Genomic DNA, 57350 nt, shown 5'->3' on the forward strand with positions numbered 1-57350 from the left:
AGCGAAGAAATGCGGCGCGGGCAGCATCGAGTGTGATGTCCTGCCCAAAGTGGCACGACGAGCCGCGGCGCCAGCCCACGGGCCGGGACTGCATCTCGCCCCAAGAAGAGCAGAGCGAGTGTTCAGCGACCATCCTTCTCCGGCGACCACCCTTGTTCGATTCGTTCGATGAGCAAAGTGTCGTTCCATATCGATTTAATCGGTAGCTTTCGTTGCTCTTGACTAATCGAACCAACCATTCGGGTGTTTTCCCCGTCCCACAGCCACCAGTTTTCAATCCAGCCAGTTTGAGGATCAATGACCCCCGATCGAAAAAGCGGTAGTTGCCTTGCGTGCGGCGGGATATCGAACAGCCCGACTTTTCGTACAATTTTGCTCTTCAAGGCTGCTGCAAGCGGAAAGAATACGCACCTATCTGCCAAACAAAGGTGATCAATGAAAAGAAAGGCGGCTTGAATCGGCCGCCTTGTGTGAAATTATGGACGGAACGGACGAACGCTGGATGAAAACGGCAGCTTCGGCCCCAGGTCAGGCGACGCTGGACATCATCGCCTTCCATCCCGGCGGTGAGCGGTTCTGCATCAAGACCACCCCGATCCGGGAGATCCGGGATGGGCAGCGGAAACGCCGCTGCGCCGCAACGCCTCGTCCCCGTCTTTCGTCAATGCCGCCCGTAGAAAGATGCACGCAAGAGCAGCACGTATAGGTCGTTCGTCAAAACAAGTGGGCCGGAATATGTGACGACGTTCCGGCTTTATTTCTTCTGTGGCTTGTTCCGATAAGGCAGCAAGACAACCTGATAAGCAACGATGCGCTGCTTTGCTGGGCCATGACGCGCCGGCTGGATCGCAGATCGCTAATGGCGCCCGGTCCGGCGGTGGGTTCTCTGGGTTCTATCGTTGCGCTTGTGGCGTCAGGTGGCGAGTGGATTGAGCTGCTGCTCGATCTCCCGCACCTCCCTGGTCAACAGTGCGACGAGTTCTGGCCTTCTCTCGGCCGTTAACCTGGGGCTCGTGAGATTGATGGCAATCGAAGCGATTGCATCGCGGCCCGGCGGCAAGATCGGCACTGCGATGGAGGCAATCCCTGCGACAAGTTCTCCATCGTCGATCGCATATCCCTGCTCGCGGATCTTCTCAAGCGCGTCCTTGATCTTACGTGACGTGAAGGTGCCAAATTTCTTGTAGAGCATTGCGTTCGTGTTGAGAATGACGTCGGCTTCCGCCGGCGGAAGAAAGGCAAGAATGGCCTGGCTTGCCGGCCCTATACCCATCGGGATCTGCCCGCCGATATGGCCGGTCAGGCTGTCGATCACATAGGTGCCCTGCTGGCGGTCAACACAAACAGTGTTGAAGCCGGCACGCGCCATCAGGTACACCGAGTCGCTTGTCGCAGCCGCAAGCCGCAACAGCGCTGGGCGGGCGAGCTGACGAAGTCCTGTGCCATCGGCTGCCGACACCCCCATTGCAAAGAGCGCAAGGCCCAGCCGGTAGCGCTTTGTTTCCCGCTCGCGATCGACCAGGCCATGGCGCTCGAGGGCGCTAACAATACGATGAACCGTCGGCTGCTTCAGGCCCATGGCCTCGCCGATTGTCGCCATCGACGCACCGCGCTGGCCGACATCACCGAGATACTTCAGGATCGCGACCGCCCTGTCCAGCAGCTGAGTTCCTGTTGCCGCGATCTCGTCCTTCGCCATGCGTTGCCCCCAAACTCAAAGTTCGAGGAATTCCTTATACATCCGGGCGACATTGTAAACGTCTAGCTGGCGCTGCTTAATGTCTCAATCAGCGCAGCCGGATTATGATGGATGCCAAGCCCGTGGACCGCCGTCACAATACCTGCCGTCTGCTCCTGGCTCAGAGCCGACGAGAGCTTCATGAACTTTTCCTGCAGTTCGCGCGCAGTCAGCGGATTTTGCGGTTCGCCCCTTGGATGCAGCACTTCGATCGTTTCGCGTTTTCCCTTCGCCGTCATCGTCACACGTGCCGGCGTGGCGGCAGGAAAAGAATCGAAATAGTCATTTGCGCTCGACAAGCCGATGCGTCGGGCAAGCCCGGTCACGCGCTTGTCGAAAAGGTGCGCATCGTCCATCGGCAGCAACGCCTTTTCGCCGTGTACCAGTGCCAAGGCGACACAGAAGGGAATGCTATACTGTGCGGCCTCGGCCGATTGGGGCTCACTTTGGTTCGGCAGCGTCAGCGCACGCTCGAAGGTTTCAATCATCAAGCCCTCGATATCGTCGGGACCCGCCTGCAGTCGCTGAGCGAGAACCAATGCTCCATCAATTGCGGCATGTCCCCATCGGCAACAACTGTAGAGCTTGAAGTATGCCTCATCGATCGCCCAGGTCTTTGAATAGCCGTCCAGCAGACGTTGCCGGTCGTAGAGCGCGGGATCGTCCAGTATATCGAGGGGGCCACGATGGCCCGCAGCTGCAAGCGCCAGCGCCTGAAGCCCGTTCGCCGTAGCCCAAGGTATGCCTTCCTTGACGGTGTGGCCGAGCCTGGTCCAACCGGTCGCCGCCTGAGATGTCGCGGTCTGTCCCGCGATCGCGATGGCGTTGGCAATCACCGATGTCGACAGCCCTTTCAGCCATCCGCAGGCAGCCGCAACACCCGCTCCACACCACAGCCCTGTGTCCGTTGTGCGGATCGTCCTGATATCGCGCGCAGCCGAAATGCGCACGGCAATCTCGTAGCCAAGGACGATCGCGCAAAGCAACCGGTCGGCGCTGCAGTCGGCTGACCCGGCAATGGCAAGTACGGCGGGCACGATCGCGGCGGCGGGATGACCGGATGCCTTACGGTGCCCATCATCGAGATCAAGGGCGGCCGCGTAGGTGGCATTGACGAAGGCCGCTCCAACAGGCGGTAGACGCCGTTTTGTAAACCAGACGGCCGCTGCGCCGTCTCCCCATATCTCGGCTGCCGCCTTGAGCGAGGCTCGGCCCGCATCCGTCGTCGATCCTGCCGCCGCAACGCCGAGCGTATCCAAGAGTGTGCGACGCGCGGAACTGTGCACGCCTGACGGAACGCGGTCGATCCCGTTGCAACGGGCGGCCAGAACCGAAGCGCCGCATTCGCTGTGGCGGGTCATCGAGATACTCCCTGTGGTAGTATTCAAGTTTCGAGCATCCTTCTGTTGAACTTGCATCTGTGGATTTCTATCAGCATTGACATCCATAATATGGACGCCTAGCCTGTCAACATCAAATCCGGGAGGAAGGATACGAAGATGGTGGATCAGGCCCATTCCGGCCCGAAGAGACTTGCCGCTGCTGGCGCCAAGGCGATCCGGATCATGGTCGATGGTCGACCCTATACTGCCCGGCAAGGCGAGACCGTGCTGACGGCCATCAGGATGGATATCGGTCACGCTCGCAACTTTGAGTTTCTTCCTGAGAGGCGTGCGGGCTTCTGCCTGATGGGCACCTGCCAGGATTGCTGGCTGTGGCGCAAAGATGGGCGCCGCCTGCGGACCTGCACGAGCCGTGTGGAAGCCGACATGGAACTCTTGACGACTGCGCCGGAGGCGATCTGATGGACACGACCCCAGTCATTATCGGTGCAGGACCAGCAGGCATTGCGGCCGCAGCCGCCCTTGCGCAGTGCGGATTGCGGCCGGTTGTCATCGATGAGGCGGCTCAGCCGGGCGGACAGATCTTCCGCCATCCACGGGCCGAGCTCAAAAGAACCGACGACGAACTCTACGGCTTCGACGCAAGAAGGGCGGTCGAATTTCGGGATGGTTTCGCTGCGCTCGCACCGAAGATCGACTATCGACCCGAGACCCATATCTGGAGCGCATGCGAAGGAAAGCTGCATGTCGTCAGTAGAAGCGGGCCCTCCGTCCAGAACTGGTCCCATCTGATCATCGCGACGGGTGCGATGGACAGGATCGTGCCGGTGAAAGGGTGGACGGCCCCGGGCGTCTATAGCCTCGGGGGCGCACAGATTGCGCTCAAGGCGGAAGCATCCTTGATCGGCCAGCGCGTCGTCTTTGCCGGTACCGGCCCTCTCCTCTACCTCGTCGCCTACCAGTATGCCAAGGCGGGCGCGACCGTTGTCGCGGTTCTCGAAGTCGGCAATCCCTTCGGCCATATGGCGCTGCTGCCTGCGCTCGCTTCGGGCCGAACCGCCTTCACAAAAGGGCTGTTCTACATGGCCACGCTTCGCAGGCGCGGCGTTCCGCTATTGACTGGCGTCCGGTTGATCGAGGTCCTGCGCGGCGCCGATGATCATGTGACGGGCATTGCCTATCATTGGCGTGGCCGCGACAAGGTTGCGACCTGCGATGGCCTGGCAATCGGTCATGGCCTGAAGGCGGAAACCCAGATCGCTGATCTGCTGGGGCTCGAATTCTCCTTTGACCCTGTTCAGAGACAATGGTTGCCCCACGCCGATCGCGACGGCCGCTCGTCAATGGCGAACGTCTATCTTGCCGGTGACGGGTTTTCGATCCGCGGCAGCGAGACTGCCCAGGCCAGTGGACGGCTGGCGGCAGCAGCGCTGCTGCGTGACAGCGGTCACATTGAGCCGATCGAGATTGGACGTGACCGGCGCACGGTCGCAAAGACCGCGCGTTTTCGAAAAGCGATGGATCAGATCTTCGCGTTCCCGCATCGGGTCGCTGCCGCGCTTTCGGACGACGTCCTCGTCTGTCGCTGTGAAGGCCTGACCGCGGGGACAGTCCGTCAGGCGGTGGCGGCCTCAGGCGAGGCCGAGATCAATCGGATAAAGGCCTTTTGCCGCGTCGGAATGGGGCGCTGCCAGGGACGACTTTGTGGCGCTTCCGCTGCCGAACTCATCGCTTCGGCGGCTGGCGTTGGCATCGAGACCGTTGGTCGCTTGCGCGCACAGGCGCCCATCAAGCCAGTCACGCTTGCCGATCTTACCGGAGGCGAGCCGTGACCGGGGTCTTCGACATTGCGATCATCGGCGGTGGGCTTGCTGGCTGCTCAACGGCTCTCCATGCCCGCCTCAAGGGCGCCTCCGTGGTACTCGTGGAGCGCGGCCGCTGCGGCGCCCAGGCAAGCGGCGTCAATTATGGAGGTGTCCGTCAGCAGGGGCGTCATCCAGCCGAGCTTGCCCTTGCGCGCAGGAGCCGGGCAATCTGGGGCAGCCTGAAAAGTTTGATCGGCACGGACTGCGAGTTTACGGCCACCGGCCACTTGAAACTTGCCCGCAACGATGACGACATGGCCGAGCTGATTGCGCATCATTTGCTCCTTGGCGCGCACGGCATCCATACGACTGTTCTCGACGCAGACGATCTCAGGGGCAGGTTCCCATATCTTTCGAGCCGTTATGCGGGCGGCTCTTTGTGCGCCGAGGACGGTCAAGCCAATCCGCGGCTCGTCGCGCCTGCCTTTGCGCGCGCTGCCCGCGCACTGGGAGCCGACATTCGCGAGGGTTGCCCGGTGATCAGCGCCGAGCGTTCCAACAGCGGATTTTCCATCCGCCTCGACAATGATCCGATCGTGCTCACAGCGCGCCGTCTGGTCAACACTGCCGGTGCCTGGGGTGCGGCGATCGCCGCGCAATTCGGCGACCACGTTGATGAGACGGTGATGGCGCCGAACATGTGCGTGACCGAGCCGATCGCCCCGTTGATTGGTCCAAATCTCGGCATCTGTGGCGGCGGCATCTATATCCGCCAAACCGCCCATGGAAGCGTCATCTTCGGTGCCGGCCTCGGTACTGCCGATCGAGAGCGCCTGCGCGCCAGGCCGCTCGCCGAAATCACCATGGAGGCGGCCGCAGCAGCCGTCGCCATGGTGCCTGAGCTAAAGAACGTCCTGCTCTTGCGAAGCTGGACGGGCATTGAGGGACGGTTGCCCGACGGACTGCCGGTCGTCGGGCCAAGCCCAACCGTCGAAGGACTCTTTCACGCCTTCGGCTTTTCCGGCCACGGCTTCCAACTCGGGCCGGCCGTCGGTGCGGTGCTCGCCGAGCTCTGCCTCGAAGGTCATTCACCGACATCCATATCCGGCCTCGCCATGACCCGGTTCAACCAGCCTCCGGCGACGGCCGTTCAATCCTGAAATTCACAAGGGAAACGAAAGGGAACAGACATGCGACATCCACTTCATCAATTTCTCGGCGGCGCTGTGGCGCTCACAATCGGACTCGCATCGGGTCCGGCCGCGGCCATCGATCCGTCCTACCATCTGAGCGAAGAAAACGTGCTCTCCGTCGCCATCACCGGCGACATGCCGGGACTGGTCGCCCGCGATGGAAAGCTTGCCGGTTATGACGGTGACATCCTTCAGATCGTGGCCGACAAACTCGGCCTGACGATCAAGCCGGTGCCAATGGAGTGGTCGGGAGCGATCGCTGCCGTGCAGACCGGCCGCGTCGACATTATCGGCGGCAACGTTGCCTGGACAAAGCAGCGCGCCGATACGCTCTCGATGACGGATCCGACAGGCTACTTTCAAAACGGCATCACCTCGAAGAAGGCCTCTGGATGGCACACACTCAAGGACCTCGAGAACCGCAAGGTCGGCTCAATGACAGGCTTCTCGTTCCTGCCGGAGCTTCGACGGGTACCTGGACTGGAACTCTCCCTTTATGACAGCACCGACGCGGCACTTCGCGATCTGCTGGCCGGGCGTATCGAGGCGCTGGTCGGCGACCCGCCGGTCATCGACTATGCCCTGTTGAAGAATCCTGACTGGGGTCTCGTCAATCTCGCCTTTACCGACAATAACCCCGACTTTCCGCTGCTGACGGGTCTCGGCCGCCAGTATGTTTTTGGCCTGTCCAAGGAGAATGCCGCTCTTGCCGCTGATCTCAGCGCCGAGATTCGCGCGCTCTGGAGCTCATGTGACGTGAAGGCGATCGGCAGACGCTACGGCAATATCAGCGAGGCCAACTTTACGCCGTCGGCCGCAAACTTTCGGGTCGGCGCCGATCGCGCCGCCGGCTGGACGCCGCCAGCCTGCGGAAAATAGCAAGAGTGGCGGCCGGGCGACCGGCCGCATCCACCGTTCGAACAAGGAGGTCACCATGGCCGCCGACACTCTACTGGAGGTCGCCAATCTCGGCAAAACCTTCGGTCATCTGACAGTCCTCAAGAATGTCTCATTCAAGCTTGACCGGGGCGAGCGTGTCGCTCTGATCGGTCCGAGCGGCTCCGGCAAATCGACTTGTCTGAGAGCCATCAACTATCTCGAGCCACCGACAGAGGGCGAGATAAGCCTCGAAGGGCAGTTGATCGGACGCAGGCGGAATGGGCAGCCAATGACGGATCGGGAGATGGCGCCGCAGCGGGCGGAAATCGGGATGGTGTTCCAGCATTTCCACCTCTGGCCGCATCTTTCCGTTCGCGCCAATGTCGCGCTGCAGCCACGCAAGGTCAGGGGGATGAGCCGCGGTGATGCCGAGATGCTTGCAGGCGATCTGCTCGGCAAGGTCCATCTGGCGCACAAGGCCGAGGAGATGCCGCAGCGGCTCTCTGGTGGCCAGCAGCAGCGTGTGGCGATCGCCCGCGCGCTGGCGCAGCAGCCGAAGCTCCTGCTCTTCGACGAACCGACATCGGCGCTCGATCCAGAGCTCGTCGGTGAAGTGCTGACCGTGATCAAGGAGCTGGCAGCCGAAGGGCGGGCCATGGTTCTCGTCACGCACGAGATCGCCTTTGCGCGCGAGGTCGCCGATCGCATCATTTTCATGGATGGCGGGCAGATCATCGAAGAGGGATCCGCAAAGGCGGTGCTTGATCAGCCGAAGTCACCTCGCCTGAAGCAATTTCTCGCAAGCCTCAAGCTTGGGGGGGCCGATGAGTGATGCACTTCCAGGCTTGATCGCTGAGGCGTTGTTGACCGGAGCGCTGGTTACCGTCAAGGTCACCGCAGGCGCGCTTGCCGTTGCGCTCGCCATTGGCATGGCGCTTGCCGCAGCCGCCGTTTTGACGAACAACCGCATGCTCCAGACGACCATCCGCGTCTATGTCGAAGCGCTGCGCAACGTGCCGAGCCTGACATTTCTGTTCCTGCTCTATTTCGGCCTTGCATCGCTTGGAATCAGGATGCCGTCGATGCTGGCGGCCATCGTCGGGCTGGGCCTGATTGGCGGCGCAATTACCGTCGACATATTTCGCTCGGGGTTTCTATCCGTTCCCGCCGGCCAGAGTGAGGCTGCGGCATCGATCGGCCTGGCGCCCTTCGTCGCCTTTCGACTGATCGTGTTTCCGCAAGGATTGAGACTGGCGCTGCCCTCGCTCGGCAACTACGCGGTTGCGCTTGTCAAGGATACGTCCCTTGTCGCCGCGATCGCTGCACCCGAGATCATGTTCAACGCTCGCCAGCTCGTCAACGAGACCTTCGAAACAACCCTGATTTATGGAAGTGCCGCACTCGTCTACCTGGTTCTGACTGGCGCCGTTGCGCAGTTCACGTCCCTGGTTGAGCGCCGGCTGGAGACGCGATGATGTTCGTCGAAACCATTGCAGACAATGTTACCGACTGGGTGCCGCGGCTGCTCGTTGGCCTGCGATCGACGTTTGCGCTGACGGTGGGCGGATTTTGCCTCGCCTTCGTACTGGCGCTGCTCATCGAATATCTGCGCAGTCGCCGCAATCCCGCGCTCAGGCTCATTGCACGCCTTTATATCGCATGTGCGCGCGGCGTGCCGGTTCTGGTGATCCTTTATCTTCTCTATTTCGCGTTGCCGGTCGCAGGAATCACCCTGTCGGCCTTGTCTGCCGGAACGATCGGCCTTGCAGCGGTCTATGGCGCCTATCTCGCCGAAGTGTTCCGCGCTGGCCTTAGCGCCATTCCGACGGGCCAGCGCGAGGCGGCACTGGCAAGCGGCATGACACCATTCCAGACGTTCCGGCTTGTTCTTTTGCCGCAGGCGGTCCGGCATACGATTGCCCCGCTGTTGATCAATCTGGTCTCGCTGCTGAAGGACAGTTCCATCTGCGCCCTCATCGCGGTTCCGGAACTGACGCTGGTCTCGCGCGAGATCATGTCTGAGAGTTTCATGCCGCTCTCCGTCTTCGCGCTGACTGCGCTGCTTTATTTTGCGCTCGCCTGGCCGGCCTCGCTCGTTGCCCGCGCCCTCGAGCAGCGCCCTCATCGCCCGGCGGCGCAGCGTGACCGCGGCCGCAGCAAGCGTCCCGCCGTCGAAGTCACGGCCGTGGGGTGACCGCAAGGGTGTTGCCGCAGACCCATGGGGTCCAATAATCTTTACATTGCTATGGGAGTGAAGATGAAAAAACTGATCAACCGGCCGGAAGATGTCGTCCGGGAAATGCTGGAAGGCGTTGTTGCCCTGTCGCCGGCAACCGCACTCCTGGGAGACGAAAACATCGTCGTTCAGGCGCGACTGCCGGAAGATTGCGCCCGTAAGGTCGCGCTGATCTCCGGCGGCGGCAGCGGCCATGAGCCGGCCCATGCCGGCTATGTTGGGCCCGGCATGCTGACGGCGGCGGTGGCAGGCGACGTCTTCACCTCGCCAAGTGCCGATGCCGTCCTTACCGCGATCCGGGCGGTTGGCGGGCCTGCCGGCGTTCTTCTCATTGTCAAGAACTACACGGGCGACAGGTTAAACTTTGGGCTCGCCGCCGAGATGGCACGTGCTGAAGGGATACCGGTCGAGATTGTCGTCGTTGCAGACGATACAGCACTTCGTGACACGGTTCCTGCCGAGCGCCGCCGTGGCATCGCCGGCACCGTCCTGGTTCACAAGCTCGCCGGCGCGGCGGCCGCTGAGGGCCTGCCACTTGGCAGTGTCGCAGCGATCGCCAAGGCCGCGGCAGAGCGGATCTCCTCCATGGGTGTTTCGCTTGGATCCTGTACGCTTCCTTCCGTCGGCAAGCCCGGCTTTACACTTGGGGAGAATGAAATCGAGATCGGGCTCGGCATTCATGGTGAACCGGGTGTCAAGAGGATGGCCAATGCTTCGGCGGACGCATTGGTGGATCTCGTTATCGACACGATGATTGCCGACGGAAAAATCAAGCGTGGAGACGATGTCGCGCTCCTCATGAATGGCCTTGGATCGACGCCGCCCCTGGAGCTCGCCATCCTGGCACGCGCCGGGCTGGTGCGGCTTGAGCGAGAAGGCATGACGGTCGTTCGCAGTTGGGCCGGAACGTTCCTCTCCGCTCTCGACATGCCTGGGTTTTCGCTGTCGATTTTGCCGGTAACGGCAGACGACCTAGTGCGTCTTGATCATCCGGTCGAAACGCTCGCCTGGCCAGGCGGAGGCAAAGTCAATAAACCTGGAGCGACGATCAGCATCCCCTCCCATTCCGTACCCGCCGATGACAGTCGGCGCGCCGTTGTTACTCAATCGGGCCAGCGGTTGCGTCAACTGTTCGCCAGCATCGCCAGCGCGCTTGTCAATGCAGAAGACGAGTTGGCGCGACTGGATAGCATCTCTGGCGACGGCGACCTTGGGGCAAGCATGCGGCGCGGCGCGGACGCTTTGCTGTCCCTGCCTGACGCTGCATTCTCAAGCGTTGCTCAAGCCTTGTCGCAAGCTGGCGAGCGGGTCAGGAAAGCGATCGCGGGAAGTTCGGGGCCGTTCTATGCCACGGCACTCATGCGTGCGGCACGTCGTTTGTCTGCAATTGACGAGCCGACCGCCGCCGACATAGCAGGCGCATTTTTGGACGCGGTTCAGGCGATCATGGATCTTGGTGGGGCCCGTCCCGGCGACCGGACCATGGTTGACGCATTGGAACCCGCTGCCCGGACGCTCAGCGATCAACTCGGTTCGAACGTGGCGTTCAAGACCGCTTGGCGCACGGCCGTGGAGGCAGCCGAGGACGGAATGAAGCGGACGAGTGACATGCATCCGAAGCTTGGACGCGCGAGTTATCTCGGAAAGCGCGCAATCGGTCATCCGGACGCAGGCGCTGTCGCCGCCGTCATATGGCTAAGAGCCACGATCCAATAGCTCGCGGTGCAGCCGGCCGACGTTTTTGCTGTGAGGCGGAAGGGTTTCCAGGTCGATGTTGACGATCCGCTGCAAATGACATCAGCCAGATATTTTCTCTTGGTGGCCCCGACGGCGTCGGCGAGAATGGGATAGCTTTCGGTAGGCAACGAGGCTACGTGATGAACTGAAGGTGTGTGAGAGTGCTGCCGAGGAAAAGCTGAAATCAGCCAAGCCATTCCTCAAAACTGAGTGAACGCAGGCTATTCAGATTCTTGTGTAGAACGTCCTTCATTGGAGATTCTTAGAGAACGATTGCTCGGGTTTGGAGGCTGTATGTTGAGGCGATTTGCCTAAATGGCTTCGATCTTGGTTGCTGCGACCCGTCACCGTAAGGGACGGGAATCGTTCCTTGTTTCGGGCAGGCCTATGTATTTTATAGACAGTGAGAACCTCGCGGTGAAAACGATGTCTAGCGTTGCGGCAAAAGTTTTTGTCCACGGGAAACGCCCTTACGAGACGAATCTTTCGGCTGAGCAATTGGCATTGAAGATTTCCGACCCCGCAAGTGTCGAACACTTTGACGCGTCGGCATTCGGTTTCTATTCGGAAGTCGATGAAGGTCTCCAGCATGCGTTTCTGTATGAAATGCACATCGACCATAGGCCGCATCCGCGATCGCACGGAAATTTTCTGCCTAGGCAGGCTATTCGATGGCGTTAGCTGCTTAGTGCCATCTGTCCTGTGCAGGACGGAACGTGGACGCGGCGGGCGCGTCATACCCTTTGATCGCGTGATCACCCAGCGTCAGATTGACGATTATTCCTCAGATGATTCATGCAGGTCGCCGCCATTGCCGAAGGACACCATTGAAGCGTTCTCACCTACTCTTGACGCAACATAGCTTGGAGGCTATATGATCTGGGAGGTTAAGCTGCATGACGCCTTCGAGGCAGAGTTTGCCGCTCTTGAGCGCGGCGTCCAAACCGAACTTCTGGCTGTCGCCACGCTGCTTGGCGAATATGGCCCACAGCTTGGGCGGCCTTATGTGGACACGCTCAACGGCTCCAAACACGCCAACATGAAGGAAATGCGCTTTTCTGCCGCTGATGGCGAGTGGCGTGTCGCCTTCGCTTTTGATTCCGAGCGTAACGCGATCGTACTGGTGGCGGGTGACAAATCAGGTGGCAGTCAGAAGCGTTTCTACAAGCAGCTCATTGCAAAGGCGGATAGCCGGCTTTTCGAACATCTGGAAAGCCTAAAAACCGCAACGAAGGGATGAACGATATGGGCCGGAGCCTGACCGAAGTGATAGCCTCGCTGCCCCAGGATCAGCAGGCAGAGATCGAGACCCGCTATCAGGAGATGCGAAGGGAGGTCGAAGGGCTGCGAGAGCTCCGCAAGATTGCCGGTAAGGCTCAAGAGGAAATAGCGGCCGCGCTGAACATCAAGCAGCCGTCCGTTTCAAAGATCGAGAAGCAGGCTGACATGTACTTGTCGACCTTGCGTAGCTATGTGGAGGCCGTGGGCGGCAAACTTGAGTTGATCGTCAAGCTTCCCGGCACACCGACGCTTCACCTCGATCACCTTGGAGACATCGTCGAAAATCACCGACCAGCCCGCCGGCGCGCAGCGGCGCATTCATAGGCGAAGACGATCGTTTCCATGTCCGGGAGATCGATTGTTTTGCAACGAGCCGAGAGGCGCCCAGTTTGCGCACCCGGGCAGCGTCAGTTCTCCCGAATTCAAAAGGTACTACTACCGCAAGCCCCGGCCCGTCTTCCGCGCCTTTCCTCGAAGTTGGCGCGGTATGAAGACCGCACCTGCGTAACGATCGGAAATCGTCTCAGGTCCAAGCGAGCCTGTGTAGCAGGAAGTCAGGCACAGCTTTATGCCGCTCATAGGCAGCCATCTGCACTTCATGATCAGGCACGGCGTGTGGACATGCTTCGCCATGGTGAACTCCGGTCATCACGAGCGCCGAGCGGATACATACCGGCCTGATTGGCGCGCCGGATCGGTCATCCGGACGCGGGCGCTGCCGCCACCGTCATATGGCTAAGAGCCACAATCCAATAGCTCGCCGCGATGAAGGATGAGGGAGGTCACAAGCTCTCTTGGGATCCCCTCGGTGTCCCCTTGCGCCATCGTTTCAGAGGTGGACGAATGCTTCGCCCACGAGCACCTGCAAATGCGATCTGGCCGAGGCATACCGTCAGTGAACAACGGCGATGACGGGAATTCCGGCTTCCTCTGCAGCGCGAATAAGTGCGGCCCGTGCCGCCATCGCGGGGGTATGGCCGTGAATGGCATCCAGGCATGTTTTTACGGCCGCCATGTATTCCTCGCCATCGTCTGAGGGCCAGGCGACGATAAGGGCCTCGGCGACTTCCCGTAGTGATGTGACCAGCCTGTGCTTTTCTCGACCGCTCATTACAAGCAACAGAGGAGCGAAATCTTCGCTTCTGTGCCAATCCATTACACCTGCCCTTTGCATGGCTAATAATCCTTTAACCCTGCAAGAAGCGTTCCACATCCGCTGTGAAACTCACATGCCCACCCTGGATCGGCCACTTGGTGCTTGCTCGGGGAGCCCTGGCGGCAATTGCGCAACAACGACCAAGAGCTCTCTGATGTCCTCTCAACAAGGATAGGGGAGCATTTAAGTCAGATAACGCGGCGGAAAAGTCGGACCTAAGTCTGACTGGCGAGCCTAAGTCGCACCCATCATATTAGCATCATGTGAAATGCATGAAGTTCCGTGGAGGGGCGGAACAGGAGGATAGTATGAAGTTCGGCCCTGACAGCTACAGCCATGACGAGTGCTGTTCACAAGGCCATAGTTCGGCGTCGACCATCGCGACAATCGAAGCAGCGCTATCGGCTGATCCAGATATCGACAGCAGTGCCATTATGATCAGGATGCTCGGACCAATTGTTTTGCTTGAAGGTTTCATAACAAACACCGCAGACCGCGACAAAGCCATCTCGCTTGCCGCGATGATCGTAGGCCCGCAGAACGTGCAGGATCGGATGCTCAGCCGCTTCCCCCAGCAGGACTGAACGGTTTCGCGGAGCTTCGGACCAAGGTCCGACAAAGCGACGGACTGAAGCCCCACGTCTGGAACACTTCCTCCATTTAACGGTTTGACCCCAAGCGGAAACAAACCGCGTCAAAGGAGGAAACCGCCCACCAGATGAATTGAATCCGTCCAGCGGCTTGGCGGTCCGACGTCGACCTTAGGGCTTTTTCGAAATCAGGTAGCGAATGCCGCAACAGCGCCATTCAGCGGCCGGCCGACACGACTGAGCTTCGCCATCTAAATTTGTTCCGCTCCAAAACCGGGATACACGAAAGCACCTTCGATAGTCTTGCAATCGATTTCGGTCACGCCCGCTGAGCGCGCAACATGATACCAGGCGTCTCGAACTGTATTTGTCATGCTTTTCATGATCACGATGGCCTCTTCCCGGCTTAACAGGAAGCGATGGCACTGAGACAGTAAGTTGCTCGCACGAGCTATCCGACCCTGATCTCCGCAAGTAAGCGCCAAATCCCTTTGTCCGAGACTGATCGGCGTAGATGGGGTTAAATCATAAGCCGGTGACAACTTCCAATCCTTGTTCTTGGCGATTGCGGCATGGTTCCGCGGATGATCGTCGGTGTTGGAAATCAGCGCGTTGAAAGACATCCGTTTGAATAGTTCGTGTGCTTGCCGTTGGGGTGCCTCGCACACACGACGAAGTTCTTCGGCAAGCAGGATGTAGGACCAAAGATCACGTGAACGGTGACTGTCATCCGCCCGGAGGAGGGTCAACCCGCTCACCATCCTCGCCCGGTGATAGCCGCCCTGCACTTTTTCACGATCAAACCGCTTGACCAGAAGAACGTCGCGGTCGGCGACCGTAGTGATGCGACTATCCGCTGTCAGAAGGCCGCATTCTCGGCCGCGTTGGAGCATCGCATGTTCTACGCGAGCGTTATTCCATCGATCGTCGTTGCGATTGAATTTGGCAAGCCATAGGCCGTTGGCATCTTCCACGACGGCCTTTGGCCGCGCGCCGCCCATCGATGTCCCGAGCCGTAGAATTTCTTCGATTTGTTCTCTTTCTGCACTCGTCTCGACATCTTCGTCCCTCACCACCGCGTCTGCGATTTCCTGCAATCGTGCGAGATCAAACGTCTTGTTGAAGTCACGGCTGGGGGCTGGAGGTTTGACGTTTAGTCCGAAGCCCAAAGCTCCGGCCCGATCATCAGGGGAATTGAGCAAGTAATCCAATTCGTTAAGAGGCGCTTTGCCAACATGCCTTTCGATCAGTCTCCGGCCCCAATGGTCTGGTCCAGCATCTCGTAGAGAGCCGAATATGCCACCCATTGCCGCAGTTTCATAATTTCGAGGGGCAATCTGCAGGTCGACAGGGTCGATCTCGACTGCGTCGGGATTGTCTCGGTAGCTGCGACCATAGACAAACTGGCCCACGTTCGTGCCCTGCCTATCCCTGGTTAACGAGAAGCGCCCGGCCGTCACCGCCTTGATCTGCCCTGGGAGCGTTATGTAGACGAAACACTCCGACGGACCGCCTTTAGAAATCGTCATTCGATGTCCTTTGTCGTCTAGCCCGTGTTGGTGATCGAGCACTCTCAAGGGCTTTCCCTTCATCATCTGCGTCGGGGTCGGCCATTTGTGCAAGCTGATCCGCCATCCCGAATACCCAAAGCATGGCGGCGTAGACGGCAATGCTTGTGGACGCCTTCCCCTTCTCGGCATCCGAGACCACGTGTCTGCCAACGCCGATTTTTTCAGCCACGTCCTGTACTTTCAAATTCCGTCGAAGGCGCGCCGTCCTGAGATGCGCGCCGAGAGTTATTAGGGAACGCTCCACCATGTACGGGGGCGCCAAACTCAAGGCATTTCTTTTCGACATGGCGGTTAAATCCTCCACAAACTGATTTAATGGTCGTTTTAACAACCATATAAACCGCGTATAACATGTCGGATTGTGGTTGATAAAAACTACAGGCTCTGTAGACGATGCTCGTGACCCGTTGAACGATCAGCGCACCGACGCTGCATTCCTGGATGTTATTCTTGGCAACGAACGATGACCCCAGTTGCGTTGTTGAAGCGCTGGGGTGTCGTTCATTCTCGCCACAGCGTGCGATACAGCAAAGCTTGCGGGCACTGAGACAATTCCATGAGGCCGCCCTTGGAGGGGCAATCCAGCCTCTCCATCTCACCTCAAGTGGGATTCAGCTCAGGTCCAAGAGAACCTGTGATGCCGTAAACCTTCGCAAAAACGTGGATGCGCTAGCCTCCAAGTGGAAACGCAAAGCACGCAAGAAAGCCTGAACCTGCGGTCCTCGGCGAATGCTTACCTGTCTTCACGGACTTGGGATTACTCGTGATCTTGTCCTGGATTCGATACTGGAGGTGCATAGTCGCAGTCTCTCAGTCACGTATCCGACGGAATCCAGGCCTCACCGCTCCTTCATCGCCCCGGAGGCGATCTCAGCCAGCGGCGAAAACAGGTATTCGAGGATGCGGCGCTTGCCGGTCTTGATCTCGACGGTGACGGACATGCCCGATGACAGCGGTTGCCTGAGGCCCTCGATCTCGATGTCGTGAACGTCCAGCCTGACGGTTACCGGGAACACGAGGTTCTGGACACGCTGGGCATTGGCGATCGGCACCGCACTCTGCAACGCCTTGGCGGGATCGCCTTCGAGTTGACCCGCATCCGGCTCGGGGATGGCGTCGCGAGCCACACCGGTTACCCGTCCGGTGATGATGCCGTAGCGGGTGAAGGGGAAAGCCTCGACCTTGACGACGACAGGCTGACCGACGGCAACAAAGCCGATGTCACGGTTCGGCAGATAGGCCTCGACCTCCAGGGTGCCGTCTCCAGGAACAATCCGCATGAGTTCGGCGCCGGCTGAGACCACCTGGCCAACAGTGGTGATGGCGGACGCCTGGACGGTGCCATCAATCGGGCTCGCGATGGTCATGGACTGACGCCGCTTGCGCGCCTTGATCAATTGCTGTTCCAGGGTGTCGGCGCGTCTGGCTGCCTCGCCCTCTCGGCTGACGTTGTCGGCGATGAAGGTGGCCAGTGTCTTGTCGCCGTCGCTTGAGGCGACGCTGAGCGAGGCTTTGGCCTCGGTCAGTTGCCCGCTCTCCTCGGTCAGGACCGCCAGTTCCTTCTGCTGCGTCTCCATTGCATCGATAAGGGAGGCCCGCGTACCTACCGATTGGTCGATCAGCGCATTGTGGATCTTGACCCGTTCTGTGAGCGTGTCGACCAAGGTGGTCTGCGCCCTGACGGTCTGCTCCAGGCGGGCAACCGTCGCCTCGCTCTGGGTTCTTTGGGCGGCGATGTTGGCAAGTGCGGTATCGAGCTGCGAGAGATCGGCGCGGTAGATCGCCTGTTCGCGATCGCGAACGTCGGGAGCGACCGTGCCGGGAAAGACGAGTTCCCGCTGGATGCCCGGCCGTTCCGTCAACCAGATCCCATCGCCCTGCCAGCGCTGGGCGGTGTCCACAACAGATTTGCGGCGGGTGACCTCCGCCTGCAGCGCCTCCAACTCGGTGAGGATCCCGTCCTCGTCGGACTTCAGCTCGGTTTCGTCGAGCTGCACCAAGAGATCGCCGGCCTTGACCCGCGCTCCGTTGGTGACCGGAACCGAGATCGTCTTACCCGTCTCGATCGATTGGATCACCTTCACCCGCCCAGTCGGCTGGATCTTGCCCTGAGCGGTCGCGACGATGTCGAAGGTGCCGAGATAGCTCCAGACGAGAGCGCTGATCACCACGGTCGCAATGAACCACATGAACGCGGTGCGGATCGGCGATGCCGGGGTCTCGAGGATCTCGAGGGCGGCCGGCAGGAAGGCGTTGTCGGCGCGCGGCCGCTTCGGCGGACGACCTTTCCGCTTGTTGGGGCGCACGAGCACGTTCATGCCTGGTTGAACCCCGTCTGCAATGCCCAGAGATGCGCATAGAGACCGTTGGGACGGGCAAGCAGGCTCTCGTGGTTACCCTCCTCGACGATGCGGCCGTCCTTCATGCCGATGATGCGATCGCAGTGGCGCACCGTCGCCAGCCGGTGGGCGATGATGATCACGGTACGGCCTTTGACGATCTCCCTCATATTGCCGAGGATGATCCGCTCGCTCTCGTAGTCGAGGGCGGAGGTCGCCTCATCAAGGATCAGGATCGGCGGGTTGGTCGCCAGGGCTCGGGCAATCGCCAGGCGCTGGCGCTGTCCGCCCGAGAGATTGGCGCCGCGCTCCTCGATCAGCGTGTCGTAGCCGCGCGGCAGCTTGGCGATGAACTCGTCGGCACCCGAGAGCCGTGCCATCCGCATGGCCGCTGCGCGCGACATCGACGGGTTCACCAGGCAGATGTTGTCGTGGATCGTCCGGTTGAACAGCATGTTTTCCTGCAGCACGACCCCGATATTGGCCCGCAACCAGGCCGGATCGACCTGGGCGATGTCCTGCCCGTCGACGAAGACCTGCCCGCTGCTTGGTACGTAGAAGCGCTGCACGAGCTTGGTGAGCGTCGACTTGCCGGAGCCGGACGGTCCGACAATGCCGATGACCTCGCCCGGCCGGATGCCGAAGCTGATGTCCTTCAGCACCTCAGGACCGTCATGCGAATAGCGGAAGTTGACGTGCTTGAAGCCGATCGCACCCTTCGGCGGCGGCAGGCTGACGGCGACCGATGGGCGCGGTTCCGCCGGCGCGTTGAGGATATCCGCCAGTCGAGCCACCGAGACCTGCACCTGCTGGAAGTCCTGCCAGAGTTGCGACAGCCGCAGGATCGGTTGGGAGACCTGTCCGGCGATCATGTTGAAGGCGACGAGAGCGCCGACCGTCAGCTCACCATCAATTACCGCCTGCGCGCCGAAGAGCAGTAACGCGGCCGACGTGATCTTGCTGACGTATTGGATGGCGTTCTGGCCCTTGGCGGCAAGCATGGTGGTCGCGAAGGACGACTGGACGTATCCCGCAAGCCGCTCCTCCCATTGCGAGGCCACGACCGGCTCGACAGCCGACGCCTTCAGCGTCTGAACGCCGACGACGGTCTCCACGAGGAACTGCTGGCTGTAGGCGCCGCGCTCGAACTTCTCGTCGATCTTGTCTTTGAGCAGTGGGCGGATCAGGAAGCCGATCGCCAAATAGAAAGGGATCGAGGCGACGACGATCCAGGCGAGCCGTGTCGAATAAGAGAACAAGACGAAGATGAAGACGAAGGTGAAGATCAGGTCGAGGCCGGAGAACAGTCCCTGCCCGGTCAGGAAGTTGCGGATCGTCTCCAGCTCGCGCACGCGGGCGATCGTTTGGCCGGTCGGGCGCGTCTCGAAGTAGTTGAGCGGCAGGTTGAGCAGATGCCGGAACAATCGTCGTCCGAGTTCGACGTCGATACGGTTGGTGGTATGCGAGAGTGCATAGGTGCGCATATATTGCAGGATCACGTCGAACAGGCCGACGGCAACCAGTCCGACGACCAGAACGATGAGCGTCGAATAGCTGCGATGCGCCAGCACCTTGTCGACCACGACCTGGAAGAACAGGGGCGTGATCAGCGCGAATATCTGCACGATCAAAGAGGCCAACAACACATGGCCGAAGGCATGGCGATAACGCCAGATCGACGGCAGGAACCAGCGGAAGCCGAAGGCGTCGCGCGCCGCACCCGGTCCGGCGAAGCGCCGCTGCAGGAGAATGAATGTTCCCGAGGTCTCGGCAAGCAGGGCGGATGCATCGACAGGCCGGGTGGTAAAGTCGAGCGGATTGACGAGCTGGTACATCGCATCGGCATTGGCCGCACCGAGAATGGCGAAGGAACCGTCGAGTAGGCAGGCGATCGCCGGAACGGGCAAAGTTGCCAACCGCGCGGCGCTGACGCCGCACACCGTCCTTGCCTTCAGGCCGATAATCTTGCCGGCGCGCAGGAGGTCATCGGCGACCGCGGGCTTATCCAGCGCCAGCTCGCGGGTAAGCGTCTCCGGTCGGGATGCGATCCGAAAGTAACCTGCTATGGCGGCAATGGCGGCAAGGCCGCTGTCGGGCGGCAGAGCAGCACTGTTGCCGCTCTGCTCCGCCTCATCGATGAGGGCGACGGACATGATGGGCGATCACACCGTGTCCGTTGCTGCCGGGGCACAGGGTTCCCCGGCATTGGTCTCGATGGCCATCAGGCGGCCCGATAGGCAAGCGAGGCGTCGGCGACGAGAAGCTTCTCGCCGTTGACCGTTTCGTACGTCGCTGTGCCCGTGATGGCTGACCCGTCAGCAAAGGCCTGCGATCCCTCCGGCGTGTGCAGCAGGTTGACGAGCTTGATGCCTGCCTCCGACATGGTCATCAGCTCGCCCGCATCCGTGATGCCGTTCTGGTTGGCGTCGCGCCAGACCCGGAACTCGCTCCAACGATCGTCGCTGGCGTCGAGAATGTTGTCGTGGTTGGTGTCGAAGACGAGCCGCAGGGCGTCAAGGTCGGAGACGGAGCCGCCGTTTTCGGCGATCTGCTCCGGCGTAACCCAGTCGGTAAAGGCCAACTCCCGTGACTGATTAATCAAGCCGTCCGAACCAGCTGCGCCGTTCGAGCCAAGATCGATTGCAAGGAAACCATCATCCGACCCCGCCCATGCGGTGTTGTCCCTAGCAGCGTCACCGTCCCAGTCAAAGCTGGGCGACGATTCGCCTGAAAGACTATTAGGATCAAGGGGTCGTAGGTCGATATGACCGTCGCCGTCTAAATCCACCAACACAGGAGTCTTTGTCCAGCGCACCCATTTGTCGATGAGAACGCCATCCCTATATCTGTACCACGCGTCCATCGTACCGGCAGTGTAGTGGTAATTCGTCCAAGTCCCGTCATCGTTGTATGATGTTGCGGAAGTAATCATTCTGTGGCTAGTCATCTGATACACGTATCGTGTCCACGACTTGCTGTTGTTGTAGTCGTACAGGACCTGCGCGATGTTCCCACCATCGTAGGTGATCGTCTGATCCGTCATTTGCCCAGCGGCATTGTAATTGGAAACGATGTTCGACCAGTTTTGCGCATTGGCGGGATCGTACGCATATTCCGTCCGCGTCCCATTGTCGTAATAGTTGATTTGGGTGGTCGTCCGAGCCGCGGCATCCTGCATCACGAGGACGTAGGACCAAGTCTGAGCGTTGACGACATCCCAAGTGTAGTACCACATCCTGCCATCGTCGTAATGGTTGACCTGATTGGTCTGGCGACCGGCGGCGTCCCAGGAGTATTCGAGGATCGCCCAATCCGCTACGTTGGTGGGATCGTATTGGACCCCGTACCGGGTGCCGTTGTCGTTATACTGCGTCACGACGGTAAGCTGTCCGGCCGTGTTGAAGCTCTGGACGTATGTCGACCAAGTCACCGTGTTGGTCGGGTCGTAGCTGTAGACGTCCCATGTGCCGTTGTCGTTGAAGTTCGTCTGGTTAAGCACACGTCCGGCACTGTCGATGTACTGCTCGTAGCGCGACCAGCTTCCAGCATTCGCAACGTCATAAGTGACGGTGTTGTGGGTGCCGTTGTCGTTGGTCTGGTCGATGAAGGTCAGCTGGCCGGCGGTATTGAAGGTCTGCTTGTAGGTCGACCAAGTGGCTGTGTTGGCTGGATCGTAGTTGACCTGCACTTTGGTGCCGTCATCATTGGTGGTGACCTGGACTGTCAACTGGCCAGCCGCGTTGAAGGTCTTGTCGATCTTCGCCCAAGTGTTGGCGTTGGCGGTGTCGAAGTCCGTCGTGCCGGTCAGCACACTCGCGGCGCTGTAGAACTTGATCTGCGTTTGCGCCCCTGTGGAGGTGAAGGTGATTTCGGCGCGAGTGCCATCATCCTTGTACTGGATTTCGACTGTTTTCTTGCCCTGAGCATCGAACTGCTGTTCGACCCTGGTCCAGGCTTGTGCATTCAACGGGTCGTAGAGCGTTGCAGATGTCAGTAGGCCCGCCTTGCTGGCGTGGGTGACGCTCAGCGTCTGACCGCTTGCCGCATCATAAGCCGTTGTCACCGAGCTGCCGTCGGCGGCAATGTCGACCTGGGATGTCTTGCGTCCCTGCCCGTCCGAGGTCAGGCGTCTGGTGAGCGATCCAAGCGCGTTGACAGTATCGACGACTGTCTGGGTCAACGAGCCTGCGGCGTTGAAGTCAGCCTTGGTCAGCGTCACCGATCCATCTGCATGCGTGACCGCCGTCTCGGTATGGTCGACGGTGCCGTTGTTGCCGGTGTCTTTGGAGAGCTTGGTGACGAGACCGTCGGCGCTGGTGGAGATCGTTCCCGTCGCCACGATCGCCCCTGCGGCGGTGGTTTCGGTCACCGTGGTGACGATGGAGCCGCCGACCTGCCGCACCTGTTGCATCGTCACGTCGAAGACGCCGTCGCCGTCGTAGTCGTAACGGATGGTCTTGCTGCGGCGGTCGATCGATGTCGTGGTCTGCGATGTCGCGGCAATCGCCTGCGTCCAGTAAATGCCACCCGCCGTCAGGTAGGCGGCGTTGCGGGCGGTGGCATTGTTGGTGACGACGGTCTTCGTCGCTCCCGTCGCATCTATCGTGACGGTCTCGACCTGATCGATGGTGCCGTCGCCGTTGACGTCCTTGCTTGTCGTGACGGCGCGACCATCGGCAGAGACGATGGTCGTTGTCTTTGCCGCCAGCGTGCCGGTTGCAAGATCGGTATCCGTCGTCACCGTCGTGCGGCTGCCGTCGGCATGGCCGACATCGTCTATCTGGCGCTGGCGCTCGTTGCTGCCGTTGCCGTCATAGTCCCAGGTGATCGTGGTGTGGCGGCCGTCGGCCGACACCGTCCGCACCGAGCGGTCTCGAACAGTGGTGCCGTCAGCATTGAAGTCCGTTGTCGTCGAGGTGAGGATACCAGAGTTCGCCGTGACGCTCTGCTGGCGCTGATCGATGATGCCGTCGCCATTGGCGTCGCGCTCGACCGTTACCGTCAGCTTGTCAGCGCTTGTCGTGGTGACTGTCCTGTCGAGTAGATGACCGCTGCTGTCCGAGGTCGTTGCTGTCTGGCGGATCGTGCCGTCGGCCAGCACCTCGCGCGTGTCGGCGCGGCTCTGATTGCCGAAGCCCGGACGCTCGTCGCTGGAAGCGACGACCCTGCCGCTCGCATCCGTTGCAGTGATCGTCTTCGAGATCAGCGTGCCATCCGTCTTGCTTGATGTGACGGTGCGCGTCGTCGTGCCATTAGCGTTGAGCACCGTCACGTCGGTGGCGGTCTGTCCATAAGTGCCCGAGCCGGTCAGGTCCCACTGCTCGGTGATTGAGAAGCCGTTGGCCGAGGTGGTGATCAAGTGGCGGCCGGCAAGCGTTGTCCCATTGAAGAGGCTGATGGTGCGTGTGCGCGAGCCATCGGCATTCAGCACCGTCACATCGGTCTGGCTCTTGTCGAAGCTGCTGCCGGCACCTGTCGTATCCCATTTGGTCGTCACCGACAGCCCGTCGGCCGAGGTGTCGACGACCATTCTGCTCTTGAGCGCGCCACCGACCCGCTCCTCGGCCGTCGTGGTTTTGCTGCCGTCGGCATTGAGCGTGGTGATATCGGTGGTTTTGTTGTCCGCCGTGCCATTGCCGTCGGTATCGTAGTCGACGGTGCGCGTTAGGCCATCGGCCGAGACGGTGACCGTCTTCGTGTCGGTGACGATGCCGCCGGTCGTCAGGTCGGCGAGGACCTGCTTGACAGAACCATCCGCCTGCTTGGTTGTGACCGAGCGCTGGTCGAACGTGTTGTCGCCATCAAGGTCGCTCTCCACCTTGGTTGACAGTCCATGGGCCGCGACCGTGGTGACCGTGCGGCTTTCCAGAGCGTTGTTGGCCTTGAAATAGGAGAGCGTCTCTATCGTGCTGCCATCGGCGTTGAGCACCGTCACGTCGCTCATCGAGCGGACCGTGCCGGAGCCATCTTCCCAGGCGGCCGTCTTCGTCAGACCGTCGCCGCTTGCCGTCAGCGTCGACTTCGAGGTCAGCACATTGCCCGCGGACTCGGAGACGACTCGCGTCTGGCTGCCATTCGCGTTGAGCGTTGTCGTATCGGTGACGACCTTGTCGAAGGTGTTGTCGCCATCGAGGTCGGAGCTTACGGTTTTGGAAAGGCCGTTGGTAGTGGTCGAGGTCACCGCGCGGCTGGCAAGTGTCTTGTCCGCTTTGTAGGTCTCGACCGTATCCGTCGTTTCCCCGGCGGCGTTGACTGCGATCTTCTCTTGGACATCGGTCGAAGCATTGCCGTCAAGGTCAAACGTCTTGGTGGCTGTCTTGCCGTCGGCGCTGATAGTCGTTGTCGCCTTCGAAATTAGCGTGTTGTCGCCCGCGCGGGTCACCTCGACCGTCTGCGTCGAGCCGTCCGCATTGAGCGTGCGCGTGGACGTTCCACGTCTGTCGATCGTGGCATCACCATCGGCATAGACGACCGTCGACGTGGACAGGCCGTTGGCGCTGGTGGTCGTCGATGTTCGATCGATACGCGTTGTGCCGCGATAGTGAGAAACAGCCGTGTTTACCGAGCCGTCGGCGTTCAGCGTTGAGATTTCAGTTGTCTTCAGATCGATGGTGCCGTCGCCGTTGACATCTTCGGTTGTCGTGACGGAAAGGCCGTTGCCCGAGGTGACGATCGTCTTCCGGTCGAGAAGCTTGCCATTGCTCGACGATAGCGAGATCGTCTCGGTTCGGCTGCCGTTGGTGCCAAGCACGGTCAGGTCGGAGATCATCCGGTCGGTGCCGCCGCCATTGATGTCAAGGCTGGAGGTCTTGGTCAGGCCATCGGCACTGACCGTATCCGTCCGCGTCGCCAGCACCGTACCGTTGGCGGCATAGTCGGTGCGAACAGTCTCGGTGTGGCCGTCGGCGAACGCCGTCCTGACCTCACGGCTGTCAAGATGGCCGTCACCATCCGCATCCGTCGCCACCGTGGTCGTTTGCCGGTCGGCGCTGACGACAGTGGTGGTCTGCTGCTGTAGCGTCTCGTTGGCGCTTCTGACGCTGACCGTCTCGGTCCGCGTACCGTCCGCGCCGAGCGTGATGATATCTGACGCAATCTGGTCGACCGTGCCGTCGCCGTTCAAATCGGCCCGCACAGTCTGCGACAGGCTGTCGGCCGATGTCGTCATCACGGTCTTCGAAAGCACCGTGCCGTTATAGCTCTTGACCGTCACCGTCTCGGTACGGCTGCCGTCGGCATTGCCGGTTATGACGTCGCTGACGATACGATCGGCATTGCCATTGCCGTCGGCATCAACCGTCGTGGTCTTCGACAGGCCGTCGGCCGAGGTGACGGCGGTGGTCTTGCTAACTAGCGAGCTGTCGGGATTGAGGGTACTCGCGGTCCTGGTTGTCGTGCCGTCGGCGGCAACGGTGATGCTGGTGAAGCTGTCATTCGCGGCGTCGCCGTTTGCATCCGTTGCAATGCTGATTGTCTTCAAGTCGGCGCTCGTCGTTGTGACCGTCCTCGACAGCAGCGTGTTGTTGCCGCTGACCTGCTGCACCGTCTGGGTCCGCGTTCCGTCGGCCGATACAACGGTGATGTCGCTGTCGACGACGTCGATGTTGCCGTCACCGGTCACGTCGGAGGAGACTGTCTTCGACAGGCCATTGGCGCTGGTTACCGTGGTCGACTTGCTCCGCAAGGAGCCGTCGCCATTGCGTACAGTTGTCTCGGCGGTGATGTCGCCCGAGGCGGCGATCGTCGTCACCGTCACCGAGCGGGTGTCGACCGTGCCGTTGCCGTCCTCGTCGTCGGCGATGGTGATCGTCCTGTTGTCGGCGCTCGTCGTCGTCACCGTCTGAGAGAGCAACGTGCCGTTGATCGCCTTGGTGTCGACCATCTTCGTGCGGCTGCCGTCGGCGGCCACAACAGTCGTCGTCTCCGAGACGACCAGGTCGTTTGCACCGTCTCCGTTGATGTCGATGGTGCTGGTCTTGGAAAGACCGTCGGCTGTCGCCTCGACCACCACCTGCTGCTGCACCGTGCCGTTGAGGCTCAGCGTCTCGGTCGTCGTCGTCGACGAGCCGTCGGCATGCTTGACGAAGAGCTGGCGTTCGTCGGTGACGCCATCGCCGTCCTGGTCGAGTGCCGTCGTCGCAGTCTTCAAGTCGGCGCTGGTCACCAATGTTGTCCGGTTCGCCAGCGAGCCATCGGCATTGAAGTTGGAGACCACCTTGCTGCGAGTGTTGTCGGCGGCGACCGACGTTGCGATTGTCTGCGAGCGGTCGAAGGTGCCGTTGCCGTCGTCGTCGAATTGCGTGGTAACCAAGTTGCCGTCGGCACTTGTCGTCACGACCTCGTGGAAGGCAAGGCTGCCGTCCGCGTTATAACCGAGAATGTCCTTCGCGACCGAACCGTCGGCCTGTGCCGTGCTTGTCGTGCGGACGATGTATTTGTTGCCGTCGGCGGCCAGCACAGCGTCACCGGCAATCCCGGTAGTCCCATCGCTACGCGTGAACGTCGTCGTGCCTGATATCGCCGAACCGTCGGCGAAGCTCTGGCCGCTCCCCGTCGGCGTCAGGTCGATCGAGGTGATGCCAAGGCTGTCCAGCGTCACCAACTGGCCATTGACCTCGACCCGAAACTCCGACCAGCGCGCGTCGCCCGCATCCAGCTTGCCGTTGCCATTGGTGTCGAAGACATGCTTCAGCGCCTCGAAGTCGGTCTTGGCGGTTGCGTCCCATTCGGTGAACGCGAACTCGCTGGAACGGCTGATCCTGCCGTCGCCGTCGGCGTCCAGAACCAGAACGCCTGTGCCCTGGCCAGCCCAGGCCGTCCGTGTCGCATAACCGTTGCCGTCGAGATCGAGGAACTTCGAGGAAGACGATAGGTCGTCAACGTCAAGGCCATTGCCCGAGAGGTCAAGGAGAATTGGCGCACCCGCCTGTCCCCAACGACCACCATAATTCCCATTGTCCCGGTTGTCGCGCAGGCCGCCAGTCGTCTTTCCTTCAGTGCTTCTTGATGCGCCGCTTAGGCTACTGCCACCCCACGTCCCATAATTGCGAGTATCCTGATTATCTCGCAGGCCACTCGGACCGGATGAAGGTGTTGATTTGTGGCCTCCAATCGACGAATATCCGCCGCTGTTGGGCGAGTAGGTGCGGCCACCACTCCAAGAGGAGTAGCTACCGCCACTGGAATAATCGCCAGACGCTGAGCCGTGACCGCCGTCGTTGACTGAGCCACCCCAGCCGGACGAGCCGCCAAAATCATACTGGGCACGCCCGTCAAAGCCAGCCCACCCCTGAGCATTTTGGACGACTGGAGCGGGAGCAGGAGTGGGGACAATGGGGGTGACAGTAGGGGGAGTAAAGCTGATGGGATTTACCGGTGGTACGGAATCCGAATCTAGTGGTGTAGCCGGAGAAATCGAGGTCGGCGATTGTATCGATGGCAAGGTTGGAACGCCCAAAGGCAGTAATTGCCCCGCATTACCATAGGTGCTTACGCCGGCCTCAAAATCTGCCTTAGGAATGGGCCGGAAGTAGGGAGCGCTCGAATTGTCAGCCCTCCCTAATTGCGTCTGCAGTCGTTCGAAGGCTCCTTCGATTCCAGTAACATTGTTGAATTGTATCTCGTAGGGATTTACGCCAGCGTCAATCAGTGCCTGCATGGACCGGGTATTGAGCACGTAGGTCGTGCCGTTTAACGTATACACCTCAATTGGCACGTCGCTCGGCTTCAGCGCTCCGCTTCTAATGGCTTGAGAGAGTTCAGTAACGGTCCTTACCTCTACGCCCGCCCGGCGAAACGATCCAACGCCTTCCCGACTTAAGTTTTCGCTGTACCATGACTGCGCGTAGAATCGTCCCGGAACAAGACCTTCTCCCCTAGCAGGACCAAGCGCCTGAAGTGATCGGATGGCTTCCATTGCAAAGGCTCTGCCAAACTCACCGACGCTTCCGAACATCCCATTCGCTGACGAAAGCTGTCTCATGGCGAAGAAGTTTTGGAACGTATAATTGAGCAGGCCCATCTGCCCGCTTTGGCGCTCCAAGCTCAGCTCCGCGATCCTATTTAAGGCCAGAGCCTGAGCGCGCTCTTTGTTTTGCCTCATCGTATCATTGAGTGAATCAATAAAATCTGTCATCGGGCTCACGCATTCCTAGTCGAAAAATTTAACAGAAGAATAAGTCTCAGGCGCAACCTCAGCGACTTCGTCGCCTGAGAACACGGCTATTACTCCCGCGCCAAGTACATCAACGACATATGTGAATACCTGCTCGTCGCCTAATGGAGTGTGCGCAAAGAACGAATCCAATAGTTTTTTATCGACCTCGATTCTTCGTATGACGCCCCGCCCGTATGAAGGTATTCTCATTCGGCGACTCTCTCTCCCATAAATGTATCTGTAAATGTTCTTGAAGATGAACGCTCTAGTTTTGACGTGTCCGAGTTTTTCGAATTTATAACTGAGGACTAGATCGAAGCAATTGTTGGACAAAACGAAGTCCATCGCGTCTGAATTTGCTTCAAACTCCAAGCTTATTTCTTCTACAATCCTTCCTTGCAAGAGCTCTTCAATCATCAATCTACTTTCTGAATATGGTGCAGTTCATGAGAGTCGTGAACTTGGCCGATGCGATGTATTTTCCTTGAGGGATCAGTCTCTTCGAAGCATCGAAATTGTGTTGAAAGTCCGTCCTCTCTCGTCGCAGTCTGAATAGGTCCAGGCGCTTCATTGAGCTTTCAAAATTCTTGTAAGCGCCTGGCTGGAACGCCGATGCAACTGCAAAACGCTGATGTGTCCTTCTATACTATTTTGCTGTTTTGAACATTCACGCAGGTGGCGAGTCAACAAAAATAAACAATCTTGGAATGAATATTTCTTGGTTGCGTCTACTGTCAATGACCATTGCTGAGAGAAAACGATGCTCTGGGATATCCTGTTGGTTACCTGGATATTCTTGCCATCGGAATTCGCGGCCTAGGCCGTTGCACAAAGCTAGGCGGTGGGCACCCAGAGACATCGGTCGAACTATATTATACACAGCGTAGTCGTCGTTCCTACCACCCAGCAGGACATTAGAAATACTTCTTCACCAGAGGTTGCCCCGAGGGGATCGCGCGATTGATCCTTCCTGGCGCGCTTGTGGACGGTGAAAAACTTTCGATACTCGCCGAGACAATAGAGACCGACCGCGACGTCCGGGCTACTGCACCGCAATGCCGAATGCATCCAGCACTTCGGTCGTAATCGTGCCCGTGACCTTGAGATTGTTGTCCTGCTGCATCTGGCTCAGCGCCGCGCGCGTGTCCGCGTCGACGACTCCGGTCAGGGCGCCGGCATACTAGCCCTAAGCCGTCAGCCCTGATTGCACCTGAATGACGACCTGCCTGAATTTGTTTGAATTGCCCGGAAGAGTTTTGGCGGGCGCCACCTGTCGCGGAGCGGCGGGAGCAGGGTCGGGAACGAGCGTCCGCGCGGCTGGTGGCGAATAAGTCGGGGCGGCATAGCGTGGCGCGGGAGCTGGCGAAGGATCGCTTTAGGATGGGCTGGCGTAGGACGTACTCGGCAGATAGCCGCCGCCGCTGCCCGATCTGTGGCTGGAATGGGAGCTGTGGGAGCTATGGCTCGAATGGGACCGGTACCCGGCGAGCGAATATAAATGCTTGATCTTGAGCCGCTCCAGGATCGAAGGCGGGTCGGGCGGCATGGCGTCGGCCTTCGCCGGCAAGAATCCTGCTGCGAGCAGCGACGGAATGAGAAATACCCGTCGTTTCATATCGGTCCCAGCCCACCATCGCCTAGTCTTAGAGTAAGTTGCCGTAGCCGGAATTTTGGAGAGGCTTCGGAAAGCCCTCATCGACGTACGTCCAGTTAGTGGTCATCCTGCACTTGTTGATGCTGAACTCGGTGACGTCCCGAGAGGTGGTGTAGCTCGATAGCGGTGGTCATCGGCTTTTTCCGGTAGGGTTGGGTTGTTCAAGCACAACCTGATGGAAAGACCACCGATGACCAATGACATGATGGACCTGCGGTCGCTTGTTGAGAAGAGCGCTGATGCGGATTTGCTGCGCGAGATGATTGGCTTTGCGGCCGAGAAGTTGATGGAGCTGGAGGTTGGCGCGAAGACCGGTGCGGCCTACGGCGAGAAGAATGACTTTCGACTTGCTCAGCGTAACGGATATCGCGATCGCGACTGGGAGACCCGAGCTGGCACCGTCGAACTACGGATTCCAAAGCTTCGCACCGGCAGTTACTTTCCGAGCTTTTTGGAGCCGCGCCGGATGGCCGAGAAGGCTTTGACCGCGGTGATCCAGGAGGCTTACATCCAAGGCGTCTCGACCCGTTCGGTGGACGATCTGGTCAAGGCAATGGGCATGAGTGGTATCTCCAAGAGCCAGGTATCTCGGCTTTGCGAAGAGATCGATGATAAGGTCAAGGCCTTCCTTGAGCGTCCGATTGAAGGCGACTGGCCATACCTTTGGATCGATGCGACCTATCTTAAAGTCCGGCGCGGCGGCCGTATTGTGTCTGTCGCTGTTATCATCGCTGTGGGCGTCAACACCGACGGCCGCCGCGAGGTTCTTGGCATGGAAATCGGCACCTCTGAAGCCGAGCCGATCTGGACGGAGTTCTTGCGCAAGCTGACCCGGCGCGGTCTGCGCGGCGTCAAGCTGGTCGTCTCCGACGCACACGAAGGCATCAAGGCCGCCGTGTCGAAGGTTCTCTCAGCAACCTGGCAGCGCTGCAGGGTCCACTTCATGCGCAATGCATTGGCTCATGCCGGCAAGAGCGGCCGACGCGTGGTCTCAGCCTTCATTGCAACGGCCTTTGCCCAAGACACGCCGGAAGCCGCCAGCCAACAGTGGCGCAACGTCGCCGATCAGATCAGGCCGAAAGTGGCGAAACTCGCCGGCCTTATGGACAGCGCCGAGGAAGATGTCCTCGCATACATGACCTTTCCTAAGCAGCACTGGACCAAGCTGCACAGCACGAACCCGATTGAGCGATTGAATGGAGAAATCAAGCGAAGGACCGAGGTGGTCGGCATCTTTCCAAACGACGATGCCATCGTCAGACTCGTCGGCGCTCTCCTGCTGGAGCAAAATGATGAGTGGGCTGTTCAGCGCTCGCGCTACATGACACTTGAGACGATCGCCACAATGAGTGATGATCCGCTCATCAACTTGCCTGCCGCAAGTTGACCTGCTCCCGGCCTTGACCGGAAAGCTCGACAATCGAACGAGCTACACCACTCCCTGGGACATCATCCTGAACTCTTCGGAAGCGAGGATATTTTCTTCTTTGATATGAGCGCAGAAGACACACCACTGCGTCCCTACAGGAATGCCATAAAAGTAGTCTGCGATCTCTGCGGGTGGCCCACATTTGACAAAAGTCAGGTCGCCTGCAGTTGCTCGTTTTCTTCCAATCAGCCCGTAGAGATAAGCTTGCTTCGCCTCAGCCAGAACGTCGCGCTCGACGACGCGGTTGATGCAGCCGTAACGATATATGCCCCCGCCGATCAAAGAAGAGAGAATTATTATTGCAGCGAGAATCAATAATCTTCTAAGCATGTTGCGACCCTTTGGCACGATCAAACAAACGCCTCATTAGGCTTAGTGACACCAAAAGTTGAACTTCGCGACAGCGAAAAAAGCAGCCCGACGGCACGGCAGTGACTCGCTTATCACTGCAGATGAATAAGATGCGCGGCGCTGGCCAATTCTTGCTCAAACATTAGGCATTTGCCGCCGAGTGTACACAGTCGTGAATAGCCCTGGGCCCAGAAGTGATAAAAATCAATAATTTATAATTTGGCACATCTCTTGCTTCGAAAATGGTGAGTTGGTGGCTAGGGTTCCGGCGCTTCAAGAGCGTGCTGGTCCGAGAGCTGCCGTCGGCGGGGGAGAAATCCCGTCGGGTGCACGGCGGGACAAAAGCCCGGGAGACCTCGTAAGCCAAGGGATTGGCGGCACGATGGTCATTGCCGATCCCTTTTGAAGAAAAGCAAAAGGGGAATTTCAATGCAGACTTTTTCGAAGATCCTTTCCATCACCGCCCTCTCCGCTTCGTTGGCGCTGGGATTTGGCTCCATCGCCAAGGCCGCGCAGAAAACCGAATTCAACGTGGCGTGGTCTATCTATGTCGGCTGGATGCCGTGGGGCTATGCCGCCGATCACGGCATCGTCAAGAAATGGGCCGACAAGTACGGTATCAAGATCGATGTCACGCAGTTCAACGACTACGTGGAGTCGATGAACCAGTACACGGCGGGCGCCTTTGATGCCGTGACGCTAACCAATATGGACGGACTGTCGATCCCGGCCGCCGGCGGCGTCGATACAACCGCCGTCATCGTCGGCGACTTCTCGAACGGCAATGACGCGGTCATCCTGAAGGACAAGGCAAGCCTTGCCGATATCAAGGGCCAGAACGTCAACCTCGTTGAATTCTCCGTCTCGCACTACCTGCTTGCCCGCGCACTCGAAGGCGTCAAGCTGACGGAGCGCGACGTGAAGGTGGTCAACACGTCCGATGCCGACATGGTTGCCGCCTACAAGACGCCCGATGTCACCGCCGTCGTCACCTGGAACCCGCTGGTGTCAACCATCCTGGAAGATCCGACCGCCAGGGAGGTCTTCGACAGCTCACAGGTGCCGGGCGAGATCATCGACCTGATGGTCGCCAATAGCGGCGTGCTGAAAGACAATCCGAATTTCGGCAAGGCGCTTGCCGGCATCTGGTATGAGACGGCCGCCTTACTGCGCGCCGATACCGCGGAAGGCAAGGCAGCCCGCGAGGCGATGGGCTCGGCATCCGGCACCGATCTGGCCGGTTTCGAAACCCAGCTTGCCGCTACCAAGCTCTTCGACAAACCGGCTGACGCCGTTGCCTTCACCGCCTCGCCCAACCTGCCGAAGACCATGGATCTGGTACGCAACTTCCTCTTCGAGAAGGGCCTTCTCGGCAATGGCGCGCCGTCTGCCGACGTCATTGGCATCGAAATGCCCGACGGCAAGGTTCTGGGCGACAGCGGCAATGTGAAGCTGCGCTTCACGGAGACCTACATGAAGGCAGCCGCCGACGGTTCGCTCTGACCGCAACAGGAGGCGCGGTTTGCCGGCGCCTCCTCCCCTTTACCAGCGGAGCATTCCCATGCGTTGGATCAACACCAGGCCGAGCCGTGGCGCGCAGTTTGCCTTGATGCTGCTGCCCTTCGTACTGCTGGCCGTTGCCTATTTCTTCGGCTCGGCCGCACGACTGGCGGAAAACGCCAATGACAAGCTTTTGCCGAGCCTTGCCGGCTTTGCCGATGCGATCAACCGTCTGGCCTTCGTCGCCGACCAGCGCACCGGCGAATTTCTGCTATGGTCGGACACCGCAGCGAGCCTGATCCGGCTGCTCTCAGGCCTCAGCATCTCGACGGCAATCGCGCTCCTGATTGGCATGCTGATCGGCATGCTTCCCTATCTCAGAGCACTGCTCGCGCCGTTTATCGCCGTCATTTCCATGGTGCCGCCGCTCGCGCTCCTGCCGATCCTGTTCATCGTCCTGGGGCTCGGCGAAACTTCGAAGATCGCCCTCATCGTCATCGGTGTCGCGCCGACAATAATCCGCGATCTGGCGCTGAAGGCGCTGGAATTGCCTCGCGAGCAGATCGTCAAAGCCGAGACGCTCGGCGGCTCCTCGTGGCAGATCGGCCTGCGTGTCGTGCTGCCGCAGATCCTGCCGCGGCTGATCACCTGCCTCAGACTGCAGCTTGGTCCAGCCTGGCTCTTCCTGATCGCAGCCGAAGCGATCTCCTCGGATTCCGGCCTCGGCTACCGCATCTTCCTCGTCCGCCGCTATCTCTCGATGGACATCATCTTCCCTTATGTCGTCTGGATTACCCTGATTGCCGTTGTCATGAACACGCTGCTCGATCGCCTGCGCATCGCCGTCTTCCCTTGGTCGGAACTGGAGAAGCAGGCATGAGCGAACTGAAGGTCGAAAGAGTCTGGAAGGAATACGGCGACCAGATCGTGCTCGAGGACGTATCCCTGACCGTCGCCTCGCGCGCCTTCGTTGCCCTTGTTGGCCCCTCCGGCTGCGGAAAGAGCACCTTCCTGCGCATGCTGCTCGGCCAGGAGCAGCCGACGAAAGGGAAAATCCTGCTCGACGGCGAGCCTCTACCAGCGGAACCGGGACCGGATCGTGGCGTCGTCTTCCAGCGCTATTCCGTCTTTCCGCATCTGACCGTGCTCGGCAATGTGTTGCTCGGCAAGGAATTTTCCGCCGCGCGATATAAGGCCAAACTCTTCGGCACCGCACGCCGCAACGTCATTGAGGAAGCACGCCAGCTGATCGCCGATGTCGGCCTCGCTGGCTCCGAAGACAAATATCCAGCCCAGCTTTCCGGCGGTATGCAGCAGCGCCTCGCGCTTGCCCAGGCGCTCATCATGAAGCCGAAGGTGCTTTTGCTCGACGAGCCCTTCGGCGCACTCGATCCCGGCATCCGTCATGAAATCCACACGCTGATGAAACGGCTCTGGCACGAAACGCAGATGACCGTGGTCATGGTTACCCACGACATGCGCGAAGCCTTCACGCTTGCAAGCCGCGTCGTCGCCTTCGAGCGACGCCGCGACCGGCCGGAGGAGAAGGAGCGTTACGGCGCGACCATCACCAAAGATATTTCCATCTGGCCGCCGCGCCTTGCCGGACAGTCACCAGTCTTCAGCCCCGACCGGGACGGCCCGGTCGCTTCCATGGGGCACCGCCGGGACGACCTGGCACCGTCAGGAGAGATGCAATGATGCATGTGAGACGCTCGCCCGTGGAAATCGCCGCAAATCGCGCGCGCTATGAGGAGCATCAGAAGAAGGGGCTGGAATTCGCCCCCAAGGCCCTGCCCGACCCGAGCCCGCTGCCGGCGCCGGCCATCGCCGCGGCCGCCGTTATCCACCAGGAGACTGTCCCGGGCGGCTGGTACTGGTCGACGAAGCTGTTGTGTGGGGAAGCGATCCGCATCGATCAGGCTGAAGGCAATTCCACAGTGGCGCTCGTCGCCTGGAATGCCGCCGACACCAGCGAGCGGATCAATCTCGTCGATACCGCCAAAGTCCAGTGGACGACGGCCCTCGGCAAGGGGCGTGTGATCTTCTCCGACATGGGCCGCGTCATGTTCTCGATCATAGAGGACAGTTCTGGCGCCCATGACTGCCTTATGGGCGGTTCGACGGCTGCCTCGAACGCGGCGAAATATCCGGGCGAAAAGACACGCAACACCCGCGACAACCTGATCCTCGCCGCCGTCAAGCTCGGCCTCGACCGCCGCGACATACCCGGCATCCTCAGTCTCTTCGCGCCGGTGCGCCTCGCCGAGGCCGGCGGCTTCGGCTGGCATGGCAAGCGCTCCAAGGGCGGCGACTATGTCGAGCTGCGCGCGGAGATGGACATGCTGGTCGGCTTTTCCAATTGCCCGCATCCGCTTGATCCCGATCTCACCTACCAGCCGAGGCCGGTTGTCATCACCCGCTACAAGGCCCCGGTCCCGGCTGCGGATGATCTTTGCCGCACGGCGACTGCCGAAGCCCTGCGCGGTTTCGAAAACAACGCCCTGATGCAGGCCTGAGGAGACGATGATGTCCGATTTCATCCAGACTTCTCCCGCCCGCAGCGTCGAAAGTGCCGTGCAGGATCACTTCATTGCGGCGGAAGCCCCATGGTCCGGCATCGTTCGCAAGGGTCAGACGATCCGGATCGAGGATAGCTACGGCCAACAGGCGATCGATACGCTCTTCTACCGGGCCGATGATTTCTCGGAGCGCTATTCCAACCAGGATACCATGCGCATGCAGGGTAGCGCCTATGTCGGCATCGGCACGAAGATCATGTCGAATGAAGGTAAAGTCATGCTGACCATGACGGCCGACAGCTGCGGCCGCCACGACACTTCGGCCGGTGCCTGCTCCTGCGAGAGCAACACCGTGCGCTTCGGTCACGGAACGAAATACCTGCATGCCTGCCGCGACAACTTCGTTCTCGAAGTCAGCAAACACGGTATGAGCAAGCGCGATATCGTACCGAACATCAACTTCTTCATGAATGTGCCCATCAAGCCCAATGGCGAGATGACGATCGTCGACGGCATTTCCGCACCGGGCGATCATGTCGAGCTCGTCGCCCAGATGGACGTGCTCTGCATCATTTCCAATTGCCCGCAGATCAACAACCCCTGTAACGGCTTTGATCCGACGCCGATCCGGGTTTTGATCTGGGATGGCGAGGACTGAGCATGTTCAAGAAAGTCCTGATTGCCAACCGGGGCGAAATCGCCATCCGCGTCATGAAGACCCTACGGCGGATGGGCATTGCCTCGGTCGCCGTCTATTCCGATGCCGACCGTTTCGCCACGCCCGCGATGATGGCCGATGAAGCCGTTCGCCTCGGGCCGGCACCGGCCAGCGAAAGCTATCTCAATGTCGAGGCCGTCATCGCTGCCTGCAAGGCGACGGGGGCGGAGGCAGTGCATCCAGGCTACGGTTTCCTGTCGGAAAATATCGGCTTTGCCGAGCGCCTCGCCGCCGAAGGCATCGCCTTCATCGGTCCCCGACCCGAGCACCTTGCTGCTTTCGGTCTCAAACATACAGCACGCGAACTCGCCGAAGCGAGCGGCGTACCGCTCCTGCCCGGCACCGGCCTACTATCGAGCGCCGAAGAAGCGCTTTCGGCGGCAGAGACGATCGGCTATCCCGTCATGCTGAAGAGTACCGCTGGCGGCGGTGGCATCGGCATGCAGCTCTGCGCCGATCCAGCGGGCCTCAAGGCTTCGTTCGAAAGCGTGCAGCGCACCGCGCGGGCAAGCTTCGGCGATGCGCGCGTCTATATCGAACGCTTCGTGGCAGAGGCACGTCATGTCGAAGTACAGATCTTCGGCGATGGCAAAGGCAAGGTAATTGCACTCGGCGAGCGAGACTGCTCGTTGCAGCGGCGAAACCAGAAGGTGGTCGAGGAGACCCCTGCTCCCGGCCTTTCGGTCGAAACCCGCGCCAGTCTGCACAGGGCAGCCGTCAACCTCGGCACTGCCGTCTCCTACGAATCCGCGGGCACGGTCGAGTTCATCTACGATCCCCTGCGTGAGGAGTTCTATTTCCTCGAGGTCAATACCCGCCTGCAGGTCGAGCATCCCGTGACGGAGGCCGTTTTCGGTATCGACCTCGTCGAATGGATGATCCGCCAGGCCGCAGGCGAGGACCTGCTCTCGGGCGCCGAGGCTCTGCAGGCGAAGGGGGCGGCCATCGAAGTACGCGTCTATGCCGAGATGCCGCATGCCGATTTCCGCCCAAGTGCCGGCCTGCTAACCGAGGTCGCCTTTCCTGAGGATGCCCGCATCGACGCCTGGATCGAGACCGGGACGGAAGTGACGCCCTTCTACGATCCGATGCTCGCCAAGGTCATCGTCTCCGCCGAGGATCGTCAAACGGCAATCGAGAAGCTGAAGACGGCACTTGCCGGCACGTCGATATCGGGCATCGAGACCAATCTCGACTATCTTCGCGCCATTGCCAGCTCCGAGCTCCTCGCGAGCGGTAAGGTGGCGACGACGGCGCTGCGCGACTTTTCCTTCGTGCCTGACGTCGTCGAGGTGATCGCGCCCGGCGCACAGTCGAGCATTCAGGAACTGCCGGGCCGGCTTGGCCTCTGGCATGTCGGCGTGCCGCCGAGCGGCCCGATGGACGAGCGTTCGTTCCGTCATGCCAACCGTCTTGTCGGCAACGACGACATGGTCGCGGCGCTGGAGCTGACGGTCTCCGGTCCTGTCCTGAAATTCCATAAGGATACGCTGGTCGCGCTTGCCGGTGCCAGGATGGCGATGAGCGTCGATGGCGTAAGGCTGTCCCATGACGAAGCGGCGACCATCCGCGCCGGCCAGACACTCTCGATCGGTAGCATCTCCGGGCCGGGGCAGCGGGCTTATCTCGCTGTTGCAGGTGGTTTTGCTGCTCCCGTCGTTCTCGGCTCGCGCGCCACCTTCGGCCTCGGCCAGTTCGGCGGCAATGCCACCGGCACGCTGAAAGCCGGCCATGTGCTGCGCCTTGCCCGGCACGCCGCCGCCGAACCGTCGAAGCCGGCTACCGATCCGGTGGAATTGACGCGCGAATGGGATGTCGGCGTTCTTTACGGTCCGCACGGCGCTCCTGATTTCTTTCAGGACGGCGATATCGAGACCTTGTTCTCGACGAGCTATGAGGTGCATTTCAACAGCGCCCGCACCGGTGTGCGCCTGATCGGTCCCGCACCGAAATGGGCGCGCAGCGATGGCGGCGAGGCCGGTCTTCATCCCTCCAACCTGCACGACAATGCCTATGCGGTCGGCGCGATCGATTTCACCGGTGACATGCCGATTATCCTCGGGCCTGACGGGCCGAGCCTTGGCGGCTTCGTCTGCCCAGCGGTGATTGCCCGTGACGAACAATGGAAGATGGGGCAGTTCAAACCCGGTGATCGCATCCGCTTCCATCCCGTCATGCGACCTGAAGATCCGATTGCCGGTCCAGCGGTGCATCGTGCGAAGGAAGAAGCAGGATCGCCGATCGTCGGCTACCGCGACGACGGGCCTGTCTCGGTCGTCTACCGCCGCCAGGGCGATGACAATCTGCTGGTCGAATACGGGCCGATGACGCTCGATATCGCCCTGCGGCTGAGGGTGCATCTCTTAATGCAGGCCGTATCGCAGGCGCGCCTGCCCGGGATCATCGATCTCACGCCCGGCATCCGTTCGCTACAGATCCACTATGACGGTACGGCGCTGCCCCGCAACCGCCTCCTCGGCCTGCTGGCCGAGATCGAGGCGAGCCTGCCGGCGGCGCAAGACGTCAAAGTGCCGAGCCGCATCGTGCATCTGCCGCTCTCCTGGAACGATCCGGATGCCGAACTTGCCATGCGCAAGTATCAGGAGCTCGTCCGGCCAAATGCGCCCTGGTGCCCTGATAACATCGAGTTCATCCGCCGCATCAACGGGCTGGCGGACGAACAGGCGGTGCGCGACGTCGTCTTCGATGCCAGCTATCTCGTGCTCGGCCTCGGCGACGTCTATCTCGGCGCGCCGGTCGCCACACCGGTCGATCCGCGCCACAGGCTGGTGACGACGAAGTACAATCCAGCCCGCACCTGGACGCCGGAAAATGCCGTCGGTATCGGCGGGGCCTATATGTGCATCTATGGCATGGAAGGACCCGGCGGCTACCAGCTCTTCGGCCGCACTATCCAGGTGTGGAACACCTGGCGGCAGACGCCGGTTTTCGCGAAGGACAAGCCGTGGTTGCTCGATTTCTTCGATCAGATCCGCTTTTTCCCAGTCAGTCACCAGGAACTGGCGCAAGCCCGCAGCGCCTTCCCGCATGGCGGCTATCCCGTCAGGATCGAGGAGACGGAGTTCTCCTATGGCGCCTATGAGAGGGAATTGCAGGCGAATGCAGCTTCTATCGGGAGCTTCAAGGCAAGCCAGCAGGCTGCCTTTGATGCGGAGCGCGAGCGCTGGAAAGGGGCGGGCCTAGACAGCTTCGTCATGGACGAAGGAACCGGCGAAAGCCCGGATGGGGATATTCCCGAAGGCTGCTTCGGCGTTGCCAGCGCAGTGCCCGGCAATATCTGGAAACTTCTGGTCGAGCCGGGCGCGCCGGTCGCGGCCGGCGACACGCTCGCCATCATCGAATCCATGAAGATGGAAATCAACGTCACCGCACATGCGCCGGGCCGCGTCCGCGACCTGCGCGCCGGGCCCGGACGAAACGTCAACGCGGGCGATATCATCGTTGTTTTGGAGGAGTGCTGATCCATGCTGCCGACCATTCTTGATCTGACAAGCCTTCGGTCAGCCTATGCGGCTGGTCAAAGCCCGCTCGACGTTATCGAGACCGTTATTGCCCGTCAGGCGGCTTCGACGGATCCGGCAATCTTCATCACGCCGACACCCGAAGAAGCATTGCGCACCGAAACACGCGCTCTGATGGAACGGGCGCCGGCGCCGAACAGCCTGCCACTTTGGGGCATTCCCTTTGCCGTAAAGGACAATATCGACGTGGCGGGTCTGCCGACCACGGCCGCCTGCCCTGCCTTCGCCTATCAGCCTGACTATGACGCAACAGTCGTTGCAAGGCTGCGGGCGGCAGGCGCGATCGTGATCGGCAAGACCAATCTCGACCAGTTCGCGACCGGCCTGAACGGTACGCGCTCGCCGCATGGCGCGCCGCGCTCGGTCTTCGACAAGGACTATGTTTCGGGGGGATCGAGCTCGGGCTCGGCAGTTGCCGTCGCCTCGGGCCTGGCGAGCTTCGCGCTCGGCACTGACACGGCTGGCTCTGGCCGCGTACCAGCTGCCTTCAATAACCTCGTCGGAATCAAGCCGACACCGGGGCTGGTGCCGAATGTCGGAGTGGTGCCAGCCTGCCGCAGCGTCGACGTCGTCACCGTCTTTGCCGCAACGGTCGGCGACGGCGTCACGATCCGCAAGGTGATGGAAGGGTACGATGCCGCCGATCCGTTCTCGCGTAAGGCGTCGCCCACCAACCTGCCCACCTCCGGTTTGCGCATCGGCGTGCTCGACACAGCCGAACGGGAATTCTTCGGCAACAGGCACGTCGAGGCTCTCTATGATGCGGCAATCGAAAGGGCGCGCGCACTGGGCGCCACCATCGTTCCCTTTGACTACGCGCCGTTCCGGGAGGCCGCCGAACTGCTCTACAACGGTCCTTGGGTCGCCGAACGGCTGGCGGCGGTCAAGGACTTTCTTGCCACCAACGCCAGTGACTTCGACCCGACGGTTCGCACAATCATCGAGGGCGCGAAAGCCTATGACGCGGTCGCTGCCTTCGGTGGCAGATATAAGCTCGAAGCATTGCGCCAAAAGACCGGAAAGGAGTGGGAGAAGGCTGATATCCTGATGTTGCCGACCTCGCCGACCACTTATACGGTTGAAGAAATGACGGCGGATCCGATCGTCAAGAACGGCCATTTCGGTCGGTACACCAACTTCGTCAATCTGCTCGACTGTGCGGCGATCGCCGTTCCGGCCGGCTTCGACGCAGACGGCCATCTGCCGGCCGGCGTGACACTGGTCGGGCCCGCCTTTACCGACGACGCCCTCGCCCCCTTCGCCGACGCTATGCATCGCATCTTGAACGCGGGGATGGGCAAGGATCGCCTGGCGCCAATCCCCGAGGAAAGCCGCGTGCCGCAGGCCGATGACGGCTTGGTGCCGATCGTCGTCGTCGGGGCGCATCTCACCGGCATGCCCCTCAACCACGAACTGACCCGACCAGGCGGCAAGCGCGTCAAATCCTGTCGTACTGCGCCGGATTACCGCCTGTTCGTCCTGCCCGATACCGTACCGCCGAAGCCGGGCCTAATCCGCGAACCGGGCTTTGCCGGCAAAGGGCTCGAAGTTGAGGTCTGGAAAGTGACGCCGGAGGCTTTCGGGCGTTTTGTGCAGAACATCCCGGCCCCGCTCGGCATCGGCAAGGTAACTCTCGATGACGGTTCCCAAACTTCCGGTTTTCTCTGCGAAGCTCATGCCCTCGAAGGTGCGCGCGAGATAACGGAACTCGGAGGCTGGCGCGCCTACATCGCAAATCAAGGGATGGGTAAATGAAAAACAGCTTGAAGGATCGTCTCAAAAAGCTCCTGTTAGCGCTGCTGGCGGGGCTTGAGGCCCGAAGTGCCTTTCGACGGTTCGGTCGCGGAATATGGTAATCGATTGTCGGGGCAGGCCTTCATCGCCACGACGAATCGCTTAGCGACGGTACTGGGCGTCGAAGCGTCGGATTTGCTGAAGCGATCGCCGCGGCAGCGACAGACGTGACCTGTCGAGACTAACGAATAGAGCAACTGATAAGCGGACTTCAGACGTTGGTGTCAGACAGTAGAAAACCCTCAAGTCAACGTCAGCTGATCGTGCATTTTCGGTGAGCGTCGAGGTCTAGTTGTCTTTGCGCGCCGCCGTAGCTCCCGTAGGTGGTGGTGGCGCGTTGACCAGCTCGCAGACAAAGTTCGTGAGAGGCACGATGTTTTCGTGCTGGCTCGCCTCTTCCAGGGCGTTCATGTACTCATCTCGTCGCGCTACCGGTATGACAGTCCACGGCGCTCCGCTTTCGGCCAGCAGGGCGTTCATCATGAAGCGCGCTATCCTCCCGTTTCCGTCCGGGAATGGATGAATGTAGGTGAATAGGACCGGGGCGAGGATTGCCTTCAAGCGCGCATCGGATTCCTCCGAAATGCTCTCGAACAGTGCGTCCATGGCGTCGGCGATTGCATGCGGCGGTAGGGGGACATGCGAGGATCCCCGCAGATACACATTGTGCGATCGGTAACCCGCGACTTGGTGCGCCTTGATGATACCCGCGTTTACCGAAGGGCTGAACATGGCTCGGAACCAATCCTGGTGCCGTGCCTCGAGCAGTTCGCCGGTAGGTGCTCCATCAAGGATCTTCCTGATGTCATCGCGCACCTCCTCAAAGGCCAGTCTGTATCCCTTGGCGGCGAGCGCGTTCTTGGTCTCGTGGTCCTGCGCGTCCTCGTCCGGTTTCCATTGACCGTCCTGTACCCTCCGGATCAGCTCTTCCGACACCTCGTAACCCTCGATCGAAAGCGAGTTCAGGGCGTCTGCCACATAACGCTCATCAATGTCTGCGATATATCCGTCCCGGTCGTTGATACGCACTTGCTCGAATCCGATGTGATTGAGGGCGTCTTTCCCCATTTTCGCCCAGAGGGTCTTGATCCGGGTAGCGGACGGCGCCTGAGTTCGTCGCGCATCCAGCGTGACCAGATCGACTGCAGGGTCGAAAGGGTTGTCCTCGTGCGGGTTGTAGCCGGCCGATTCCAGCGTCTTGATGATCGTGTCCGCGTCCCTTGTCCTGCCGAGATGGCGCAGGGCTCCCGCGATGCGACCGCCAACGTGGCTCCGGCCGCCGTCCAGGAGGTATTGCAGCAGCGTGCTTGTTCCGCGGATTGAGCCAATGACGGCGATGACATCGGTCGCTGACGTTCTCCACGACTCCGGCGACAGGTTGCAGATCGCCTCCTCCATCGGCATCAATCTCAATCGTTGTCTCATCTCGGCGGGCTCGTTTTCCTTTGAGCGCAGCAGATAGAGCGACGTATTGCTCGGTAGTTTCACAAGTTGATTATTCGCCTTAGAGCTTCTGACGATGACCTGCCCAGGAATGGAATGATTTTCGGACCATAGAGCCACGGATGCATCCGCAGAGAGCCGCCATTCATTGGCGAAGCGGTCGTCGAGATACCTGGCAACGAACTCCCAGTAGACTGTGCTCCAGGCCGCATCGATCCTGTTGTTGGCCGACGGTCGCGAGTTCACCGCAAGCCAGCCCTTCATAATTTCTTCGAGGAACCCATTGTCCTGTAGTCGTTCCCGGTGGACACGGCTGAGCTCTTCCGATTTCACCACCGATCGGGTGCCGTTCTGCGTCACTCCCCTCAGCTCAGCCAGGGATGCCGCGAGCAGTTCGTTGGGTTTCGCCATGGTGGCCTCCGGCGGTGTGCGAGTGGTAAACCACGACTTCCGTGCATTGTTGTTGCACTAATTTGATGTCCTTGACAAACACTAATATCTTGCATTTGAATCACACTAGTTTCACGCTTTTGAATTACACTAATTTCACGCCTTGGATTCAAACTAAAATTCGGCCTTGCCAAGAACCGTTTCGCAAGGCGCTTTGCGTCCCTCTTTTTCATGGTCATCGAAATTCGCGCCGCCATCCAAAAATCCTTTCAAAAACCGCCTGCCTTACCATGGAGTATTGATTGTGAAGGGATTTTCACCTTGATTCGTCACGTGAGTCGGCGCGCTTGCGCAAACTTCCGTTTTTGAAAGGACCTTGATGCTGATCGGCTACGCCCGGGTGAGCAAAGGAGACCAACAATCGAACAAGCGGGCACGTGCCCTGTCCGAGGCTGGCTGCAAGCGCCTGTTCGAGGAAAAGGCGTCCGGTGGGCGTTGGGATCGGCCAGAACTGCATCGTATGCTCGATCAGCTTGCGCGACGGCGACACCGTAAGCTCGACCCGAAGAAACGCCGCGAGATCGCCGAAAGCGTGTTGTGCGGACGCAAGAGCGGCGCCGAAATGGCGAGGCTTTACGATATCAGCGAACCGACCGTTTCGCGCATCGTCGCAGAACACCGCCAGGAACTGGAGACCAGCCATGCCGACCAGTCATGACCTCAAGGGACTGATGAAGTTCCTCACCCGCGACGAATGGCGCGAATGCTTCGATGAGGTACTTTCTGACCATTTCGGACCGATCCTGGATGCCGGCGATATGGATTTCGAGGATATTGTCGAAATCCTCGGTGAGGTTTGGGCCATGACGCTCTGGGGCTGCGCCTTCGAGGATTTCCTCACCCAGGACTTCGAGGTCGAGGGCGGCAACATCGTCGATGAATATCTCAAACGCCGCGGCTGGAAGGAAAACGCACAGGCCAAGGCTTACATGAAAGCGCTACGGACCTCCGTCATGAGCCTGTATGAGGTCAGGGAGATCGAGCCGGGGAAGTCGCTCATCGCGCGCGACCTTATTCGCGGCGGCGAGCCGATCGCCGTCAGCGAGGGAACGGCGACGAAGACGCTGAAACAGTGGGACCGGATCGCCGCCCGCATCGTACCTGTTATGGGAAAGAATGTCTTCGCCGGCGGTCTTCTGCCCTTCACGCCGCAGGCCACCGACGCGCTGTTCGACGGCCTGCGACAGATGTTCGGCAAAAGGAATGCGAAGAAGCTACCGGCCATCAAGGACGACGATCTACGGGCGGCAGCCTCCATATTCACCCTGTCGTGGCTGTTCGACACACTTGAGCGTGCCATGGGCCTGCCAGCGATCCAGAACGGCGATGGAGATGATCTCGTATTCCACGATGTCAGGTTTCCCCTGGCGTCCGGAACTGCGCAAAAGGATGTTGCAGCATCGGTGAACACCATTGCCGGCATGTCGCAGGAAAACGCAAAATTCTGGAATTGGCTTGAGCAAGAGCCGAAGAACCAGGCCCGGAAGCGCACTGGCCAGGCCTTCGACACCACGATGGACAACGGCGCGCGCGTGCTGGGCAATATCGAATTGAGGGGAAAATTCCTGCATCTGTCGACCAACTCGGCCGAACGCGCTCAAAAAGGAACAACTCTGATCCAGCAGGCTCTCGGTGCTCTGGTTCGCGCGCCGCTCACCGAAATCCGCACGGTCGAACAGATGATGACCGAGCGGCCGGCCCGCAAAAAGGAAAACCCCGCATCTGACATCCCGCCCGAAATTGCCGAGCAGGTCGTTCACCAGTTCATGGATCGACAATATCGTGAAACTCTTGATCAGCCGGTTGGAATGCTCGGCAACAAGACGCCGCGTCAGGCCGCGAAATCAGCCTCGGGCCGCCATAAGGTCGCCGAATGGCTCAAATATCTCGAAAACCAGTCTTTAAAGCAGCCCGACGCCGCAGACCCCATGGCAACTTACAGTTTCGAGTGGATGTGGCACGAACTCGGTGTCCTTGATCTTCGCCAATAACCGCTACCGTAGTTCTGTGGCCCAATAATGTACTGCGGCCTATGTGAACACCCGCATGCTTCAGGCCGTGCTGGTGGAACCGAAATGGGCTGTCCGGATGACGGAGGAGGATTATCGAGGCCTCACGCCGCTGATCTTACAGCCACGTCAATCCCTATGGCCGTTTCGATCTCGATTTGAACAATGAGGTGGAGGCGCGCAGCCTCCAGCCGCGGCTGAGCCCAGAGTTGGTGCAACGAACATTTCCCTATCGCGACGAAGGTGCACTTGCGAAGATCCTTGCCGCGTTCGGAACCGCCACCTAGGTGTTTTGATACATTCACACCGAACGCCGATAACAGGCGCGACCCAATTGTTAGAGCTGGGTGAAAGCGCGAGCCCGTCTGATATAATTTCGCGCTTGAGGGCCATCTCGATTTTCAACCCGCCTTACGAGGAATTCGCCTCAGTTCCAGGAAAGTCTGTGCAACAGGAAATTGGGCAAGGCTCCATGCTGTTCGTAAAGAGCAGCTAGCAGTCCATGATCGGGATAGCCGTTCGGACATGCCTCGACGTGATGAACTCCGGTCATCACGAGCGCTGAGCGAATGCCGGCTCGATTGGCGCCGGAAATGTCGGTGGCGAGACTATCGCCAATCGCGATCACGGCGGTTGCCGGCAGATCGAGAACTCGTAGAGCGCTTTCATAGGCAAACGGTTCCGGCTTTCCGAAGCGGATCACCCTACCGCCGATTGCTTCGTATCGCGCAGCAAGCGAGCCAGCACAACGGATCCTTTGCTCGGCGAGCATGACCTCAAGGTCCGGGTTTGCGCAAACCATTGGCAATCCCTGCTGCCGCGCCTGCTGCAACAAAGAGTCGCTCTCCTCCATGTTGCCGGTCGCCAGGATGAAATCGGCTTCCTTGATCTCCGCGACACGCTCAAGCGCTAGCCCATCAAGAAGGCCTGCGAGATCGGGCGGCCCGGCGTGCCAATAGCGCCTGCCGCCAGGCGCTCGGGAGGTCCGCCCGCTACCACCAAGCGCCGCACGAGCCATCTCTCCCGAGGTGATAAGGCCCTGATAAAGATCAGGCCCGAGGCCCATGTTTAAAAGACGGGAGGCGACCGCAGCAGCGCGCCGTGGCGAATTGGACAGCAAGCATATGCGCATACCGGCCGCACGCATTTTGGTGAGCGCCTCGTGAACCGGTTCGTAAAGTGTTGCGCCGTCATGGATGACGCCGAAGATATCGAGTACCACGCCCCGAAAGGACTGAGCTATGGCCTTTATCGTTTGCTCATGCGGCAAGCGGCCAGTCTGCATCGGACTAATCCTCAAGATTGCGGCTGCGCTTAAGCGGCGCTGCAAGGTGAACAAGGACGGCCGCTAGAATAATACCTGCTCCGGCGATCGTTTCCGTTGCGGGCACCTCAGAAAACGCGAGCCACACCCACAGAGCCGATAGCGGAACTTCGGCAAGCGAGATCAGCGCGATTTCGCCAGGCTGCAACCCGCGTGACCCGATGGCGAAGAAGAGGAGCCCCAGCGTCATCTGCACAAGGGCGAAGCAGGCAAGGACAGCGCCCTGCCCGACGGAAACCTCAAGTGATGGGGCAAGCATCGCGCCGGCGATCCCGGCAAAGCCGTTGGACAGGGCCACCAGAAGCAGGCTCGATGATTGCGATCGCCCAAAAGCGATCGTCATCAACGCCATGAACGTCGTCATCAGAAGCGCAAGGCCGTCTCCCTCAATGCGCACACCGGATGATGCCGAGCCGGAAAAGATCACCGCAGTCCCAATTCCAGCCATCGCGCATAGGCCGACAGTAGGCAAGGATATAGGTTCCTTGATCGTCAGCCGCGCAAACAGTGTCGTCAGCAAGGGCAAGGAGCCGTGAATGACCGCGACGTTGGCGACGGAGGTTAGGCGCAGCGCCGGAATGAAGGCGAGCATCGCGGCGGCCGACAGCATGGCCGCAGCAAGACCAGCTCGATCGAGCTCCGTGACGCCTCGATTGGGCATGACCAGCATAAGTGCGCAGGTAAAAACGAGAGCAAAGAGGCTGCGCCAGAAGACGACCGCCCAGACGCCGGCCTCGATCAGGCCCATGAACAGGCCCGCGGTGCTGAAAAACACGGCGGACAACAGCACGTGAAACGGGGCTCGTCGTTCGGCGCTCATGGGTGTCGTCCAGAAGGTGCCAAGCGGTATCGGCGGGCGCATGAGGAACCGGTGCGGACCAGGATTTCCTGTGCCACGGTCGCGGCCGAGCGCGCCATATGTTCGGGCGGTGCCGTCGCACTGATGAAATCCACGAAGGCGCCGATGCGCGCGAGCTTGGCCGGTAGGTCGGTCAGGTCGATGGCGCAATATTCCATCGATACGCGTCCGATGACCGGCACGGACCACCCGGCAAACTCAGCAGACAGGCGGTTCGCGACCTGCCAGGCGAGGCCATGCCTGTAGCCGATCGCGACGATACCGAGACAGGTCGGCCGATCTGCGAGAAATGTTCCCATGTACCCGACGGGTTCGCCGCGCTGGACGTGTCGGATGTCGATCAGGCGGGCACTGAGCCGGACGACGGGTTTGAACGGATTTGGCTCGAGGCCGGCATTGTTGAGCCCGTAAAGTGCCGACCCAACGCGCACCCTGTCGAAATGATAGTCGGCGCCGAGGGAAACACCTGCCGAGGCAACGAGACTGCGCGGTGTCGAAGGCGCCAGCATCGCGCACATGCCGACAAACCGGTTCTTCTGCAGTCGGTTGCGCGCGTTTGCAGCGTCGTCGGCGCAGGCAAGATGGCTCATCACCAGTTCGGGCACCTGCAGCTTTGCGTGAATGAGCGAACGAACCTCGTCAAACCTCAGGCCAAGCCGCCCAAAGCCGGTTTCGAGATTAAGAACATAGGAGATTGCCGCCGACGTGGCCTGAGCCACCTCGGCCAGCGTGTTGCAGACCGGTGTGAGGCGGCTTTCCCGATAAGCTTCGAGGCTGCCCTTTCGCAAGCCTTCGAGAATGGCAATGTCGGCCTGCGTCAGAAGACGGCGGACGCGGATTGCTTCCTTTATGCTCGCAACGAAGAAGCTCGTGCAACCGGCGTCCCAAAGCGGTCCGATCACCCGCTCAAGTCCCAGCCCATAGGCGTCACTCTTGACGACCGCGCTAACGCCCACAGCCGGCCCCACCAATGACCGCATCACCAAGAAATTGGTTTGGATCGCCGTCAGGTCGACGGATAAGACAGGCTTATATGATCGCATGAACAACTACCTGTGATGGTGCCGATGGCATGTCGTATCTAATGGTTGCAATCTACAGCGGACAAGCGCATGATGCAATCATTAGATGCGCAGACAACCATTTATCCGCTATGCGAGTATAGGGAGACGACAGATGGCACGGACCGAGCATCGCAAGAAGATCTTGATTATCGGACAAGGCGTCCTTGGCGGGGACGTTCTCGACTTCCTGCTGCAGAGCGGGGCAGATCTCGAGGTCACCGTTGGCGCCCGCGATCCTGACAGGGCACTTCATCGGGTCAATCTGGCGCGCTACACAGCCATGAACCTTGGTTTCTCGAACGCCGTCGACATCGTTTCGATCGACCTCATGAACGTCGAAGCAACGGCCGAGCGCCTGTTGCGGATAAAGCCTGACATCGTCTTCAACGCCACGACCCTACATAGCTGGTGGGTGATTACGAAGCTCCCCCAGGACGCGTTCAAGCGCCTCGACGAGGCGCGCGGCGGTATTTGGACGCCGATGCATCAGGTTCTGATCCGCAGACTGATGAAAGCCGTTCGGCTGGCCAACTGCGATGCGGTTGTCGTCAATGCCTCCTATCCCGATGTTGTCAATGCTTCACTTGCCGCCGAGGGATTGGCCCCCGCCGTCGGCATCGGCAACATTGCCAATGCAGTTCCTGGCATCCGGCTTGCTGCCGCCCACATGCTGGCGCTGCCGCCGGCATCGATCGAGATCAGGTTCTTCGCGCATCATTATCTCAGCTATCGGATGCCGAGCACCGGAGGAACGGACGGCGCACCCTACCACTTGAGCGTTTATGCGAACGGCTTGGAGGTGCCCCGCGAAGAGATCGATCACGCCGCGCTTTTCTCACTGGTTGCAGGACGGTTTCGTCGGGTGAAAGGTCTCGCAGGACAGTCGGTCACGGCCTCGTCGGCCACCGCCATGCTTTTGGCGCTTGCGCGCCGATCGGGAGACGTCGTCCACGCGCCGGGACCCTTCGGCCTGGTTGGCGGATATCCGGTCAGGGTTTCTCCGGACGGCCTGCTCGTCGATCTCCCAGCCAATCTCAGTCTCGACGAAGCGATCGCGATCAATCGAGAATGCCAGCGCTACGACGGCATCGAGAGCGTTGACGACGATGGAACCGTTCGTTTTACCGACATGGCTGCCGGCGTTTTAAACGAGGTGCTCGGCTATGAACTTCATGCCTTCCGGCCGCAGGAATGCGAGATGCGTGCCGAGGAATTGGCGGCACACTTTGCGCAGTTTGCCCGCGCCAATGGAATGCCGGATGCAAGGGCAAGCTGAACAGGATCTAGACATCTGCCGGGTGCAGCATTCTGATAACGCGGTAGTCTGTCTGGTCCGGGCGGCCGATCGCGACCATCGCCTCTCGCCGGCCGCAGTCGAATATGACCGAGAAGGCTGTGGCGGTCGGTTCACGGACCGACGGCGATTTGCAGATCGCGTCAGGCGCGCCGGACCGATCTCTCAGCAGTGCCGCGAGGTCGTTGATATCCCTCAAGGAGAAACGGCGCGCGGCCCGAAGACGAGAGCGGCTCGACGGATAATGGCGGGCAACCTCTTCCACGTTTTCCCACATGGCCGGTTTTGGGAAAAGCGGATGGTTCGTATGAACGACGGTGCGCACAGCACGATCGGTCACCCCGACCGAAGGCCCCACTTCGACCGCACGCAGACCGCCATCTGCGTCACCAATGAGAAAGCAACGGCCGGTCATATGTGGATGCAAGCGCAAAACAGCGATCGCGCCGTCCACGCATTTTTGCTCCAGCATCATGCGCCGGATCACAAGACTCGGCAGCCCCTGTTGCGATGTGTCGAGTATGAGATCGTTGTTGACCAAGGCAAGACCATGCCCGTTCATGCCAACCCAGCCAAGCGTGCCTGCCGACGCGATGGTAACAAGCGACTTTGCACCCTCATGGATGAAGACCGCCAGATGGCGTTCGGTGCAGGCCGGGGCATCCCAGTTCTGGGCAATGAGGGCACCATCACGCTGCACCAGCCCGACCGACGTACATCCTGTCTGACCCTCGCCAAAGTACTCGAAGGCCGAGAGCAGACAGACGTCAAGCGCGGAGAGCTCCGTCGCTTCGGCAATGCCGTCGAGTTCCGCGACGAGATCCGGGGCGATTCTGGAAAGCCGATCGGCGCAGACGGCGGCGCGTGCCTGCGCCAGGTTCCAGCTTGCATCGTCGCTCGACCGCCGTAGGTCCGTGAAAGCCTCCAGAATCATGGCGCGCAGTTGCATGCCATGTTGGCGGCCGCGCTCTTTCGGCGACCCCCGGAGTGTAATAACGGGCATTTGATCTTGGCTCATGGGACCGTCCGGAATCGTGTAAGCTCCAGTATCCATATTGTGGATACCGCTGTCGATCTAGTGATTGCTCGTGTGGATTGTGCGAAACTTCGATGCAGCGTGACGTGGCCTTGGTATAAGGTAGCGGTTGTTCGGGCCGCCGGGCCGCCGCGTGGAAGGAATGGAATGACAAAAATGGACGGTCTGGATCACCTGCCACCACGCAAGCAGGAGGAACTCGCTGAGGTCGCACGGATCCTGTTTGAGGAATTCGAGGCGGCGCGACAGTCGAAGCAAAAGGAGGAACACAAGAACGCTCGCATCCTGAAAGTTTTACTTTTCGGCTCCTACGCGCGTGGCGGCTGGGTCGAGGACCGCAACAGCGGCTACCGCTCCGATTATGACCTGCTGATTGTCGTCAATTCACAATCGGCGGCGGAAACCGCAGAATATTGGGAGAGCGCCTCTGAGCGTTTCGTGCGCGAGCTGACGATAACGAAGCATCTCGAGACGCCAGTCAACTTCATCGTCCATTCGCTTCACGAGGTGAACGATCAGCTTGCCAGAGGCCGTCCATTTTTCATCGACATCGCGCGCGACGGCATTGCGCTCTACGAAGCACCCGGCCATCCGCTTACGTCGCCGCGGCAGCTTTCACCGGAAGAGGCCCGCGAAGAAGCCCAGCGCAACTACGACCAGTGGTATCCCAGTGCAATCAATTTTTTCAAGCACGCCCAGATCGCGATTTCAGATCGAACACCCAACGAAGCAGCTTTCTTCCTCCATCAGACCATAGAGCGACTTTACCATTGCGTTCTTCAGGTCGTGACGCTCTACAGCCCGAAATCGCATCGGCTTTCGGTGTTGCGCTCCCACGCCGAGCGCGCCGATGTCCGCCTCATCGACGCATGGCCGCGCGACACGAAGTTTGCGCGCCGATGCTTCAACAACATAGACCGCGCCTATGTGGAGGCCCGCTATTCAGCCAAATATTCGATCGCTGATGAGGAACTCGATTGGGTGGTCCAGCGTGTCGTCGTTTTGCAAGAGATTGTCGCGAGCATCTGCGAGGAACGACTGAGCTCACCGTGAAGGGAAAAGCCTACCGCACATGGTTCTTCGAACGGCCCAACGTCCGAGGTCGAACGCTTCCAGGCCCGAGCAAGCTGTCGGCCAAGCGCCATGCCGACAAGATCCTGATGGTCCGGCTCTACGGAACCCATGCCCGCGGCGACTGGATCGAGGATCACTTGAGCGGCTATCGCTCCGACTACGATCTCTTGATCGTCGTCAACAGCAAGTCGTCGACCACGGAGGGGCGCTGCTGAGTTCAGCTGCTTAGGTTGTGCCGCCGATCCCGCGCCAACGCGCTCTAGTTGAGGCGTTGTCGCTGCAAACTAAACCGTCGGAATCAATGCCACACTAGTGGCACGACGAAACAATTTGACCTGGCCCCCTGAGCGTCCTCTGGAACAATTGTAAGCTTCGTGATACATATCCGGCCGATCTGTAGTGCGAAGGTGGCAAATGCCAACACCTCATAATCCTCCGGCCGCTGTGCGGCGCGCGCTGCGCAAGCTGGGCGCAGACATACACGACGCTCGTCGACGTCGCCGCCTGCCTATGGCTGTAGTGGCCGAACGCGCCTTTACCTCACGCTCAACGCTTCAGAAGATCGAAGCCGGCGACACCAACGTCAGCATCGGAATCTATGCTGGCGTCCTCCAGGCACTCGGCCTGCTAGATGGGCTGAGCCAAGTCGCCGACATCAGTAACGACAGCGTCGGGCAGTCTCTGGCCACTGCGGAACTACCGAAGCACGCTCACCCGAAGCGATCGCCTGGATCGTCACGGGATGGCTGATTTTGAAGTTCATCTCGACCTTCACGGCCGCACACGTCCGATCGGACTGGCGCGGAGCAATCGCGTCCGTGGCGCCGAGGCGGTCATGTTTGAGTATGACCGGGCCTGGCTTGAGGACCCCGACCGCTTCTCGCTTGAGCCCGCTCTAGCTCTGACCCGGGGAGCCTTCGCGCCACCCGCCGGCCTCGCAACGTTTGGCTCCATTGGCGACTCTGCACCCGATACCTGGGGCCGACGCCTCATGCAACGCTCGGAGCGGCGTACTGCCGAGCGCGACCGCCGGGCCGTGCGCACGCTGGCCGAAAGCGACTATCTGCTTGGCGTCGCCGACGAGACACGGCTCGGCGCGCTCCGCTTTCGCTGGGTCGGCGAAGAGCAGTTCCGAGCCCCGAACCGCGCGGGCGTCCCCGCCCTCATTGAGCTCGGCCGCCTGCTGCAGATCACCGAACGTATTCTGCGCGATGAGGAAACCGACGAAGACCTACAACTTATCTTCGCGCCTGGTTCGTCGCTTGGGGGAGCACGCCCGAAGGCCTCTGTCATCGATCAGCACGGCCATCTCTCGATTGCCAAGTTTCCCAAGGAAACCGACGACTACAGCATAGAGACATGGGAGGAGATTGCTCTGCGACTGGCTCAACAAGCCGGCATTGTCACGCCCCTCCACGAACTCATCGACGTCGCCGGAAAGAAGGTCATGCTCTCGCGTCGCTTCGACCGCGATGGAGCCGTCCGGATCCCCTTCTTGTCTGCGATGGCGATGATGGGCGCAAAGGACGGCGAACGCGGCAGCTACCCGGAGATCGTAGACGCCCTGGCCGAACACGGCGCGCACGGAAAAGCCGATGCCCACGCGCTTTTTCGCCGCGTCGCCTTTAATGTACTGATTTCCAACGTCGACGACCACCTGCGAAATCACGGCTTTCTGTGGCTCGGCAAAGCCGGTTGGTCGTTGTCCCCTGCCTATGACCTCAATCCAGTGCCTACCGACGTCAAAGCGCGCGTCCTTACGACCAACATCGATCTTGATGAAGGCACCTGCTCGCTTGATCTGCTGGAAGAAGCTGCCGGGTTCTTCGCCCTCACGATCGCCCAGGCTCGCGCGATCATCAAGGAAGTCGCGACCTCCACCGCGACGTGGCGCGAGACCGCAAAAGCGGTCGGTGCGCGGTCGGCCGAGATCAACCGCATGGCCAGTGCGTTCGAGCACGATGATTTGCAGCGAGCGCTAGCCCTATGACCAGAACCCTCCTCCGCAGTTTCGATCCGCCCTCGGCCAGCCCGATCACCGGGGCGACCGTCGACCTCGTTGTCGCGGACATCGAGGATGCTGGCATTCGCGAGGTGCTTCAGACTCCCGGGGCCGCGTATGGCGCATGGTCTGTTCTCGACGCGCTCCTTGCCCCGACCGGCGTTGCGACGCCTTTCATCTGCCGCGAACCGCTCGGCCAGGCCGAAGAGGTGAAGGTCGCTCTATCGGGCTATTCGGGCGCTTCGTCGCGCGCGCCTATCTAGAGCGCCACTTCAACCACTCGATCTTTACGCATCTCGGCAGTCAGACGATGGATCTGGATCGGCGACGGAGGTCAAAGTCACGCGTCTGTCGCGAGGAGATCTACCGGATTGGATTGCCCGTGCGTCGGATTTGTCGTCGCTCACCGTCGCTGAAGCCAAGGGATGTCACGATCGTCGAGGCCCGGCCAAAGCTCTCGCCCGAGCTTGGACGAAAGCCGGCCGCATCAACGTGACCGCCCAGGAACGCAAGGTGGCGGTCAAGCGGATCGCGATCGCCACGCGATCGGGCATTGTCGTCGCGGGCCCCGTAGACGCTCACCTCTCGGTCAAGGATCCTCTCGACGCGGGCGGGCCCATCGAGCCGCAAGAGAAGGACGCCCATTTCATCGGCATGCTTCGGCTCCATATCGCCAACCTTATCCGGCCGCTTGGCCACACCGAGCTGGCAAACGCACTCTATAGGCTCACAATCCACCATAGTTTCTTGTCCAAAGTGGTTATGAAATCAGACTGATGCCGGAACTGGACCTGTCGCCAACAGCCTTGGTTGAATAGGATCGGATAGCAGCGTGGAGTGCACGCTAGATTTACGTTCCCGCCATTGAGGTGTACAAGCGGCAGTAGCATTATCCGTATTGCAACCGGTTCTCAACCATGCATCGGCCATGCCTTTGTTGACCTGAGATCCAATCTGCGGGGCTTTCGATGAACCTTTCCCTGATGGATATCTTGGTGGATTTCTTGGATGCATCTGTGGGAAACGCCGACAGAGGCCAGTTGATGGCTGCCCTTGAACGGGCGACGCGCCGGCTTGGCATGGAGCACTTTGCGGCAACGTTCCTTCCCCTCGCCCATGAGCGGCTGGACTCCTATTTCATCTGGGAGAATTGGCCGGGCCAGTGGTTTGATCGCTATCTGAAACTCAACTACTTCCACTCCGATCCGGTCGTCCGTCTTGTCCGCAGGTCGGGGCGCTCGGTGATCTGGTCGCAGTCGCTAAAGCTGCAAGCCCTGCCGTCAAAGTCGAAGCGGATCATGGACGAGGCGAGCGATTTTGGCCTTGTCGACGGACTTACCATCCCGCTTCATTCGCAAAACGGCATGGATGGCGTTTTCTCGGTTGCAGGCAGACGCGCAAAGCTTACGCCAGCGGAGGTGACGCTGCTGGAGATTGTCGCAACACGCGCTCACCGTCGCTTGCTCGACCTTGCTCCCTCGGCCGCGCCACCGCGCGAAGACTGCACCGTTACAAAGGCCGAGAGCGAGTGCCTGACATGGTGCGTCTCAGGCAAGACCGATCGGGAGATTGCTGCCATGACTGGCCGCTCCCCGCGCACGATCCAGACGCACATTGGTAACCTTCAGCGCAAGCTTGGTGCCGCCAACCGAGCCCAACTCGTCGCGGAAGCGTTTCGCAGAGGCTTACAGCGGTAAAAAAATACGACATTTTACGAATAGTTTTTGATTATCCGCGGTTGCATCCTATCCGAATGCACGCGGAGAGCTTGGAATGTTGAAAGTCATTCATGAGGCAGACGACCCTGAACTTATGGAAAAGGTTTGGTCCTTCCGGCACCAGAGGTTCGTTGAGCAACTCGGCTGGGAAGAACTTCGCCGAAAAGACGGCCGCGAACGGGATCAATACGATACCGCAGATGCCATTCACGCGGTTCTCATTTGCCGCGGGAAAATAGTTGGGTATTCAAGGCTGCTTCCAACGACCCGTCCCCATTTCGCTGGCAGCTTGTGCGGCCATATCTCGGCCAGGATGCCCTCAGGCCCCTCCATATTCGAGTGGAGCCGCTGCGCAACAGTTCTCGACGCGCCCCTAATCGGCGCCCAGGCCGCCTCTGATCTTTTGATGACGGGTGTCCTCGAATGCCTCGTGCAACTGAACGCCAGGGCGATCATTTTCGTGACATACGCACCCCTTGTCAAAATGATGAGGCGGCGCGGATATCCCGTTCAATGCCTGGACATCCTGTCCCTCGATAATGGCGACCGGGTTGAGGTCATCTCCTCAAGATTGCCGCCAAACCTCCTTTCACTTCACCGGAAAAGATACGGGATCAGGCAATCATTGCTGGCTTGGGGGCGTGACGGCACTGCTACTGCCCAACGTCCGCCGACGGCGGCCTAGCACCGGTGCCGGGCAGTGGTCCGCCGTAGAAAATCCCTGATGGATGATGGCGATGCCCGCCGCTTCGCGATCGCAACCGTGCATGAGGAGACGTCAAACCTGCTCAGGATCGTCGAGGAGATCTGCCACCGCTATCCCCCTGACGATGACCTGCAGTTCGTCCGGTATCTGCTGCGCATGATCGTCGCTGAGACCAAGCGGACCATGCGCCGCGACGATCCTTGAGGGCCCAGACGCCGGCCGGGCCAATGCATTCGCTAATGTTAGGATGTCGTCCTAAAGTTCTTTGCAAACGTGAATCCTGTTGATAGACTACAACTTGGGCGATGCATTCGCCTTGGGGCGTGGAAACCCCATATCAAGCTTACTGCTCTTTATCTGAGCGTATTCTTCGCGACCAATTTGGTCGGGGAGCCTATGGCGTATGCAAGAGGCGTTCGCGCTAAAGACCATGGGGCCGCCAGCTTGACGGTTTTTCACCTCCCCGGCTTCTGGTTGCCAGCTTGTCTGGCCAGCGGGAGCGCTTTCATGTTGCAGAAAACATTGGCCGATACCACATCGACCCCAACCGAAGCCGCAAGTGACCAAACCGGACAGCATGTTGCTGATATGGAGCTGGGCAAACGCATCAAGAAACGCCGCCAGCAACTCAGGCTGTCTCAAACCGCGCTTGGTGCCGCGGTCGGCGTGTCGTTTCAGCAAATCCAGAAATACGAGCGAGGCGCCAATCGCGTGAGTTCGTCCACCCTTTACGAGATCGCACATGTTCTCGAGACGCCCATAACCTATTTCTTCGAAGGTCTGGGGCAACGCTCGACGCTGGCAAATTGCGAGTTGAACCGCAAGGCGGCCATCAGG

48 protein-coding genes, 3 pseudogenes and 1 riboswitch (1 of these 52 running past the window's edge) are annotated in these 57350 nt (G+C 60.1%); of the genes and pseudogenes, 33 read left to right on the top strand and 18 right to left on the bottom strand.

Translation table 11 applies throughout. From position 1 onward, the window contains the following. The 3 genes from PMI09_RS31855 to PMI09_RS08295 all read right to left on the bottom strand — a co-directional run. Positions 1 to 370 (bottom strand): hypothetical protein (locus tag PMI09_RS31855; protein WP_210160819.1); only part of this gene is annotated, 370 nt, incomplete at its 3' end. 543 nt (positions 371 to 913) lie between these two features. Continuing rightward, on the bottom strand, positions 914 to 1699 hold the full coding sequence (locus tag PMI09_RS08290) for an IclR family transcriptional regulator (protein WP_007791060.1): 786 nt from the start codon (positions 1697 to 1699) through the stop codon (positions 914 to 916). A gap of 62 nt (positions 1700 to 1761) precedes the next feature. After that, positions 1762 to 3099, bottom strand: coding sequence for an MmgE/PrpD family protein (locus tag PMI09_RS08295; RefSeq protein WP_007791063.1), 1338 nt, complete (start codon positions 3097 to 3099; stop codon positions 1762 to 1764). A 138-nt stretch (positions 3100 to 3237) separates the two neighbouring features. Between PMI09_RS08295 and PMI09_RS08300 the strand changes: the two genes are divergently transcribed. The 11 genes and pseudogenes from PMI09_RS08300 to PMI09_RS08350 all read left to right on the top strand — a co-directional run bounded on the left by PMI09_RS08300 (position 3238) and on the right by PMI09_RS08350 (position 12536). Then, the gene (locus tag PMI09_RS08300; RefSeq protein WP_007791066.1) at positions 3238 to 3543 is read left to right on the top strand and encodes a (2Fe-2S)-binding protein; all 306 of its coding nucleotides are present in this window, start codon (positions 3238 to 3240) and stop codon (positions 3541 to 3543) included. Next, positions 3543 to 4913: an FAD/NAD(P)-dependent oxidoreductase gene (locus tag PMI09_RS08305; RefSeq protein ID WP_007791070.1), complete on the top strand. Its 1371-nt coding sequence runs from the start codon at positions 3543 to 3545 to the stop codon at positions 4911 to 4913. Before PMI09_RS08300 ends, PMI09_RS08305 begins: the two co-directional genes overlap by 1 nt. Next, complete coding sequence (locus tag PMI09_RS08310; protein ID WP_007791073.1) at positions 4910 to 6046, top strand: NAD(P)/FAD-dependent oxidoreductase; 1137 nt, start codon at positions 4910 to 4912, stop codon at positions 6044 to 6046. Before PMI09_RS08305 ends, PMI09_RS08310 begins: the two co-directional genes overlap by 4 nt. A gap of 30 nt (positions 6047 to 6076) precedes the next feature. Further along, positions 6077 to 6958 (top strand): substrate-binding periplasmic protein, encoded by an 882-nt coding sequence (locus PMI09_RS08315; protein ID WP_007791076.1) that lies wholly within the window; start codon positions 6077 to 6079, stop codon positions 6956 to 6958. A gap of 55 nt (positions 6959 to 7013) precedes the next feature. Then, complete coding sequence (locus tag PMI09_RS08320) at positions 7014 to 7790, top strand: amino acid ABC transporter ATP-binding protein (RefSeq protein ID WP_007791081.1); 777 nt, start codon at positions 7014 to 7016, stop codon at positions 7788 to 7790. Further along, positions 7783 to 8433, top strand: a complete 651-nt coding sequence (locus PMI09_RS08325; protein ID WP_007791085.1) for an amino acid ABC transporter permease — start codon at positions 7783 to 7785, stop codon at positions 8431 to 8433. The genes PMI09_RS08320 and PMI09_RS08325 overlap by 8 nt, the downstream gene beginning before the upstream one ends. Then, a complete protein-coding gene (locus PMI09_RS08330) occupies positions 8430 to 9152 on the top strand; it encodes an amino acid ABC transporter permease (protein WP_007791087.1) in 723 nt (240 codons plus the stop codon). Before PMI09_RS08325 ends, PMI09_RS08330 begins: the two co-directional genes overlap by 4 nt. Before the next feature lie 63 nt (positions 9153 to 9215). Further along, positions 9216 to 10910 (top strand): dihydroxyacetone kinase family protein, encoded by a 1695-nt coding sequence (locus PMI09_RS08335; RefSeq protein WP_007791090.1) that lies wholly within the window; start codon positions 9216 to 9218, stop codon positions 10908 to 10910. A gap of 447 nt (positions 10911 to 11357) precedes the next feature. Beyond that, positions 11358 to 11590: pseudogene (locus tag PMI09_RS32610) on the top strand (hypothetical protein). 215 nt (positions 11591 to 11805) lie between these two features. Beyond that, complete coding sequence (locus PMI09_RS08345; protein WP_007791096.1) at positions 11806 to 12171, top strand: type II toxin-antitoxin system RelE/ParE family toxin; 366 nt, start codon at positions 11806 to 11808, stop codon at positions 12169 to 12171. Between the two features lie 5 nt (positions 12172 to 12176). After that, positions 12177 to 12536: an XRE family transcriptional regulator gene (locus tag PMI09_RS08350; protein WP_007791099.1), complete on the top strand. Its 360-nt coding sequence runs from the start codon at positions 12177 to 12179 to the stop codon at positions 12534 to 12536. Between the two features lie 568 nt (positions 12537 to 13104). Here PMI09_RS08350 and PMI09_RS08355 read toward each other — a convergent pair. Next, positions 13105 to 13386, bottom strand: coding sequence for a DUF982 domain-containing protein (locus tag PMI09_RS08355; protein WP_007791104.1), 282 nt, complete (start codon positions 13384 to 13386; stop codon positions 13105 to 13107). 290 nt (positions 13387 to 13676) lie between these two features. On the opposite strand from PMI09_RS08355, the gene PMI09_RS08360 reads away from it, so the two are divergent. After that, positions 13677 to 13952, top strand: a complete 276-nt coding sequence (locus PMI09_RS08360; RefSeq protein WP_007791107.1) for a BON domain-containing protein — start codon at positions 13677 to 13679, stop codon at positions 13950 to 13952. Between the two features lie 257 nt (positions 13953 to 14209). Here the strand turns inward: PMI09_RS08360 and PMI09_RS08365 are convergent, their stop codons facing one another. The 7 genes and pseudogenes from PMI09_RS08365 to hxsA form a co-directional block, all read right to left on the bottom strand. After that, positions 14210 to 15487, bottom strand: a complete 1278-nt coding sequence (locus tag PMI09_RS08365; protein WP_007791110.1) for a type II toxin-antitoxin system HipA family toxin — start codon at positions 15485 to 15487, stop codon at positions 14210 to 14212. Next, the gene (locus PMI09_RS08370) at positions 15474 to 15815 is read right to left on the bottom strand and encodes a helix-turn-helix domain-containing protein (protein WP_037082320.1); all 342 of its coding nucleotides are present in this window, start codon (positions 15813 to 15815) and stop codon (positions 15474 to 15476) included. Before PMI09_RS08370 ends, PMI09_RS08365 begins: the two co-directional genes overlap by 14 nt. 553 nt (positions 15816 to 16368) lie before the next feature. Beyond that, positions 16369 to 17847, bottom strand: a complete 1479-nt coding sequence (locus tag PMI09_RS08375; protein ID WP_007791113.1) for an HlyD family type I secretion periplasmic adaptor subunit — start codon at positions 17845 to 17847, stop codon at positions 16369 to 16371. Then, positions 17844 to 20021 (bottom strand): type I secretion system permease/ATPase, encoded by a 2178-nt coding sequence (locus PMI09_RS08380; RefSeq protein WP_007791116.1) that lies wholly within the window; start codon positions 20019 to 20021, stop codon positions 17844 to 17846. Before PMI09_RS08380 ends, PMI09_RS08375 begins: the two co-directional genes overlap by 4 nt. Positions 20022 to 20089: 68 nt before the next feature. Then, entirely contained in the window at positions 20090 to 28003 is a 7914-nt protein-coding gene (locus tag PMI09_RS08385) for a hypothetical protein (RefSeq protein ID WP_007791119.1), read from the bottom strand. Between the two features lie 15 nt (positions 28004 to 28018). After that, positions 28019 to 28441, bottom strand: a complete 423-nt coding sequence (locus PMI09_RS08390; RefSeq protein ID WP_007791123.1) for a hypothetical protein — start codon at positions 28439 to 28441, stop codon at positions 28019 to 28021. Positions 28442 to 29066: 625 nt separating this feature from the next. Further along, positions 29067 to 29639 (bottom strand): annotated as a pseudogene (hxsA, locus tag PMI09_RS08395) (His-Xaa-Ser repeat protein HxsA). A 229-nt stretch (positions 29640 to 29868) separates the two neighbouring features. On the opposite strand from hxsA, the gene PMI09_RS08400 reads away from it, so the two are divergent. After that, positions 29869 to 31065, top strand: a complete 1197-nt coding sequence (locus PMI09_RS08400; RefSeq protein WP_007791130.1) for an IS256 family transposase — start codon at positions 29869 to 29871, stop codon at positions 31063 to 31065. A 42-nt stretch (positions 31066 to 31107) separates the two neighbouring features. Here PMI09_RS08400 and PMI09_RS08405 read toward each other — a convergent pair whose 3' ends face one another. Beyond that, complete coding sequence (locus PMI09_RS08405; protein ID WP_007791132.1) at positions 31108 to 31437, bottom strand: hypothetical protein; 330 nt, start codon at positions 31435 to 31437, stop codon at positions 31108 to 31110. Positions 31438 to 31704: 267 nt separating this feature from the next. Then, positions 31705 to 31813: riboswitch (guanidine-I (ykkC/yxkD leader) on the top strand. Positions 31814 to 31887: 74 nt separating this feature from the next. Here PMI09_RS08405 and PMI09_RS08410 point away from each other — a divergent pair. Genes PMI09_RS08410 through atzF form a run of 7 tightly spaced genes read left to right on the top strand, consistent with a single transcriptional unit; the run spans position 31888 to position 41495 of the window. Continuing rightward, positions 31888 to 32961: a putative urea ABC transporter substrate-binding protein gene (locus PMI09_RS08410; protein WP_007791136.1), complete on the top strand. Its 1074-nt coding sequence runs from the start codon at positions 31888 to 31890 to the stop codon at positions 32959 to 32961. 58 nt (positions 32962 to 33019) lie between these two features. Beyond that, a complete protein-coding gene (locus PMI09_RS08415; RefSeq protein WP_007791139.1) occupies positions 33020 to 33838 on the top strand; it encodes an ABC transporter permease in 819 nt (272 codons plus the stop codon). Further along, positions 33835 to 34659 carry an ABC transporter ATP-binding protein gene (locus PMI09_RS08420; RefSeq protein WP_037082328.1) on the top strand — a complete coding sequence of 275 codons (825 nt, stop codon included), beginning with the start codon at positions 33835 to 33837 and terminating at the stop codon, positions 34657 to 34659. Before PMI09_RS08415 ends, PMI09_RS08420 begins: the two co-directional genes overlap by 4 nt. Continuing rightward, positions 34656 to 35477, top strand: a complete 822-nt coding sequence (locus PMI09_RS08425) for an urea amidolyase associated protein UAAP1 (protein ID WP_007791141.1) — start codon at positions 34656 to 34658, stop codon at positions 35475 to 35477. The genes PMI09_RS08420 and PMI09_RS08425 overlap by 4 nt, the downstream gene beginning before the upstream one ends. A 10-nt stretch (positions 35478 to 35487) precedes the next feature. Continuing rightward, positions 35488 to 36138, top strand: a complete 651-nt coding sequence (locus PMI09_RS08430) for an urea amidolyase associated protein UAAP2 (RefSeq protein ID WP_007791144.1) — start codon at positions 35488 to 35490, stop codon at positions 36136 to 36138. A gap of 2 nt (positions 36139 to 36140) precedes the next feature. Continuing rightward, a complete protein-coding gene (gene uca / locus PMI09_RS08435) occupies positions 36141 to 39680 on the top strand; it encodes an urea carboxylase (RefSeq protein WP_007791145.1) in 3540 nt (1179 codons plus the stop codon). Positions 39681 to 39683: 3 nt separating this feature from the next. Continuing rightward, positions 39684 to 41495: an allophanate hydrolase gene (atzF, locus tag PMI09_RS08440; protein ID WP_007791147.1), complete on the top strand. Its 1812-nt coding sequence runs from the start codon at positions 39684 to 39686 to the stop codon at positions 41493 to 41495. 327 nt (positions 41496 to 41822) lie between these two features. Here atzF and PMI09_RS08445 read toward each other — a convergent pair whose 3' ends face one another. Beyond that, complete coding sequence (locus PMI09_RS08445; protein WP_007791149.1) at positions 41823 to 43388, bottom strand: Fic family protein; 1566 nt, start codon at positions 43386 to 43388, stop codon at positions 41823 to 41825. Positions 43389 to 43746: 358 nt separating this feature from the next. Between PMI09_RS08445 and PMI09_RS08450 the strand changes: the two genes are divergently transcribed. The 3 genes and pseudogenes from PMI09_RS08450 to PMI09_RS32100 all read left to right on the top strand — a co-directional run. Next, entirely contained in the window at positions 43747 to 44085 is a 339-nt protein-coding gene (locus PMI09_RS08450) for a recombinase family protein (RefSeq protein ID WP_007791151.1), read from the top strand. Continuing rightward, positions 44069 to 45418 carry a hypothetical protein gene (locus PMI09_RS08455; RefSeq protein WP_007791154.1) on the top strand — a complete coding sequence of 450 codons (1350 nt, stop codon included), beginning with the start codon at positions 44069 to 44071 and terminating at the stop codon, positions 45416 to 45418. Before PMI09_RS08450 ends, PMI09_RS08455 begins: the two co-directional genes overlap by 17 nt. Before the next feature lie 40 nt (positions 45419 to 45458). Next, positions 45459 to 45609 (top strand): annotated as a pseudogene (locus PMI09_RS32100) (Tn3 family transposase); the annotation flags it as partial. A 254-nt stretch (positions 45610 to 45863) separates the two neighbouring features. Here PMI09_RS32100 and PMI09_RS08460 read toward each other — a convergent pair. The 3 genes from PMI09_RS08460 to alr are packed head-to-tail and all read right to left on the bottom strand — an operon-like array spanning position 45864 to position 48662. After that, entirely contained in the window at positions 45864 to 46721 is an 858-nt protein-coding gene (locus tag PMI09_RS08460) for a TIGR01459 family HAD-type hydrolase (protein ID WP_007791156.1), read from the bottom strand. 4 nt (positions 46722 to 46725) lie between these two features. Then, positions 46726 to 47580, bottom strand: a complete 855-nt coding sequence (locus tag PMI09_RS08465) for a DMT family transporter (protein ID WP_007791159.1) — start codon at positions 47578 to 47580, stop codon at positions 46726 to 46728. Beyond that, positions 47577 to 48662, bottom strand: a complete 1086-nt coding sequence (gene alr / locus PMI09_RS08470) for an alanine racemase (protein ID WP_007791162.1) — start codon at positions 48660 to 48662, stop codon at positions 47577 to 47579. The genes PMI09_RS08465 and alr overlap by 4 nt, the downstream gene beginning before the upstream one ends. Positions 48663 to 48795: 133 nt before the next feature. On the opposite strand from alr, the gene PMI09_RS08475 reads away from it, so the two are divergent. After that, on the top strand, positions 48796 to 49959 hold the full coding sequence (locus tag PMI09_RS08475; RefSeq protein WP_007791164.1) for a hypothetical protein: 1164 nt from the start codon (positions 48796 to 48798) through the stop codon (positions 49957 to 49959). A gap of 7 nt (positions 49960 to 49966) precedes the next feature. On the opposite strand, the gene PMI09_RS08480 is transcribed toward PMI09_RS08475, so the two are convergent. After that, positions 49967 to 50995, bottom strand: coding sequence for a C45 family autoproteolytic acyltransferase/hydolase (locus tag PMI09_RS08480; RefSeq protein WP_157213347.1), 1029 nt, complete (start codon positions 50993 to 50995; stop codon positions 49967 to 49969). Positions 50996 to 51160: 165 nt separating this feature from the next. Here PMI09_RS08480 and PMI09_RS08485 point away from each other — a divergent pair, with 165 nt between their 5' ends. From PMI09_RS08485 to PMI09_RS32105, 5 genes are all read left to right on the top strand, one after another. Then, positions 51161 to 52066 (top strand): HEPN domain-containing protein, encoded by a 906-nt coding sequence (locus PMI09_RS08485; RefSeq protein WP_007791169.1) that lies wholly within the window; start codon positions 51161 to 51163, stop codon positions 52064 to 52066. Next, on the top strand, positions 52063 to 52302 hold the full coding sequence (locus PMI09_RS08490; protein WP_007791171.1) for a nucleotidyltransferase domain-containing protein: 240 nt from the start codon (positions 52063 to 52065) through the stop codon (positions 52300 to 52302). The genes PMI09_RS08485 and PMI09_RS08490 overlap by 4 nt, the downstream gene beginning before the upstream one ends. Positions 52303 to 52501: 199 nt before the next feature. Then, a complete protein-coding gene (locus PMI09_RS08495; protein ID WP_007791174.1) occupies positions 52502 to 52837 on the top strand; it encodes a helix-turn-helix domain-containing protein in 336 nt (111 codons plus the stop codon). Further along, entirely contained in the window at positions 52830 to 54077 is a 1248-nt protein-coding gene (locus PMI09_RS08500) for a type II toxin-antitoxin system HipA family toxin (protein ID WP_007791177.1), read from the top strand. Before PMI09_RS08495 ends, PMI09_RS08500 begins: the two co-directional genes overlap by 8 nt. Beyond that, a complete protein-coding gene (locus PMI09_RS32105) occupies positions 54074 to 54352 on the top strand; it encodes a hypothetical protein (protein ID WP_007791180.1) in 279 nt (92 codons plus the stop codon). The genes PMI09_RS08500 and PMI09_RS32105 overlap by 4 nt, the downstream gene beginning before the upstream one ends. A 100-nt stretch (positions 54353 to 54452) precedes the next feature. On the opposite strand, the gene PMI09_RS32110 is transcribed toward PMI09_RS32105, so the two are convergent. Beyond that, positions 54453 to 54758 (bottom strand): hypothetical protein, encoded by a 306-nt coding sequence (locus PMI09_RS32110; protein WP_244423735.1) that lies wholly within the window; start codon positions 54756 to 54758, stop codon positions 54453 to 54455. A gap of 374 nt (positions 54759 to 55132) precedes the next feature. Here PMI09_RS32110 and PMI09_RS08510 point away from each other — a divergent pair, with 374 nt between their 5' ends. The 4 genes from PMI09_RS08510 to PMI09_RS08525 all read left to right on the top strand — a co-directional run. Then, positions 55133 to 55786, top strand: coding sequence for a helix-turn-helix transcriptional regulator (locus PMI09_RS08510; protein ID WP_007791186.1), 654 nt, complete (start codon positions 55133 to 55135; stop codon positions 55784 to 55786). 76 nt (positions 55787 to 55862) lie between these two features. Further along, a complete protein-coding gene (locus PMI09_RS08515) occupies positions 55863 to 56492 on the top strand; it encodes an acyl-homoserine-lactone synthase (protein WP_007791191.1) in 630 nt (209 codons plus the stop codon). A gap of 39 nt (positions 56493 to 56531) precedes the next feature. Beyond that, positions 56532 to 56717 carry a hypothetical protein gene (locus PMI09_RS08520; protein WP_007791194.1) on the top strand — a complete coding sequence of 62 codons (186 nt, stop codon included), beginning with the start codon at positions 56532 to 56534 and terminating at the stop codon, positions 56715 to 56717. 240 nt (positions 56718 to 56957) lie between these two features. Continuing rightward, positions 56958 to 57350 carry the 5' portion of a helix-turn-helix domain-containing protein gene (locus tag PMI09_RS08525; protein WP_244423736.1) on the top strand. 117 nt of this gene lie beyond the right edge of the window, so only the first 393 of its 510 coding nucleotides appear in the window; it begins with the start codon at positions 56958 to 56960; its stop codon lies off the right edge, out of view.

Source organism: Rhizobium sp. CF122 (genome assembly GCF_000282035.1).
Classification (GTDB): domain Bacteria; phylum Pseudomonadota; class Alphaproteobacteria; order Rhizobiales; family Rhizobiaceae; genus Rhizobium.

Excerpts from the sequence above, each read along its gene's own strand:
- PMI09_RS08290 (WP_007791060.1), bottom strand. The coding sequence starts at position 1,699 with ATGGCGAAGGACGAGATCGCGGCAACAGGAACTCAGCTGCTGGACAGG.
- PMI09_RS08295 (WP_007791063.1), bottom strand. The coding sequence starts at position 3,099 with ATGACCCGCCACAGCGAATGCGGCGCTTCGGTTCTGGCCGCCCGTTGC.
- PMI09_RS08300 (WP_007791066.1), top strand. The coding sequence starts at position 3,238 with ATGGTGGATCAGGCCCATTCCGGCCCGAAGAGACTTGCCGCTGCTGGC.
- PMI09_RS08305 (WP_007791070.1), top strand. The coding sequence starts at position 3,543 with ATGGACACGACCCCAGTCATTATCGGTGCAGGACCAGCAGGCATTGCG.
- PMI09_RS08315 (WP_007791076.1), top strand. The coding sequence starts at position 6,077 with ATGCGACATCCACTTCATCAATTTCTCGGCGGCGCTGTGGCGCTCACA.
- PMI09_RS08320 (WP_007791081.1), top strand. The coding sequence starts at position 7,014 with ATGGCCGCCGACACTCTACTGGAGGTCGCCAATCTCGGCAAAACCTTC.
- PMI09_RS08325 (WP_007791085.1), top strand. The coding sequence starts at position 7,783 with ATGAGTGATGCACTTCCAGGCTTGATCGCTGAGGCGTTGTTGACCGGA.
- PMI09_RS08330 (WP_007791087.1), top strand. The coding sequence starts at position 8,430 with ATGATGTTCGTCGAAACCATTGCAGACAATGTTACCGACTGGGTGCCG.
- PMI09_RS08335 (WP_007791090.1), top strand. The coding sequence starts at position 9,216 with ATGAAAAAACTGATCAACCGGCCGGAAGATGTCGTCCGGGAAATGCTG.
- PMI09_RS08345 (WP_007791096.1), top strand. The coding sequence starts at position 11,806 with ATGATCTGGGAGGTTAAGCTGCATGACGCCTTCGAGGCAGAGTTTGCC.
- PMI09_RS08350 (WP_007791099.1), top strand. The coding sequence starts at position 12,177 with ATGGGCCGGAGCCTGACCGAAGTGATAGCCTCGCTGCCCCAGGATCAG.
- PMI09_RS08355 (WP_007791104.1), bottom strand. The coding sequence starts at position 13,386 with ATGCAAAGGGCAGGTGTAATGGATTGGCACAGAAGCGAAGATTTCGCT.
- PMI09_RS08360 (WP_007791107.1), top strand. The coding sequence starts at position 13,677 with ATGAAGTTCGGCCCTGACAGCTACAGCCATGACGAGTGCTGTTCACAA.
- PMI09_RS08365 (WP_007791110.1), bottom strand. The coding sequence starts at position 15,487 with ATGACGATTTCTAAAGGCGGTCCGTCGGAGTGTTTCGTCTACATAACG.
- PMI09_RS08370 (WP_037082320.1), bottom strand. The coding sequence starts at position 15,815 with ATGTCGAAAAGAAATGCCTTGAGTTTGGCGCCCCCGTACATGGTGGAG.
- PMI09_RS08375 (WP_007791113.1), bottom strand. The coding sequence starts at position 17,847 with ATGAACGTGCTCGTGCGCCCCAACAAGCGGAAAGGTCGTCCGCCGAAG.
- PMI09_RS08380 (WP_007791116.1), bottom strand. The coding sequence starts at position 20,021 with ATGTCCGTCGCCCTCATCGATGAGGCGGAGCAGAGCGGCAACAGTGCT.
- PMI09_RS08385 (WP_007791119.1), bottom strand. The coding sequence starts at position 28,003 with ATGACAGATTTTATTGATTCACTCAATGATACGATGAGGCAAAACAAA.
- PMI09_RS08390 (WP_007791123.1), bottom strand. The coding sequence starts at position 28,441 with ATGATTGAAGAGCTCTTGCAAGGAAGGATTGTAGAAGAAATAAGCTTG.
- PMI09_RS08400 (WP_007791130.1), top strand. The coding sequence starts at position 29,869 with ATGACCAATGACATGATGGACCTGCGGTCGCTTGTTGAGAAGAGCGCT.
- PMI09_RS08405 (WP_007791132.1), bottom strand. The coding sequence starts at position 31,437 with ATGCTTAGAAGATTATTGATTCTCGCTGCAATAATAATTCTCTCTTCT.
- PMI09_RS08410 (WP_007791136.1), top strand. The coding sequence starts at position 31,888 with ATGCAGACTTTTTCGAAGATCCTTTCCATCACCGCCCTCTCCGCTTCG.
- PMI09_RS08415 (WP_007791139.1), top strand. The coding sequence starts at position 33,020 with ATGCGTTGGATCAACACCAGGCCGAGCCGTGGCGCGCAGTTTGCCTTG.
- PMI09_RS08420 (WP_037082328.1), top strand. The coding sequence starts at position 33,835 with ATGAGCGAACTGAAGGTCGAAAGAGTCTGGAAGGAATACGGCGACCAG.
- PMI09_RS08425 (WP_007791141.1), top strand. The coding sequence starts at position 34,656 with ATGATGCATGTGAGACGCTCGCCCGTGGAAATCGCCGCAAATCGCGCG.
- PMI09_RS08430 (WP_007791144.1), top strand. The coding sequence starts at position 35,488 with ATGTCCGATTTCATCCAGACTTCTCCCGCCCGCAGCGTCGAAAGTGCC.
- uca (WP_007791145.1), top strand. The coding sequence starts at position 36,141 with ATGTTCAAGAAAGTCCTGATTGCCAACCGGGGCGAAATCGCCATCCGC.
- atzF (WP_007791147.1), top strand. The coding sequence starts at position 39,684 with ATGCTGCCGACCATTCTTGATCTGACAAGCCTTCGGTCAGCCTATGCG.
- PMI09_RS08445 (WP_007791149.1), bottom strand. The coding sequence starts at position 43,388 with ATGGCGAAACCCAACGAACTGCTCGCGGCATCCCTGGCTGAGCTGAGG.
- PMI09_RS08450 (WP_007791151.1), top strand. The coding sequence starts at position 43,747 with ATGCTGATCGGCTACGCCCGGGTGAGCAAAGGAGACCAACAATCGAAC.
- PMI09_RS08455 (WP_007791154.1), top strand. The coding sequence starts at position 44,069 with ATGCCGACCAGTCATGACCTCAAGGGACTGATGAAGTTCCTCACCCGC.
- PMI09_RS08460 (WP_007791156.1), bottom strand. The coding sequence starts at position 46,721 with ATGCAGACTGGCCGCTTGCCGCATGAGCAAACGATAAAGGCCATAGCT.
- PMI09_RS08465 (WP_007791159.1), bottom strand. The coding sequence starts at position 47,580 with ATGAGCGCCGAACGACGAGCCCCGTTTCACGTGCTGTTGTCCGCCGTG.
- alr (WP_007791162.1), bottom strand. The coding sequence starts at position 48,662 with ATGCGATCATATAAGCCTGTCTTATCCGTCGACCTGACGGCGATCCAA.
- PMI09_RS08475 (WP_007791164.1), top strand. The coding sequence starts at position 48,796 with ATGGCACGGACCGAGCATCGCAAGAAGATCTTGATTATCGGACAAGGC.
- PMI09_RS08480 (WP_157213347.1), bottom strand. The coding sequence starts at position 50,995 with ATGAGCCAAGATCAAATGCCCGTTATTACACTCCGGGGGTCGCCGAAA.
- PMI09_RS08485 (WP_007791169.1), top strand. The coding sequence starts at position 51,161 with ATGACAAAAATGGACGGTCTGGATCACCTGCCACCACGCAAGCAGGAG.
- PMI09_RS08495 (WP_007791174.1), top strand. The coding sequence starts at position 52,502 with ATGCCAACACCTCATAATCCTCCGGCCGCTGTGCGGCGCGCGCTGCGC.
- PMI09_RS08500 (WP_007791177.1), top strand. The coding sequence starts at position 52,830 with ATGGCTGATTTTGAAGTTCATCTCGACCTTCACGGCCGCACACGTCCG.
- PMI09_RS32105 (WP_007791180.1), top strand. The coding sequence starts at position 54,074 with ATGACCAGAACCCTCCTCCGCAGTTTCGATCCGCCCTCGGCCAGCCCG.
- PMI09_RS32110 (WP_244423735.1), bottom strand. The coding sequence starts at position 54,758 with ATGGAGCCGAAGCATGCCGATGAAATGGGCGTCCTTCTCTTGCGGCTC.
- PMI09_RS08510 (WP_007791186.1), top strand. The coding sequence starts at position 55,133 with ATGGCTGCCCTTGAACGGGCGACGCGCCGGCTTGGCATGGAGCACTTT.
- PMI09_RS08515 (WP_007791191.1), top strand. The coding sequence starts at position 55,863 with ATGTTGAAAGTCATTCATGAGGCAGACGACCCTGAACTTATGGAAAAG.
- PMI09_RS08520 (WP_007791194.1), top strand. The coding sequence starts at position 56,532 with ATGGATGATGGCGATGCCCGCCGCTTCGCGATCGCAACCGTGCATGAG.